56 protein-coding genes and 1 tRNA gene (2 of these 57 only partly in view) are annotated in these 57671 nt (G+C 65.9%); 24 read left to right on the forward strand and 33 right to left on the reverse strand.

Translation table 11 applies throughout. The features are described from left to right. The 6 genes from KDW55_RS19810 to mpl all read right to left on the reverse strand — a co-directional run. Positions 1-329, reverse strand: partial view of a peptidase S10 gene (locus tag KDW55_RS19810; RefSeq protein ID WP_212160890.1) — the 5' portion only. Its footprint begins 1282 nt before the window's first position; 329 of the gene's 1611 nt are visible here — the first part of the coding sequence; the start codon lies at positions 327-329; its stop codon lies beyond the left edge, outside the window. A gap of 427 nt (positions 330-756) precedes the next feature. Then, a complete protein-coding gene (mtgA, locus tag KDW55_RS19815; RefSeq protein ID WP_059547859.1) occupies positions 757-1494 on the reverse strand; it encodes a monofunctional biosynthetic peptidoglycan transglycosylase in 738 nt (245 codons plus the stop codon). A gap of 13 nt (positions 1495-1507) precedes the next feature. Continuing rightward, a complete protein-coding gene (gene aroE / locus KDW55_RS19820) occupies positions 1508-2374 on the reverse strand; it encodes a shikimate dehydrogenase (RefSeq protein WP_212160889.1) in 867 nt (288 codons plus the stop codon). Then, the gene (locus tag KDW55_RS19825; RefSeq protein ID WP_209821396.1) at positions 2371-4470 is read right to left on the reverse strand and encodes an RNB domain-containing ribonuclease; all 2100 of its coding nucleotides are present in this window, start codon (positions 4468-4470) and stop codon (positions 2371-2373) included. The genes aroE and KDW55_RS19825 overlap by 4 nt, the downstream gene beginning before the upstream one ends. Before the next feature lie 81 nt (positions 4471-4551). Beyond that, on the reverse strand, positions 4552-5121 hold the full coding sequence (locus tag KDW55_RS19830) for a YqiA/YcfP family alpha/beta fold hydrolase (RefSeq protein ID WP_040143364.1): 570 nt from the start codon (positions 5119-5121) through the stop codon (positions 4552-4554). Continuing rightward, complete coding sequence (gene mpl / locus KDW55_RS19835; RefSeq protein WP_226209421.1) at positions 5118-6563, reverse strand: UDP-N-acetylmuramate:L-alanyl-gamma-D-glutamyl-meso-diaminopimelate ligase; 1446 nt, start codon at positions 6561-6563, stop codon at positions 5118-5120. Before mpl ends, KDW55_RS19830 begins: the two co-directional genes overlap by 4 nt. A gap of 173 nt (positions 6564-6736) precedes the next feature. On the opposite strand from mpl, the gene KDW55_RS19840 reads away from it, so the two are divergent. The 10 genes from KDW55_RS19840 to KDW55_RS19885 all read left to right on the forward strand — a co-directional run bounded on the left by KDW55_RS19840 (position 6737) and on the right by KDW55_RS19885 (position 14991). Continuing rightward, positions 6737-7381 (forward strand): hypothetical protein, encoded by a 645-nt coding sequence (locus tag KDW55_RS19840; RefSeq protein ID WP_059547895.1) that lies wholly within the window; start codon positions 6737-6739, stop codon positions 7379-7381. Between the two features lie 7 nt (positions 7382-7388). Continuing rightward, the gene (locus KDW55_RS19845; protein WP_212148835.1) at positions 7389-7943 is read left to right on the forward strand and encodes a TlpA disulfide reductase family protein; all 555 of its coding nucleotides are present in this window, start codon (positions 7389-7391) and stop codon (positions 7941-7943) included. Between the two features lie 194 nt (positions 7944-8137). Beyond that, positions 8138-8590: a type II 3-dehydroquinate dehydratase gene (aroQ, locus tag KDW55_RS19850; protein WP_040143361.1), complete on the forward strand. Its 453-nt coding sequence runs from the start codon at positions 8138-8140 to the stop codon at positions 8588-8590. A 64-nt stretch (positions 8591-8654) separates the two neighbouring features. Then, positions 8655-9131 carry an acetyl-CoA carboxylase biotin carboxyl carrier protein gene (gene accB / locus KDW55_RS19855; RefSeq protein WP_040143360.1) on the forward strand — a complete coding sequence of 159 codons (477 nt, stop codon included), beginning with the start codon at positions 8655-8657 and terminating at the stop codon, positions 9129-9131. An 84-nt stretch (positions 9132-9215) separates the two neighbouring features. After that, entirely contained in the window at positions 9216-10583 is a 1368-nt protein-coding gene (accC, locus tag KDW55_RS19860; protein WP_040143359.1) for an acetyl-CoA carboxylase biotin carboxylase subunit, read from the forward strand. Between the two features lie 2 nt (positions 10584-10585). Next, a complete protein-coding gene (gene prmA / locus KDW55_RS19865) occupies positions 10586-11488 on the forward strand; it encodes a 50S ribosomal protein L11 methyltransferase (protein WP_059547866.1) in 903 nt (300 codons plus the stop codon). 45 nt (positions 11489-11533) lie between these two features. Further along, complete coding sequence (locus tag KDW55_RS19870; protein ID WP_212160888.1) at positions 11534-12892, forward strand: DUF3426 domain-containing protein; 1359 nt, start codon at positions 11534-11536, stop codon at positions 12890-12892. 73 nt (positions 12893-12965) lie between these two features. Beyond that, entirely contained in the window at positions 12966-13469 is a 504-nt protein-coding gene (tpx, locus tag KDW55_RS19875; RefSeq protein WP_040143356.1) for a thiol peroxidase, read from the forward strand. 90 nt (positions 13470-13559) lie between these two features. After that, positions 13560-14498 (forward strand): carbohydrate kinase family protein, encoded by a 939-nt coding sequence (locus KDW55_RS19880; RefSeq protein ID WP_040143355.1) that lies wholly within the window; start codon positions 13560-13562, stop codon positions 14496-14498. A gap of 19 nt (positions 14499-14517) precedes the next feature. Next, positions 14518-14991 (forward strand): glycine zipper 2TM domain-containing protein, encoded by a 474-nt coding sequence (locus tag KDW55_RS19885; protein WP_040143354.1) that lies wholly within the window; start codon positions 14518-14520, stop codon positions 14989-14991. 215 nt (positions 14992-15206) lie between these two features. On the opposite strand, the gene KDW55_RS19890 is transcribed toward KDW55_RS19885, so the two are convergent. The 7 genes from KDW55_RS19890 to ccsA all read right to left on the reverse strand — a co-directional run bounded on the left by KDW55_RS19890 (position 15207) and on the right by ccsA (position 23141). Then, positions 15207-15857, reverse strand: coding sequence for a histone H1-like DNA-binding protein (locus KDW55_RS19890; RefSeq protein WP_040143353.1), 651 nt, complete (start codon positions 15855-15857; stop codon positions 15207-15209). A 28-nt stretch (positions 15858-15885) separates the two neighbouring features. Then, on the reverse strand, positions 15886-16212 hold the full coding sequence (locus tag KDW55_RS19895) for a hypothetical protein (RefSeq protein WP_082721601.1): 327 nt from the start codon (positions 16210-16212) through the stop codon (positions 15886-15888). 82 nt (positions 16213-16294) lie between these two features. Beyond that, positions 16295-17506, reverse strand: a complete 1212-nt coding sequence (locus KDW55_RS19900; protein WP_040143352.1) for a ribonucleotide-diphosphate reductase subunit beta — start codon at positions 17504-17506, stop codon at positions 16295-16297. A 363-nt stretch (positions 17507-17869) separates the two neighbouring features. Then, complete coding sequence (locus tag KDW55_RS19905; RefSeq protein ID WP_212160887.1) at positions 17870-20863, reverse strand: ribonucleoside-diphosphate reductase subunit alpha; 2994 nt, start codon at positions 20861-20863, stop codon at positions 17870-17872. Between the two features lie 466 nt (positions 20864-21329). After that, positions 21330-21920, reverse strand: coding sequence for a 1,6-anhydro-N-acetylmuramyl-L-alanine amidase AmpD (gene ampD / locus KDW55_RS19910; protein WP_040143350.1), 591 nt, complete (start codon positions 21918-21920; stop codon positions 21330-21332). Next, positions 21917-22234: a PP0621 family protein gene (locus tag KDW55_RS19915; RefSeq protein ID WP_059547870.1), complete on the reverse strand. Its 318-nt coding sequence runs from the start codon at positions 22232-22234 to the stop codon at positions 21917-21919. Before KDW55_RS19915 ends, ampD begins: the two co-directional genes overlap by 4 nt. A 13-nt stretch (positions 22235-22247) precedes the next feature. Beyond that, complete coding sequence (gene ccsA, locus KDW55_RS19920; RefSeq protein WP_040143348.1) at positions 22248-23141, reverse strand: cytochrome c biogenesis protein CcsA; 894 nt, start codon at positions 23139-23141, stop codon at positions 22248-22250. 89 nt (positions 23142-23230) lie between these two features. Here ccsA and ffh point away from each other — a divergent pair, with 89 nt between their 5' ends. Beyond that, complete coding sequence (ffh, locus tag KDW55_RS19925) at positions 23231-24598, forward strand: signal recognition particle protein (protein ID WP_212160885.1); 1368 nt, start codon at positions 23231-23233, stop codon at positions 24596-24598. Positions 24599-24692: 94 nt separating this feature from the next. Further along, positions 24693-25244, forward strand: coding sequence for a hypoxanthine-guanine phosphoribosyltransferase (locus tag KDW55_RS19930; protein ID WP_212160884.1), 552 nt, complete (start codon positions 24693-24695; stop codon positions 25242-25244). A gap of 84 nt (positions 25245-25328) precedes the next feature. Here KDW55_RS19930 and KDW55_RS19935 read toward each other — a convergent pair whose 3' ends face one another. After that, positions 25329-25937, reverse strand: a complete 609-nt coding sequence (locus KDW55_RS19935) for a MarC family protein (protein WP_212198018.1) — start codon at positions 25935-25937, stop codon at positions 25329-25331. A gap of 21 nt (positions 25938-25958) precedes the next feature. After that, the gene (locus KDW55_RS19940) at positions 25959-27695 is read right to left on the reverse strand and encodes a proline--tRNA ligase (protein WP_040143345.1); all 1737 of its coding nucleotides are present in this window, start codon (positions 27693-27695) and stop codon (positions 25959-25961) included. A 218-nt stretch (positions 27696-27913) separates the two neighbouring features. Between KDW55_RS19940 and KDW55_RS19945 the strand changes: the two genes are divergently transcribed. Beyond that, on the forward strand, positions 27914-28561 hold the full coding sequence (locus KDW55_RS19945) for an RNA pyrophosphohydrolase (protein WP_040143344.1): 648 nt from the start codon (positions 27914-27916) through the stop codon (positions 28559-28561). 13 nt (positions 28562-28574) lie between these two features. Beyond that, a complete protein-coding gene (locus KDW55_RS19950; protein ID WP_040143343.1) occupies positions 28575-29183 on the forward strand; it encodes a CNP1-like family protein in 609 nt (202 codons plus the stop codon). A 111-nt stretch (positions 29184-29294) separates the two neighbouring features. Here the strand turns inward: KDW55_RS19950 and proB are convergent, their stop codons facing one another. The 4 genes from proB to rplU form a co-directional block, all read right to left on the reverse strand. Continuing rightward, positions 29295-30413: a glutamate 5-kinase gene (proB, locus tag KDW55_RS19955; RefSeq protein WP_040143342.1), complete on the reverse strand. Its 1119-nt coding sequence runs from the start codon at positions 30411-30413 to the stop codon at positions 29295-29297. Between the two features lie 88 nt (positions 30414-30501). Further along, positions 30502-31614 carry an Obg family GTPase CgtA gene (gene cgtA / locus KDW55_RS19960; protein ID WP_040143341.1) on the reverse strand — a complete coding sequence of 371 codons (1113 nt, stop codon included), beginning with the start codon at positions 31612-31614 and terminating at the stop codon, positions 30502-30504. 185 nt (positions 31615-31799) lie between these two features. Beyond that, positions 31800-32063, reverse strand: coding sequence for a 50S ribosomal protein L27 (rpmA, locus tag KDW55_RS19965; protein WP_006476999.1), 264 nt, complete (start codon positions 32061-32063; stop codon positions 31800-31802). A 24-nt stretch (positions 32064-32087) separates the two neighbouring features. Continuing rightward, positions 32088-32399 carry a 50S ribosomal protein L21 gene (rplU, locus tag KDW55_RS19970; RefSeq protein WP_006025184.1) on the reverse strand — a complete coding sequence of 104 codons (312 nt, stop codon included), beginning with the start codon at positions 32397-32399 and terminating at the stop codon, positions 32088-32090. A gap of 210 nt (positions 32400-32609) precedes the next feature. Between rplU and KDW55_RS19975 the strand changes: the two genes are divergently transcribed. From KDW55_RS19975 to KDW55_RS20015, 9 genes are all read left to right on the forward strand, one after another. Further along, positions 32610-33605 (forward strand): polyprenyl synthetase family protein, encoded by a 996-nt coding sequence (locus tag KDW55_RS19975; RefSeq protein ID WP_059547873.1) that lies wholly within the window; start codon positions 32610-32612, stop codon positions 33603-33605. Between the two features lie 149 nt (positions 33606-33754). Further along, positions 33755-33831, forward strand: a tRNA-Pro gene (locus KDW55_RS19980). Between the two features lie 149 nt (positions 33832-33980). Then, a complete protein-coding gene (locus KDW55_RS19985; RefSeq protein WP_080294558.1) occupies positions 33981-35270 on the forward strand; it encodes an HlyC/CorC family transporter in 1290 nt (429 codons plus the stop codon). 96 nt (positions 35271-35366) lie between these two features. Further along, positions 35367-36644, forward strand: a complete 1278-nt coding sequence (locus tag KDW55_RS19990) for an ATPase, T2SS/T4P/T4SS family (protein WP_212160883.1) — start codon at positions 35367-35369, stop codon at positions 36642-36644. A 5-nt stretch (positions 36645-36649) separates the two neighbouring features. Then, on the forward strand, positions 36650-37855 hold the full coding sequence (locus KDW55_RS19995; protein ID WP_212148840.1) for a type II secretion system F family protein: 1206 nt from the start codon (positions 36650-36652) through the stop codon (positions 37853-37855). A 44-nt stretch (positions 37856-37899) separates the two neighbouring features. Continuing rightward, a complete protein-coding gene (locus tag KDW55_RS20000) occupies positions 37900-38811 on the forward strand; it encodes an A24 family peptidase (protein ID WP_059547879.1) in 912 nt (303 codons plus the stop codon). 84 nt (positions 38812-38895) lie between these two features. Continuing rightward, a complete protein-coding gene (gene coaE / locus KDW55_RS20005; protein ID WP_040143335.1) occupies positions 38896-39504 on the forward strand; it encodes a dephospho-CoA kinase in 609 nt (202 codons plus the stop codon). A gap of 106 nt (positions 39505-39610) precedes the next feature. Further along, entirely contained in the window at positions 39611-40366 is a 756-nt protein-coding gene (gene zapD / locus KDW55_RS20010) for a cell division protein ZapD (protein WP_040143334.1), read from the forward strand. Between the two features lie 28 nt (positions 40367-40394). After that, positions 40395-40595 (forward strand): DNA gyrase inhibitor YacG, encoded by a 201-nt coding sequence (locus KDW55_RS20015; RefSeq protein WP_039317342.1) that lies wholly within the window; start codon positions 40395-40397, stop codon positions 40593-40595. 60 nt (positions 40596-40655) lie between these two features. On the opposite strand, the gene KDW55_RS20020 is transcribed toward KDW55_RS20015, so the two are convergent. The 4 genes from KDW55_RS20020 to secA form a co-directional block, all read right to left on the reverse strand. Continuing rightward, a complete protein-coding gene (locus KDW55_RS20020; RefSeq protein ID WP_040143331.1) occupies positions 40656-41114 on the reverse strand; it encodes an NUDIX domain-containing protein in 459 nt (152 codons plus the stop codon). After that, complete coding sequence (locus KDW55_RS20025; RefSeq protein WP_212160882.1) at positions 41111-41980, reverse strand: ATP-binding protein; 870 nt, start codon at positions 41978-41980, stop codon at positions 41111-41113. The genes KDW55_RS20020 and KDW55_RS20025 overlap by 4 nt, the downstream gene beginning before the upstream one ends. A gap of 19 nt (positions 41981-41999) precedes the next feature. After that, on the reverse strand, positions 42000-43241 hold the full coding sequence (argJ, locus tag KDW55_RS20030) for a bifunctional glutamate N-acetyltransferase/amino-acid acetyltransferase ArgJ (protein WP_040143328.1): 1242 nt from the start codon (positions 43239-43241) through the stop codon (positions 42000-42002). A 147-nt stretch (positions 43242-43388) separates the two neighbouring features. Next, positions 43389-46187, reverse strand: coding sequence for a preprotein translocase subunit SecA (gene secA / locus KDW55_RS20035; protein WP_040143327.1), 2799 nt, complete (start codon positions 46185-46187; stop codon positions 43389-43391). A 267-nt stretch (positions 46188-46454) separates the two neighbouring features. Between secA and KDW55_RS20040 the strand changes: the two genes are divergently transcribed. Continuing rightward, positions 46455-46934, forward strand: a complete 480-nt coding sequence (locus tag KDW55_RS20040; RefSeq protein WP_209821390.1) for a DUF721 domain-containing protein — start codon at positions 46455-46457, stop codon at positions 46932-46934. 97 nt (positions 46935-47031) lie between these two features. Here KDW55_RS20040 and lpxC read toward each other — a convergent pair whose 3' ends face one another. From lpxC to murD, 10 genes are all read right to left on the reverse strand, one after another. Then, entirely contained in the window at positions 47032-47949 is a 918-nt protein-coding gene (lpxC, locus tag KDW55_RS20045; RefSeq protein ID WP_069241916.1) for a UDP-3-O-acyl-N-acetylglucosamine deacetylase, read from the reverse strand. A gap of 239 nt (positions 47950-48188) precedes the next feature. Continuing rightward, positions 48189-48695: a peroxiredoxin gene (locus KDW55_RS20050; protein WP_040143324.1), complete on the reverse strand. Its 507-nt coding sequence runs from the start codon at positions 48693-48695 to the stop codon at positions 48189-48191. Positions 48696-48883: 188 nt separating this feature from the next. Next, a complete protein-coding gene (gene ftsZ / locus KDW55_RS20055; protein ID WP_011883181.1) occupies positions 48884-50080 on the reverse strand; it encodes a cell division protein FtsZ in 1197 nt (398 codons plus the stop codon). A 111-nt stretch (positions 50081-50191) separates the two neighbouring features. Beyond that, a complete protein-coding gene (gene ftsA / locus KDW55_RS20060) occupies positions 50192-51424 on the reverse strand; it encodes a cell division protein FtsA (RefSeq protein ID WP_006752447.1) in 1233 nt (410 codons plus the stop codon). Between the two features lie 26 nt (positions 51425-51450). Then, positions 51451-52203: a cell division protein FtsQ/DivIB gene (locus KDW55_RS20065; protein ID WP_069240947.1), complete on the reverse strand. Its 753-nt coding sequence runs from the start codon at positions 52201-52203 to the stop codon at positions 51451-51453. Between the two features lie 19 nt (positions 52204-52222). Next, complete coding sequence (locus tag KDW55_RS20070) at positions 52223-53164, reverse strand: D-alanine--D-alanine ligase (protein WP_040143319.1); 942 nt, start codon at positions 53162-53164, stop codon at positions 52223-52225. Between the two features lies 1 nt (position 53165). Beyond that, complete coding sequence (gene murC / locus KDW55_RS20075) at positions 53166-54563, reverse strand: UDP-N-acetylmuramate--L-alanine ligase (RefSeq protein ID WP_040143317.1); 1398 nt, start codon at positions 54561-54563, stop codon at positions 53166-53168. Further along, complete coding sequence (gene murG / locus KDW55_RS20080) at positions 54560-55663, reverse strand: undecaprenyldiphospho-muramoylpentapeptide beta-N-acetylglucosaminyltransferase (protein WP_212160879.1); 1104 nt, start codon at positions 55661-55663, stop codon at positions 54560-54562. Before murG ends, murC begins: the two co-directional genes overlap by 4 nt. After that, a complete protein-coding gene (gene ftsW, locus KDW55_RS20085) occupies positions 55660-56943 on the reverse strand; it encodes a putative lipid II flippase FtsW (protein WP_040143314.1) in 1284 nt (427 codons plus the stop codon). Before ftsW ends, murG begins: the two co-directional genes overlap by 4 nt. Next, positions 56940-57671: the 3' end of a UDP-N-acetylmuramoyl-L-alanine--D-glutamate ligase gene (gene murD, locus KDW55_RS20090; protein ID WP_212160878.1), read on the reverse strand. 780 nt of this gene lie beyond the right edge of the window; only the last 732 of its 1512 coding nucleotides appear in the window; the start codon falls outside the window, past its right edge; it ends in the stop codon at positions 56940-56942. The genes ftsW and murD overlap by 4 nt, the downstream gene beginning before the upstream one ends.

Raw genomic sequence — 57671 nt, forward strand, 5'->3', positions numbered from 1 at the left:
TAGAAGAACGACGCTTCGGGCGCGCCCGTCTGCGGATTGCGCGCGACGAGGTGGCCCGCGGTGGCCGTGTAGCGGATCGTCTTGCCGTTCAGCGTGATCTGGTGATGGGTGACGGCGGCCTTTTCGACGGCGGCGGACGCATCGAGCGACGCGCTTGCCCTCGACGAATAACTGTTGGGATCGTTGTACGGCCTGTCCGCCTGAGCGGCGGGATCGGCTGAATTGTCGGTGCCTGCCGCGGCGGACGACGTCACGTCGTCGTTGCAGGCCGTCAGAATCAGCGAAGAGAACACGACTCCCAACAACAGCTTCGCTTTGCTCGCTGGCATCGTTGCTTTCCTTCTCTCGAATGTTTTTGTGTGTCGAGCAGCCGGGTAAGCCGCCCCCCGCCTCGATTGCGGCCGATGAGCCGAGGCGCCGGCCAATATACGCGAGCAGGTCGGCTTTGAAAAATTTGGAAATATTCGAACGGGAGTCGGTGCGGCGCACACCTTTCAGGAATGCTTCGATTCGCGAACCGTCGTATTTCATGCGCCTTTCAGTGTTGCGCATGTTTAGTTTTACGCACTAAAATCGTGCGGATTTCGCGCCATATCGGCGAACAAAATCGCGTGACCGCGTGCATTGGTCAGCAAACCGAAATAGATGATTCCGTCTAATGAATCGCGCGCGACACGCGCGCGCCGCGAACGCGCTGCAGCGCAGCATCGACGCGCGAATGACGGAACGGACAATGCGACGGGGCGAACGCGCCGCTTACTGCGATTGCGGCAGCTCGGCGGCGCCCATGCGGCGCGCAATCACGGCCGCTCGCTGCGCCTGATACGCCGAGCCGCGGTGTGCATCGAACCAGCGCGGTTTCGGCAGCATCACCGCGAGACGCGCCGACTGCCACGCGCCAAGCCGGCTCGCGGGGATTCGGTAGTAATAGCGTGCGGCGGCCTCGGCACCGTACACGCCGCGGCCCCATTCGACCGAATTCAGGTAGATCTCGAAAATGCGCTCCTTGTCGAGCAACGTCTCGAGCATCCACGTGATGATCAGCTCCTGCCCTTTGCGGATGTAGCTCTTCTCGCGCGACAGGAACAGGTTGCGCGCGAGCTGCTGCGTGATCGTCGAACCGCCCGCGACGATCCGGCCGCGCGCCTTGTTCTTCTCCCACGCCTGCAGGATTGCGTCGACGTCGTACCCGTTGTTGGTGGCGAACGTCGCATCCTCCGATGCGATCAGCGCGCGCTTCAGGTTGCGCGAAATCTGGTCGTACGGCACCCACTGGTGCTGGATCTGGGCGGGCGGCTTGTCGCGCGACAGCCACCATGCGTCGGTACGCATGAACGCCGTCGAGCCGGGGTTGATGAACGACCACGCGGCGATCTGCACGAGATAGAACAGTTGCGTCGCGAGCCACGCGCCCGCGAACACCGAACCCGCGTAGACGAGCCAGCGGGTCAGCCCCACCGTGCGCGTGCGCTGCGTGCCGCTCACTGCCGCCACTTTCGCGCTCCGCTCAGGCCGCCGCGAGCGCCTGGCGCAGCGCGGCCAGCACCGGTGCGCCGTCCGGCCGCACACCGCGCCAGATGAAGAACGATTCGGCCGCCTGCTCGACCAGCATCCCGAGCCCGTCGGCCGTGCGGGCGCCGAGCGCCGCCGCGTGCTGCATGAACACGGTCGGCTGCGCGCCGTACATCATGTCGTACGCGAGCGTGCCGGTGCCGAACGCGGCCGCGTCGCACTCCGGAAGCGCCGCGTCGAGGCTGCCGGCCGTCGCGTTGACGATCACGTCGTACGGCTCGGGCCGCACGACGTCCGGGCCGCCGCCCGCCAGCACGCAGCCCGCGTCATGCGCGGCCTGCGTGAACTGGCCGACGAGCGCTTCGGCCTTGCTTGCCGTGCGGTTCACGATCGTGATCGAAAGCGGCGCGCGCTCGAGCATCGGCAGCACGACGCCGCGCGCCGCGCCGCCTGCGCCGAGCAGCAGGATGCGCGCGCCCGCGAGCGACACGCCGAGATTCAGTTCGATGTCGCGCACGAGGCCGACACCGTCGGTGTTGTCGCCATGGATGCGGCCGTCCGCGTCGATCCGCAACGTGTTCACCGCCCCCGCCGCCGCCGCGCGCGGCGACAGCGTATCCGCGAGCGCATGCGCGTCGAGCTTGAACGGCACCGTCACGTTCGCGCCGCGGCCGCCTTCGGCCACGAATGCGCGCACGGCGGCCTCGAAGCCGTCGACCGGCGCGAGCCGGTGCTCGTAGACAATCGCTTCACCCGTCTGCGCGGCGAACTGCGCGTGGATGAACGGCGACTTGCTGTGCGCCACCGGATTGCCGAACACCACGTAGCGGTCGGCGCCGCTCGTCGACTCGGCTGCGTTCATGATGCGCGCCCTTCGTCGCTTGCCGCGCGTTCCTCGCCGCCACCGCTTGCGGCATCGCCGCCTTCGGACGCCGCGTCGCCCGATTCGGCCAGCGCTTCGGCCTCGCTTTCCGCCGATTCGTCCTGCGCATCGACCAGCGTGTCGTCGCCGCCTTCGTTGTCGTCTTCATCGTCGGCCGCGTCGCCGCTCGTGACGGTCGGCGCGTCGAGCACGTTCAGCAGTCGCACCGACGCCTCGATCGTCAGCTCGTCCAGCGACATCACGTCGAGCAGCACGCGCGTGCCGCGCGCATGCACGCCGAGCCCCGGCACGTGCAGCAGCAGCGGAATTTCCTCGAGGCGCACGAGATCGCCCTTCACGACGCTCGCGACGACCTGCTTCTTCTGTTCCTGCGCGAGCCAGCGCAGGCACCAGAAGTACTCCATCCGGCGCTGGTAATCGGCGTATGCGGTGTAGGTATCGTCGAAGCCCTGAACCACCGCGTACAGATCGGCGTCCTTCGGCTTGAACGGCGCGGCGAGCTTCGCGGTCACGCCGTGCTGCACGCACGCCAGCAACTGCCACTGGTTCACGAGGTCGACGTAGCGGCGCAGCGGCGACGTGCTCCACGCGTACTGCGCGACGCCCAGGCCTTCGTGCGGCGCGGCCGTGGTCTGCATCCGCGTGCGCTTCGGGCCCGGCGCGCCGAAGCCGCGCTGCGAGCGGTAGATGCCGGGCACCGTGTGGTCGTGCAGGAATGCGCCCCACGTCGAGTTCGCGAGGATCGCGAGCTCCGACACGATCAGGTCGAGCGGCGAGCCGCGACGGCGCGGCGTGATCGTCACGTGCTCGCCTTCGACGTAGAAGTTGTAATCGGTGTTGCGCTGCACCTCGCGCTTGAGGCCATAGCCCGCGCGCGCGATCTGACGCTTCTCGAACAACGCCTGCGCGAGCGGCCACAGCACCGCGATGTCGTCCTTGTGCGGATAATCGCCGGTGCCGGCGGCGAGCGTCTCTTCGGTGACGAGCTCGTCGAGCGTGTTGTGGCGCAGGTTGCTCTTCACGAACACGAGCTCCGCGCGCGTCTCGTTCGCGACGATGTCCTGCGTCTCGCGGTTGACGATGATGTACAGCGACAGCGCGGGACGATAGTCGCCTTCTTTCAGCGTGAATACGTCGACGACGTCGTCCGGCAGCATCGTGATCTTGTCGCCCGGCATATAGACGGTCGACAGCCGGGCGCGCGCGATCGCGTCGACCGGATCGCCGCGCACGATGCCGAGTGCCGGCGCCGCGATGTGCACGCCGATCCGCACGCGGCCGTCGGCCAGGTGCTCGACCGAGAACGCATCGTCGATTTCGGTCGTCGTGATGTCGTCGATCGAGAACGCCGCGACGTCCGCGCGCGGCAGGTCGTCCGGCAGCGGACCGACCGTGACGGGCGGAAAGCCGGTGCCGTGCGGAAAGAATTCGGCGAGGAAACGCGCCTCGTGCAGCGCGCGCGCCGACTCGATGCCGCCGCAGTCGAGCATCAGTCGCGCCGGCGATACGCCGCGCGCGCCGGCCGCCGCCTCGAGCGCCTTGTATTCGATCGAATTCTTGTCCGGCCGCGTCAGCAGCCCGAGCACCTTGCCCGCGAACGCGTCCGGCAGCTTGCCGGCCTTCAGTTCCTCTTCGTACTGCGCCTGCACGAGCGCCTGCTGGCGCTTGCGCTCGAGCGACGCGAGCGCCATCTTGAGTTGCTCCTCCGGCGCGCGCTGATACTGTCCGCGCCCCTTGCGGCGGAAGTAGACGGGCGAGCCGTGCAGCCTCAGCACCAGCGCCGCGCGCTCGACCGGGCCATAGGTCGCGCCGAAGTACTCGGCGGCGAGCGCTGTATATGCGAATTCCTCGGCCGGGGCGCATTCCCACAGGAAATCGAGGTCGATCTGCTGCGCGGCCGAATCGGCTTCCTGCATCAATTCGCTCGCGGCCGGCTTGTCGAATTCGATCAGCACGTCCTTTGCACGCACCTTGGCCCGCCGCCCGCCGGGCAACTCGACCTGAAACGCGTCGCCCTGGCGCGACAGCACGCTGCCCGCCTTGAAACTGCCCGATTCCTCGAAGAAAACGTTCACTCAGTACTCTCGTTCAGACTGCCGGACGCCGCGTCTGCGGCGCCGCATGATGATGGGAATTCGATCGGCATGACGCCGCGTTCATGACGTTCGGTCGTCGCAAAAGGCGAGAACGTCGTCGACATAGTCGGCAAATTCGCTGATTCCGTGATCGCTGCCTTCGATCACGCGCGTTTTCGCGCCCGGGTAATGCGCGAGCATCTCGCGGTAGTCGAGCACTTCGTCGCCAGTCGCCGCGAACAGATAGTAGCGTTCGGGCCGCGAAATCGCCGGCACGCGCAGCGCGTCCAGTTCCTGCAGATGGTGGCGCTCGACGACGATCGACCCGCCGCCGTGCCACAGCGGCTGTTCGCCCAGATAGTGTTCGAGATCGCGCTGCGGCACGATCGCGGGATTCAGCAGCACGGCCTTCCAGCCGTGCTTTTCGGCCAGCCAGGTCGCGTAGTAACCGCCGAGCGAGCTGCCGATCACGGTCACGTCGCGCGCGCCGGCCACCTCGGCTTCCGCGACGGCGATCGCGTCGAGCGGCGACACCGAAAGCGACGGGCAGCGCCATTCGTGGATCCGGCCGAGTTCGGCCATCCGCGCGGCAAGCAGTTGCGATTTCTGCGACGCCGGCGACGACCGGAACCCGTGCAGGTACAGGATCACGCGCGGCTCCCCAGCGCGTCGAGCAACTTCTGGTGCACGCCGCCGAACCCGCCGTTGCTCATCACCAGCACGTGGTCGCCCGGACGCGCGGCCTCGACCACCGACTTCACGAGCAGATGGAGATCGTCGAACGCACGCGCCTTGTCGCCGAGCGGCGCAAGCGCGTCGCCAAGGTTCCAGCCGAGCGCGTCGCGTCCGGTCGGCGCGCCGTAGCCGAACACGAGATCGGCGTCGGCGAGGCTTGCCGGCAACTGCGCCTTCATCACACCGAGCTTCATCGTGTTCGAGCGCGGCTCCAGCACCGCGAGAATGCGGGTGTTTTGCCGGCCGATGCGCGTGCGAAGGCCGGCGATCGTGGTTTCGATCGCAGTCGGGTGATGAGCAAAGTCGTCATAGACGGTCACACCGTCCACGCTTCCGCGCACTTCCATCCGGCGCTTCACGTTGCGGAACGATGTCAGGGATGCGGCGGCTTGCGCGGGCGGCACGCCGACGTGACGCGCGGCGGCGATTGCCGCAAGCGCGTTCATGCGGTTGTGCTCCCCCTGCACCTGCCATGCCACTTCACTGACGCGCTCGGCCTGCGAATACACCGCGAAGCGCTCATCGACGGTCACGCCATCCTCGGCGGGCAGCGCTTGCCAGCCGCCATCGACACCGAATCGCTCGACTTCGCTCCAGCAGCCGCGCGCAAGCACACGCTCGAGCGCGTCGGAACGACCATTCGTGACGATGCGGCCGACGCCCGGCACGGTGCGCACCAGATGATGGAATTGCGTTTCGATCGCAGCGAGATCCGGGAAGATGTCAGCATGATCGAATTCGAGATTGTTGAGCACGGCGGTGCGCGGCCGGTAGTGGACGAATTTCGAGCGCTTGTCGAAGAACGCCGTGTCGTATTCGTCCGCTTCGATCACGAAGAAACTCGAATCCGTCAGGCGCGCCGACACGCCGAAGTTCAGCGGCACGCCGCCGATCAGGAAGCCCGGGTTCAGGCCGGCGTCTTCCAGCAGCCAGGCGAGCATCGACGACGTGGTCGTCTTGCCGTGCGTGCCCGCGACCGCGAGCACCCACTTGCCGGCCAGCACGTGCTCGCCGAGCCATTGCGGGCCGGACACGTATGGCAGCCCGCGATCGAGGATCGCCTCCATCAGCGGATTGCCGCGCGTGACGACGTTGCCGATCACGAACAGGTCGGGCTTCAGGTCGATCTGCTCGGCGCCATAGCCTTCGATCAGCGTGATGCCCTGGGCCTCGAGCTGCGTGCTCATCGGCGGATAGACGCCCGCGTCGCAACCCGTCACCGTGTGGCCCGCCTCGCGCGCGAGCACGGCGAGACCGCCCATGAAGGTGCCGCAGATGCCAAGAATGTGGATGTGCATAGATGAATGCTTTCGCGCCGCCGGGCGCCGTCGATTCGGAAAGGAAGGTCCGCGGCGCACCGGACGGGCCGCCCGGCCAACGACTTTCGCCGCGACACAAAGACCGTCATTGTAACTGACGCCCTGCCGTGGCCGGCGCCTCGAACGACGGTCGGGATACCGGGCGGCGCGGCGGGTGGCACGCGGCCGCAGCGCGTTCGGGCGCGGCGGCGATCGAGTATGATTGCCGGATCATGTCTCGCAAACCCCTTGTCGACCCGCGGCGCGCCCGCGAGGAAATCGCCCAGTCCGCCGCACGCCTCATCGCGGAGGACGGCCTTGATTACGCCGGCGCGAAGCGCAAGGCCGCGCGCCAGTTGTTCGGCGATTCGCGCATTGCCGGCGAATGGCTGCCGGATAACGACCTGATCGAGGAGGAACTGCGCGAATACCTCGCACTGTTCCAGAGCGACACGCAGCCGGACGAGCTGCGCCGCCTGCGCGCGATCGCGCTCGACTGGATGCGCCGGCTCGCCGATTTCAATCCTTATGTGACGGGCGCGGTACTGAACGGCACCGCGAACGCGCATTCGGACATCCATTTGCAGATATTCACCGACAACCCGAAGGACGTCGCGATCTACCTGCTGAACCAGAACGTCCAGTACGACGTGTCCGAGACGCGGCATTTCGCCGGACGAGCCGACGTCGAAACGCTCAGCTTCCTGTGGCGCCCGCGGCGCGACGTGGACGCGATCGGCATCCACGTCGCACTGTATGCGAGCGACGACCTGCGCGGCGCGGTGAAGGCCGACGCACGAGGCCGGGTCGCACGCGCCGACACCGCCGCATTGCGCGCGCTCGTCGAAGCAGGCGACGCTCCTTCCGAACCGGAATGATTCAACGATGACGATGAAACGCATATTGGCAGTCGCGGCGGTCGCGGCCGCCGCCGTCGCGGGCGGCCTCGCCGCCGGTCACTGGTTCCGCAGCAGCAACGCTGACGACGGCACCGCGGTCGCCGCGCCTGCCGCACAGGGCACCCCGGTCGAGCAGCTGTGGGCCGCATCGCTCACGGGCGTCGATGGCAAGCCGGCGTCGCTCGCATCCTTCAAGGGCCAGAAGGTGGTGGTCAATTTCTGGGCGTCGTGGTGCGGGCCGTGCGTCGAGGAGATGCCGGAACTCGTCGCGCTGTCGCATCAATACAAGCAAAAAGGCATCCGTTTTATCGGGATCGGCGTGGATTCGGACCAGAACGTGAAAAACTTCCTGCAGAAAGTAAAGGTCGACTACCCGGTATTTGTCAGCGGTTATGCCGGCGCCGATCTGGCCCGAAATTTCGGAAATACGGCTGGCGCGCTGCCATTCACCGTCGTGATCGACGAAAACGGCAAGATTCGCGAGACAAAATTGGGGCAAATCCATCCGGCCGAGCTGAAAAAGACCCTCGACGCATTGTGATCGCTCCGAACGGCCGGCCGCACGTTGGCGGCGATTTATGCGTGGATCGCCGCAATTTCGCGTGAATTCGTGGATACTTCGGGCTCACACCGGTAATTCTTGCAGGTCCCGCGCCCCTGGCCGTTCGGCAAAACTAGACAAATTTCTCTAAATAGCGCTAAAGTTCGCGCAATTCCGCAGAAATCGAAGCGACCATGACACGATTGCTGGTGTTGCACGGCCCCAACCTGAACCTTCTCGGCACCCGGGAACCGGAGGTGTATGGCCGCGTCACGCTGGCGCAGATCGATCAGGCGCTTGCCGCGCGAGCACAAGAAGCCGGCGCCGAACTGTCGTCGTTCCAGAGCAACCACGAAGGCGCGCTCGTCGACCGCATCCAGGCCGCGCGGGAGGAACAGACCGATTTCATCCTGATCAATCCCGCCGCGTATACGCACACGAGCGTCGCGATCCGGGACGCGATCGCCGGCGTCGGCATCCCGTTCGTCGAAGTTCATTTGTCGAACGTGCACCGCCGCGAAGCGTTCAGGCACCACTCCTACTTTTCCGACCAGGCCGAAGGCGTGATCTGCGGGCTGGGCTGGAAAGGCTATCTGTACGCGCTCGAGTACGCGCTCGACAAGCTGCAAGGCGCGTCGCGCGGCTGATTTCGCGATCTAGATTCAGCGCCGGTCCCACCGGCGCTTTCACGTATTGAAAGGGGAATTCCCGATGGATCTTCGTAAGCTGAAAACTCTGATCGACCTCGTCTCCGAATCCGGCATCTCCGAGCTGGAAGTGACGGAAGGCGAAGGCAAGGTGCGCATCGTCAAGAACGCGCCGCCGGTCTACGTGCAGCCGACGGGCGGATTTGCCCCGCAGGTCAGCGCACCGGCTCCGTCGGTCGCACTGCCCGCCGAAGGCGCGGCAGCCGCGCCGGCCGCAGGTGCGGCGGCTGCGCCCGCCGCGCCGCAAGGCCATGTCGTGACGTCGCCGATGGTCGGCACGTTTTACCGCGCGCCATCGCCGGGCGCGGACCCGTTCGTCCAGGTCGGCGATTCGGTCAAGGAAGGCCAGACCATCTGCATCATCGAAGCGATGAAGCTGCTCAACGAGATCGAGTCGGACAAGGCCGGCGTGATCAAGGAAATCCTCGTAGAGAACGGCCAGGCCGTCGAATACGGCCAGCCGCTTTTCGTGATCGGCTAAGTCCGCCGCGCGGCCCCCAGGCCGCGCGCCGCCGATGCTCGCCAGGCGCCGTTCGCGCGCCCCTCGAAGAGACGAATACTCGCTATGTTTGAAAAAATCCTCATTGCCAACCGCGGTGAAATCGCGCTGCGCATCCAGCGCGCGTGCCGCGAGCTGGGCGTCAAGACGGTGGTCGTCTACTCGGAAGCCGACAAGGAAGCCAAGTACGTGCGCCTCGCGGACGAAGCCGTCTGTATCGGCCCGGCCCCGTCGAATCTGAGCTACCTGAACATGCCGGCGCTGATCAGCGCGGCGGAAGTCACCGATGCCGAAGCGATCCACCCCGGCTACGGCTTCCTGTCGGAGAACGCCGACTTCGCGGAGCGCGTCGAGCAGTCGGGCTTCACGTTCATCGGCCCGCGCCCGGAAACGATCCGCATGATGGGTGACAAGGTCACCGCAAAGCAGACGATGATCAAGACCGGTGTGCCGTGCGTACCGGGCTCGGAAGGCGCGTTGCCGGAAGATCCGAAGGAGATCGTGAAGATTGCCCGCGCGATCGGCTATCCGGTCATCATCAAGGCGGCGGGCGGCGGCGGCGGACGCGGGATGCGCGTCGTGCATACCGAAGCGGCGCTCGTCAACGCGGTCAACATGACCCGCGAGGAAGCCGGCCGCGCGTTCGGCAACCCGCAGGTGTACATGGAGAAGTTCCTCGAGAACCCGCGCCACATCGAAATCCAGGTGCTGTCGGATGCGCACAAGAACGCGATCTGGCTCGGCGAGCGCGACTGCTCGATGCAGCGCCGCCACCAGAAAGTGATCGAAGAAGCGCCGGCGCCCGGCATTCCGCGCCGCCTGATCGAGCGCATCGGCGACCGCTGCGCGGACGCGTGCAAGAAAATGGGCTATCTCGGCGCCGGCACGTTCGAATTCCTGTACGAGAACAACGAGTTCTACTTCATCGAAATGAACACGCGCGTGCAGGTCGAGCACCCGGTGTCGGAGATGATCACGGGCGTCGACATCGTGCAGGAACAGATCCGCATCGCGGCCGGCGAAAAGCTCGCGATGCGCCAGCGCGACATCCAGTTCCGCGGACATGCGATCGAATGCCGGATTAACGCTGAAGATCCGTTCAAGTTCACGCCGTCGCCGGGCCGGATCACGTCATGGCATACGCCTGGCGGCCCCGGCGTGCGCGTCGACTCGCATGCATACAATGGCTATTTCGTGCCGCCGAACTATGATTCGATGATCGGCAAGCTGATCACCTACGGTGCGACGCGCGACCAGGCAATCCGCCGGATGCGCATCGCGCTGTCGGAAATGGTCGTCGAGGGCATTCAGACCAACATCCCGCTGCACCGCGAGCTGATGATCGACTCGAAGTTCGTCGAAGGCGGCACCAGCATCCACTACCTCGAACACCGGCTGGCCCAGAAGCAGCAGGTTGCACCGGAAGAAGCGTAAGCATGAGCTATCGCGAACTCGTCGTCGAACTGGCCCGTGAGCATGCGGAGGCGCTGTCCGACGCGCTGCTCGATCTCGGCGCGTTGTCGGTGTCGGTCGAAGATGCCGACGCCGACACGCCCGACGAACAGCCGCTCTTCGGCGAGCCCGGCCTCGTTCCCGAACGCACCGCGTGGCAGCACTCGCGAGTGATCGCGCTGCTGTCTCCCGATCACGAGCCGGCCGTGCTGCTCGCGGCCGCCGCGAACGAGATCGGCATCGCCGACACGCCGAAGTTCGACGTCCGCGAAGTCGAGGAACAGGACTGGGTGCGGCTCACGCAGTCGCAGTTCGAGCCGATCCCGATCGGCGAACGGATCTGGGTCGTGCCGTCATGGCACGATGCGCCCGACCCCGACGCGCTGATCCTCGAGCTCGACCCGGGCCTCGCGTTCGGCACCGGCAGCCACCCGACCACGCGCCTTTGCATGGAGTGGCTCGAGCAGTCGGTGAAGCCCGGTCAGTCGGTGCTCGACTACGGCTGCGGCTCGGGCATTCTCGCGATTCTCGCGCGCAAATGCGGGGCGAACCCCGTAGTCGGCATCGACATCGACCCGCAGGCCGTCGAATCGGCGCGGCAAAACAGCGAACGCAACCACGCGGAAGTCACTTACGGCCTGCCCGACGCGTGCCCCGCGGGCGAGTTCGACATCGTCGTCGCGAACATCCTGTCGAATCCGCTGAAGCTGATGGCGTCGATGCTCGCGTCGAAGGTGAAACCGGGCGGGCGCATCGCGCTGTCGGGCGTGCTCGCGCGCCAGGCTGACGAAGTCGCGGCAGTCTATGCGCGCTACGTCGACATCTCCGTCTGGCGCGAACACGAAGGTTGGGTATGCCTCGCCGGAACCCGGCGCGAAAGCCATTAGAATAGCGCTGTCCTTCACTCTGGCCAGCAGGCCGCCCGGCTCGACATGCTTCTTGCGACGCGCTGCCCTCATTGCGAAACCGTCTTCCGGCTGCAGCAGGAGCAGCTGTCGCTGCATGACGGGCTCGTGCGCTGCGGACACTGCCAGCAGGTCTTCAACGCATCGCAGTCGCTCGTGCCCGAACCGGCGCGGCAGCCCGAGCCGGCGCTGACCGAAACGGCGGCCGCCGAGCCGCCGCACGACGCCGCGCCCGCGCGGCTCTTCACCACCGACGCACCGGCCGAGCCGGCCGCCATCGCCAACTACGAACCCGACGACTGGGACATGTGGGCGCCGTGGCTCGATGCCGGCGTCGATCCGGCACTGCAGCACAACGTCCGGACGGTGCGCACCGAGCCGCTGATACCGGTCGCGCTGCCGTCGATGGAAGCAGGCGTCGTTCATCTGTCCGGCACGCCGGCGCCGATCGTCTCCGGCCCGGCGGAACTGCATGCGGACACCGCGCGATCGCGCGAACCGGATGCGGCGCGGCCCCCCTTCGACGAACCGCTTGCGCCGCCGGTCGAACCCGACCCGCGCGAACCTCGCTTCGCCGCCCCCGGCGCATCCGTCGAACGCACACCGGCGGAACCTGCCGAACCGTTCCGCAACGCACACTTTGCGGTGCCTGACGACGAACACGCGCCACGCGAGCCGCGCTTCGCATTCCGGCCCGCGCAAGCCGAAACCGAAGCAGCCGCGCAAGCCGCACCCGACACGCCCGCCCGCGAACGCGCGGACGCACACGCGGCAACTGCCGGCGAACCGGCCGCGCCACCGCCCCAACCGGCGATCCAGCCGGCCGCCCCCTTCCCCGCCGCGCCGACGGACGACGATCGCCCGCCCTTCGCCGTCACGCGCGAGACGCGCACGCCGCCGCGCCGCGGGATGCTCGGCGGCTTTTTCGGCGGCCTGGTCGCGGCCGCGCTCGCGGTGCTGCTGGTCGCGCAGCTCGCGTGGTGGCAGCGCGAATCCGTGATGATCTACTGGCCGGTCTCGCAGGGCTGGTTCCGGCAGGCGTGCGCACCGCTCGGCTGCAAGGTGACGCCGCCGCGCGCGATCGACGGCCTGCGGCTCGACGCGACCGACCTGCGCCAGATCGACGGCCCGCGCGTGCTGGAGCTGAAGGTGCCGCTGACGAACCGCTACCGCGTCGCGCTCGCATATCCGTCGCTCGAGCTGACGCTGCTCGACGACACGAATCACGTGACCGTGCGCCGCGTGCTCGCGCCGCGCGATTACGTGCGCCCGGGCACGCCGATCGACGCCGGGCTGCCGCCCGGCACGACGCAGACGATGGTCGTGCGTGTCGACACGAACGGCGCGCCTGCGTCGAATTTCCGCGTCCAGATTTTCTATCCGTGACGCCCCGCGGCGCGCGCATGCGCGCCCGTCTCAACCCGCGCGCCGCAGCGGCGCGCTATTTCGGAGCACGAACATGAGCAAAGTTACGCTGGGTGGCAACCCGATCGATCTCGCCGGCACGTTCCCGGCCGTCGGCTCGCAAGCCCCCGACTTCAAGCTGGTCGGCAAGGACCTCGCCGATCTGACGCTCGCCAGCTTCGCCGGCAAGCGCAAGGTGCTGAACATCGTCCCGAGCCTCGACACGCCGACCTGCGCGACGTCGACCCGCAAGTTCAACGAAGCCGCGTCGTCGCTCGACAACACCGTCGTGATCGTCGTGTCCGGCGACCTGCCGTTCGCTGCCACGCGTTTCTGCACGACCGAAGGCCTCGCCAACGTCGTGACGGCTTCGACGTTCCGCGGCGGCCGCGCATTCGCGAATGCATACGGCGTCGACGTGACGAGCGGCCCGCTGAACGGTCTGACGGCCCGCGCGGTCGTCGTGCTCGACGCGCAGGACAAGGTGATCCACGCGCAACTCGTCAGCGAAATCAAGGACGAGCCGAACTACGACGCAGCGCTCGCCGCGCTGAAGTAACCTGCTGCCGCCCGGCTCTGCCGCGCGAGGCCAGACGCCGCGCGCCGGCCGGGCGGCCGCCTCCCTTTGCTCTCTACAGGAACGCACGCCTTGACTACGCTGATTTGCGGCTCGCTCGCCTACGACAACATCATGACCTTCGAAGGCCGGTTTCGCGAGCACATCCTGCCCGACCAGGTTCACCTTCTGAACGTGAGCTTCCTCGTGCCGACGATGCGTCGCGAATTCGGCGGTTGCGCGGGGAACATCGCTTACGCGCTGCACATGCTCGGCGGCGACGCGCGCATCATGGCGACGGTCGGTGCAAACGACGCCGACCGCTATCTGGAGCGCCTCGACAGCCTCGGCATTTCTAAGGCCAGCGTGCGCGTGGTGCCCGACGCGCACACCGCGCAGGCGATGATCACGACCGATCTCGAGAACAACCAGATCACCGCATTCCATCCGGGCGCGATGATGCAGTCGCACCTGAACCGCGCAGACGAAGTGCCGGGCGTGAAGCTCGGCATCGTCGCACCGGACGGCTTCGACGGGATGGTCCAGCACGCCGAGCAATTCGCGAAGGCCGGCATCCCTTTCATCTTCGACCCGGGCCAGGGCCTGCCGCTGTTCGACGGCGCGACGCTGCGCCGCATCATTGAACTCGCGACGTTCGTCGCGGTCAACGACTACGAGGCCAAGCTCGTGAGCGACAAGACGGGCTGGTCCGAGAAGGAAATCGCCAGCCGGGTTCAGGCGTTGATCATCACGCGCGGCGAGCACGGCGCTACCATTCTTCACAAAAACGGCGAAGAACAGATTCCGGTCGTGCAAGCAGAGCGCGTCGTCGATCCCACCGGTTGCGGCGACGCGTTCCGGGGCGGCCTGCTGTACGGCATCGAGAACGGCCTCGACTGGGCAACCACGGGCCGCCTCGCGAGCCTGATGGGCTCGATCAAGATCGCCCACCAGGGGCCTCAAACTTACGCACTGACGCGCGCCGATATCGACGCGCGCTTCGAGGCTGCCTTCGGGTACAGTCTCAAATGAATATTGTGGGAGAGCAAAGATGTTGACCAAACAAACCCTCACGCTCGCGGCCATGCTGACGGCCACGTTCACGCTCGCCGGCTGCTTCACCCCGCCGGGTTCGGCGGACGTCTATAGCGTCGGTCAGGCGCAGCGCGAACAGACTGTACGCATGGGCACGGTCGAAAGCGTCCGCGCGGTGCGCATTCAGTCCGACGGCGGCGGCAGCGCGATCGGCACGCTCGGCGGCGGCGCGCTCGGCGCGGTCGCCGGCAGCGCGATCGGCGGCGGCAAGGGGTCGATCCTGACGGCCATCGCGGGCGGCCTCGTCGGCGCGGTCGCCGGGAACGCGGTTGGCGAAAACCTCAGCACCGCGAACGGCGTCGAAATCACCGTGCGCCTCGACAACGGCGATCTGCGTTCGATCACGCAGGCCGCGAGCGGCGAGATGTTCCGCGCCGGCGAGCGTGTGCGACTGCTGTCGAGCGGTGGCGTCACGCGCGTCACGCACTAACGAGCATCCTCAGCGCGCGGTGCAAACCGCGGTCGAACGCATGTGCGCAGCCGCACATGCGTTTTTTTTCGTCCACACTCGGCCACCGGCCCGTGTGTGGACGAATCCGGACGAAAAAAATCCCGCCACCTGAGCCAGATGGCGGGATCGATTGAGTAGCGCTACTCAACCCGCGGACACCACGTGAGTGTCCGGGTAGTACGGGTCAGCCGCGATTACGGACGGCTGCCGGTCGGGAACGGCCATGCCGCTGCCGGGTTGAGCGCGGTCTTCACGCCCGATGCCGGCGCAACCGACGCAGTCGACGCGGTGGTTGCCGGTGCAGCCTTCTTCACGACGGCCTTCTTCGGAGCAGCAGCCTTCTTCGCCGGAGCAGCAGCCTTCGGTGCAGCAGCCTTCTTCGCAGGGGCGGCCTTCTTCGCAGGCGCAGCCTTCTTCGCAGCGGCCTTCTTCGCAGGCGCAGCCTTCTTCGCAGCAGCCTTCTTCGCAGGCGCGGCCTTCTTCGCTGCAGCCTTCTTCGCCGGTGCGGCCTTCTTCGCCGCAGCCTTCTTCGCCGGTGCTGCCTTCTTCGCTGCAACCTTCTTCGTTGCGACCTTCTTGGCTGCAACCTTCTTCGCAGCGGCCTTCTTCGCCGGTGCGGCCTTCTTGGCTGCAACCTTCTTCGTTGCGACCTTCTTTGCCGCGACCTTCTTAGCAGCAGCCTTCTTCGCCGGTGCGGCCTTCTTCGCGGCGACCTTCTTCACCGCGACTTTCTTCGCAGCAACCTTCTTCACTGCAGCGGCCTTCTTCGCCGGAGCAGCCTTCTTCGCAACGGTCTTCTTGGCAGCGGCCTTCTTAGCAGCCGGTTTTTTCTTGGCAGTAGCCATGTTGTTCTCCTTCAGGTTCAGATGAGAGTCAGTTCAAACTACACCCTTCGTCAAAACCCGCTTCCCGCGGACGCTGTTCAGCACGTGCGCTTCGAAGCGGGCTATTCATCGGCGTACGCGGATACAGCGCGCTTACGCTAATGAATACGGTATGGCGCGCGTGACCCCATGGCCTCGCGCGCCAAATCAAGTCGGTAGCCGGCGCACCTCGCGCCGCTACCCCTAATCGCTTGATCAAGCGGATCGCCACATGGCTGTCCGCTTTTTCCGGAGGGAAGTTTGCCCATCCCACTGAAGGGTTCGCAAAGTGCCGATCATGTCGTTGGGCCGTTAAGGCACCGGGCATGCTTTGCATCAGGCGTTCTTGCTCCTAAACCTTGGACCGGGGCCGAGAGGCCACCGGCTGCTCCATCATGTGACGGGTTCGCTGCTGCGGGTTATTCCCAGGACAGCGCGCCGCCCGTCTGATACTCGATCACTCGCGTCTCGAAGAAGTTGCGTTCCTTCTTCAGGTCGATCATCTCGCTCATCCACGGGAACGGGTTTTCCTCGTTCGGGAACAGCGGATCGAGGCCGATCTGCTGGCAACGGCGGTTGCTGATGAAGCGCAGATAGCTCTTGAACATCGACGCGTTCAGACCCAGCACGCCGCGCGGCATCGTGTCCTCGGCGTAGCGGTATTCGAGTTCGACAGCCTGCTTGAACAGCTCGCGGATCTCCGTGCGGAATTCCGCGGTCCAGAGATGCGGGTTTTCGAGCTTGATCTGGTTGATCAGGTCGATGCCGAAATTGCAGTGCATCGACTCGTCGCGCAGGATGTACTGATATTGCTCTGCAGCACCCGTCATCTTGTTCTGGCGGCCGAGCGCGAGAATCTGCGTGAAGCCGACATAGAAGAACAGGCCTTCCATGATGCAGGCGAACACGATCAGCGACTTCAGCAGCTTCTGATCCGCTTCGAGCGTGCCGGTCTTGAAGGCCGGATCCGTCAGCGTATGGATGAACGGGATCAGGAATTCGTCCTTCGCACGGATCGACGGTACCTCGTGGTACGCGTTGAAGATCTCGCCTTCATCGAGACCGAGCGATTCGACAATGTATTGATACGCGTGCGTGTGGATCGCCTCTTCGAACGCCTGGCGCAGCAGGAACTGCCGGCACTCGGGCGCCGTGATGTGGCGGTACGTGCCCAGCACGATGTTGTTCGCGGCGAGCGAGTCGGCCGTCACGAAGAAGCCGAGGTTGCGCTTGACGATGCGGCGCTCGTCCTCGGTCAGACCGTTCGGGTCCTTCCAGAGAGCGATGTCGCGGGACATGTTGATTTCCTGCGGCATCCAGTGGTTCGCGCAACCGGCCAGATACTTTTCCCACGCCCACTTGTATTTGAACGGCACCAGCTGATTGACGTCAGTCTGGCCGTTGATGATGCGCTTGTCCGCAACGTTGACCCGCGCTTCCGAACTGCCTGCGGGAACAGCCGATGCTTGCGGCGGCACCGCGAGATCGCCTTCGAAGATGTCACGGACCTGATGGGCGGCGGGCGTTGCAGCCTGCATTCCGACAGCCATCCCTGCGGAGGTGCGCAACGCATTTTGCTGCGCTCCGCTCGCGGGGGTTACGGCAGTCTTCTCGTCATCCCAGTTGAGCATAAATTCTCACCATCAATTTAGAACGGTTTGTACCATCTTTTCCTGAGCGATAAAAGGGTTCGCTCACGAAAAATCCTTTTTTCGATTCGCGTTGCGACCTCGATACAACACTTTGAGCAACGCATCGTCGTTCATGCAGAGCGCGACGCGTGTCGCGCATGTATCGCGAGGTGCGCTCGACGCATCGAACGCTGATCGAAACGCGACGTCGTCGGGGATGTTTCGATCGCTTGTCACTGCCTGCAACGCAGATGTCGCGTTACAGATTCCTTATCATTTTTTTAGTAGAGAGCGGCGCACACTTCAACCTCGATCGGTTGCCGTGCGCGCCGCCCGAACCTTCTTCAGGTCATGCGCGCTGCGTTACTGGCACGCTTCGCACTCGTCGAAGCCCGGATCGCCCGGACGCATCGTGCACACCGGACCATCCGCTTCGACCGGCGCAAGTGCGACAGCCGCGCCGAGCGCGCCCGACGACGCATCACCGCCCGCCGCACCGAAGCCGCCTGCTGCGCCTTGCGCGCCGCCGCTGCCCGAACCACCACTCGTCGGCACCGCGTTCAGCGCGCCGTGCGCGACCGTCGACTTCTCGACGTGCGTCGCCGCCATCGTGCGCAGGTAGTACGTCGTCTTCAGGCCGCGCAGCCATGCGAGCTTGTAGACCTCGTCGAGCTTCTTGCCCGACGCGCCGCCCATGTAGATGTTCAGCGACTGCGCCTGGTCGATCCACTTCTGGCGACGCGATGCAGCTTCGACCAGCCACGTCGGGTCGACTTCGAACGCGGTCGCATAGATCGCGCGCAGATCGGCCGGGATGCGGTCGATGCGCGACAGCATGCCGTCGAAGTACTTCAGGTCGGCGACCATCACCTCGTCCCACAGGCCGCGTTCCTTCAGGTCGCGCACGAGGTATTCGTTGACCACCGTGAACTCGCCCGACAGGTTGGACTTCACGTACAGGTTCTGGAAGGTCGGCTCGATGCACGCCGACACGCCGATGATGTTCGAGATCGTCGCCGTCGGCGCGATCGCGACGCAGTTCGAGTTGCGCATGCCGTGCGTCGCGATCCGCGAACGCAGCGCCGTCCAGTCGAGCGACTCCGACGTGTCGACCTCGACGTAGCCGCCGCGCGCTTCCGCCAGCAGCTTCAGCGTGTCCTGCGGGAGGATGCCGCGATCCCACAGCGAGCCGCGGTAGCTCGAGTAGCGGCCGCGTTCCTCGGCCAGCTCGGTCGACGCGTAGTAAGCGTAGTAGCAAACCGCTTCCATCGAACGATCGGCGAACTCGACAGCCGCCTGCGACGCGTACGGCGTGCGCAGCAGGTGCAGGCAGTCCTGGAAGCCCATGATGCCCATGCCGACCGGACGGTGCTTCAGGTTCGAGTTACGCGCCTTCGGCACCGCGTAGTAGTTGATGTCGATCACGTTGTCGAGCATGCGCATCGCGACGCTGATCGTGCGCTTCAGCTTGTCGTGGTCGAGCGCGTAGCTGCCGTCGGCCTGCTTCACCAGGTGGGCGACGAGGTTGACCGAACCCAGGTTGCACACCGCGATTTCGGTGTCGCTCGTGTTCAGCGTGATTTCCGTGCACAGGTTCGACGAGTGGACGACGCCGACGTGCTGCTGCGGCGAGCGCACGTTGCACGGATCCTTGAACGTGATCCACGGGTGGCCCGTCTCGAACAGCATCCCGAGCATCTTGCGCCAGAGCTGCTGCGCCGGGATCTTCTTGAACAGCTTGATCTCGCCGCGCGCGACCTTGTCTTCGTAAGCCGTGTAAGCTGCCTCGAACTCCGCGCCGAACTTGTCGTGCAGGTCCGGGCACGTCGACGGCGAGAACAGCGTCCATTCGCCGCCCTCCATCACACGCTTCATGAACAGGTCGGGAATCCAGTTCGCCGTGTTCATGTCGTGCGTGCGGCGGCGATCGTCGCCGGTGTTCTTGCGCAGCTCCAGGAATTCCTCGATGTCGAGGTGCCACGATTCGAGGTACGCGCACACCGCGCCCTTGCGCTTGCCGCCCTGGTTGACCGCGACCGCCGTATCGTTGACGACCTTCAGGAACGGCACCACGCCCTGCGACTTGCCGTTCGTGCCCTTGATATGCGAGCCGAGCGCACGCACGCGCGTCCAGTCATTGCCGAGACCGCCGGCGAACTTCGACAGCAGCGCGTTTTCCTTCAGCGCTTCATAGATGCCGTCGAGGTCGTCCGCGACCGTCGTCAGGTAGCACGACGACAGCTGCGAGCGGTGCGTGCCCGAGTTGAACAGCGTCGGCGTCGAGCTCATGAAGTCGAAGCTCGACAGCACGTTGTAGAACTCGATCGCGCGCGTTTCGCGGTCGATCTCGTTCAGCGACAGGCCCATCGCGACGCGCATGAAGAACGCCTGCGGCATTTCGATGCGCGTGCCGTCGACGTGCAGGAAGTAGCGGTCGTACAGCGTCTGCAGGCCGAGGTAGCCGAACTGCAGGTCGCGGTTCGCGTCGAGCGCTTCGCCGAGACGCTTCAGATCGAACTGCAGCAGCTTGTCGTCGAGCAGGCCGGCGTCGACGCCGCGCTTCAGGAACTGCGGGAAATATTCCGCGTAGCGGGCCGACATCTCGGCCTGGACGACTTCCTCGCCAAGGATCTCGCGGCGGATCGTGTGCAACAGGATGCGGGCCGTGACCTGGCTGTACGCCGGATCCTTCTCGATCATCGTGCGCGCAGCGAGGATCGCCGAGTCGTAGACCTGGCTCATCGGCACGCCGTCGTACAGGTTCTTCACCGTTTCCGCGACGATCGGGTCAGGGTTAACCGCGGTGCCGAGACCGTCGCATGCCGACACGATCAGCGCGCGCAGCGCGTTCATGTCGAGCGGGCGCGTGACGCCGTTGTCGACGACGTTGATGCCGGTGTTCGACTCGCCGCCCGCTGCCGCCGCTTCCTCGCCCGCATGCTGGCGCTCGAGATGGCGCTTCTCTCGATACAGCACGTACGCGCGCGCGACGTTGTGCTCGCCGCCGCGCATCAGCGCGAGTTCGACCTGGTCCTGGATGTCTTCGATATGGAACGTACCGCCGTTAGGACGGCTGCGCACGAGCGCGCGCACGACGTTGTGCGTGAGCTGCTCGACGAGTTCGCGTACGCGCGCCGATGCCGCGCCCTGCCCGCCGTTGACGGCCAGGAAAGCCTTGGTCACCGCAATCGCGATCTTCGAAGGCTCGAACGACACCACGCTGCCGTTGCGGCGGATCACCTTGTAGTCGGCGAACGTGGCCTGCGGCGCGAGCGCCTGCGCGCCCTGTTCGGTCCCGCCGAGCGGACGGCTCGAGGCGCTCTCGTACTGGGACGTCGCGTTGTCGGTGGTTTGCATGTGCAAAGCTCCTGGTGTTGGATGGTGCGGAGAGAACCGCGGATTAAAACGAACGCTGCGCGATGCGGTGCGCGAGCGGTAAGAGGCGAGCGATGCGTCGGGGAGGCCGGGCCGGCCGATGCGCGACAACAACCGGTCCGGTCGTGTGCTTCGTCATGTATACCCCGCCCCGTCGAAGTTCGCTGCGCTTGATCGCGACGCCCGGACCGCCCGGCCTGGCGCGTCGCCCTGAGAACCCTGTCCGCCGGCGTTGGCCGCCGGCCGGTGCCGCTCGGGTTTTCCCTGCGACACACACTATATCTAGTACAGAACTGCTCAATCGGCACCAAGTATAGTGGACATTCGGACGAGGTCAAAACGGAGAATTTGCGCTGGAGGCCTTGACATCACCCCTGCCCCGCGCAGGCGCAGACGTGACAAGGCATTGGTCGGAAAAAAAAATTTCTCCGGCTCAAAAACCCTGCGCTCAGTGCTGACGGAAAGGAAAGTATTCGGCCGAAAAGCCGGCATCGCGTGCAAAGCGTTGCCAATCGAAGTGCGGGCCGGGATCGGTCTTGCGGCCCGGCGCGACGTCGGAATGACCGGCCACCGCATCGATCGGGTAGCGCGCGGCGAGCGTGCGTGCGAGCACGCCGAGCGTCGCGTACTGCGCGGCGTCGAACGGCACGTCGTCAGCGCCTTCGAGCTCGATGCCGATCGAGAAGTCGTTGCAGCGCGGCCGGCCGAAGAACTCGGACGCGCCGGCGTGCCATGCGCGCTCGTCGCACGACACGAACTGCACGAGCTCGCCGTCGCGGCGGATCAGGAAATGCGCGGACACGCGCACGCCGCGCAGGTGGCTCTGGTAATAGGGGTGCGCATCGCAGTCGAGACGATTCAGGAACAGCGCCTCGATCGCATCGCCGCCGAACTCGCCGGGCGGCAGGCTGATGTTGTGGATGACGACGAGGGTCGGCACCGCGCCCGCGGGCCGCGCCTCGAAATTCGGCGACGGCGCGTGGCGCGCGTCGCGCACCCAGCCGTTCGCATCGACCGACAGCAGCGCCGCGTCGCTCATCGGGCGTCGTGGCCGCTCGCGCGGGCGCCGTGGCGCTGCGCGTGCTCGGTGCTGCAGAAATACTCGCCGCCCATGGCGACGGCGTCGCCCTTCGGCGCATGCACGCCGCATTCCGCACAGCGCACCATCGGTTCGGGCAGCGAGCGAGCGTCGCCGTTCGCCCCCGACGCGCCGGCCCCGCCGTGGCCACGGGCGCCGTCGTAACCGTCCGCGCGGCCCGTGCGCGCCTGCGCGTGCTCCTGGGCCTGGCGCAGCTTGCGCGCAAGCCACGAGCCCGCAAAGAAGAGAAGTATCAGGAGAAGAATCTGTCGCATCGGAAACCTGCGTTCAAACCACGGAGCGGTGCAGCAGCACCTCGAAAACGAATCGGCTGCCGACATACGCGAGCAGCAGCGCGGCAAACGACACGAGCACCCAGCGTGCTGCGCCTCGCCCGCGCCAGCCCGACGTCTTGCGCGCGACCAGCAGGCCGCCGAACATCAGCCACGACAGCACCGCGAACACGGTCTTGTGGTCGAGCCGCAGTGCGCGTGCATCGACCTGCTCGCTGAACAGGATCCCCGATGCGAGCGTGAGCGTCAGCAGCACGAAGCCGGCGCCGATCAGGCGAAACAGCAGTTTTTCCAGCGTGAGCAGCGGCGGCAGCGTTTCGAGCCAGCTCGCGATCCAGCCGGTCGAGCCGTCGCGCCCGCCGCTTCTGAGCGACTGCAGGCGCCGCTCGACCATCAGCATCAGCACCGCGTGCAGCGCGGCGATTGCGAAGAGGCCGTACGCGATGTTCGCGATCAGGAAGTGCAGCTTGAACAGCGGCGCTGCGGCATAAGGCAGCACCCGCACGCCGCCGAACACCAGCGGCAGCAGCGACGCGCCGCACGCGAGCGGCAGCACGAGCAGCCGCAGGCTGTCGAGCGGGAAGAAGAAACTCTCGATCCAGTAGATGCCGGCGCCGAGCCAGAACATCGCCGACAGCGCAAACGCGAAGCCGAAGACCATCGCGTCGTGCGGGAAGATCGTCATGTGCAGCAGCACGCCGTGCGCGACGAGCGCCGCGAACAGCAGCGCGCGGCCGGCTCCGCTCATCCCCGACGCGGCGGAGGCCGGCATCGGCACCGCCGGCACGCTCGCAACGAGCGGCGCCGCGCCCTGACGGTGCGTGCGCCAGCCTGCGACGGCGAGGCCGCCGTACAGGAATGCGGTGAGGGCATACAGTACAATATCCATGTTCGAAGTTTACACTAGGCCCCCTTCCCGCGACGGCTCCCTTTGTTCGGTTCCGTTGCGCCTTCGGGCCCCACTGTCCATCGCTCCCCATGCTCGACAATCTCACTCAACGGATGGCGCGCGTCGTCAAGACGCTGCGCGGCGAGGCCCGGCTCACCGAGGCGAACACGCAGGAGATGCTTCGCGAGGTGCGTCTCGCATTGCTGGAGGCCGACGTCGCGCTGCCCGTCGTCCGCGAATTCATCGCCAAGGTCAAGGAAAAGGCGCTCGGCGAGGAAGTGATCAGCAGCCTGTCGCCGGGCCAGGCGCTCGTCGGCGTGGTGCAGAAGGAACTGACCGCCGTGATCGGCGGCGACTACGAGGGCAAGGCCGCCGAGCTGAATCTCGCGGTCACGCCGCCGGCCGTGATCCTGATGGCCGGCCTCCAGGGCGCCGGCAAGACGACGACCGTCGGCAAACTCGCGAAACTGCTGCGCGAGAAATACAAGAAGAAGGTGCTGACGGTGTCGTGCGACGTCTATCGCCCGGCCGCGATCATGCAGTTGAAAACGGTGAGCGAACAGGTCGGCGCCGACTTCTTCCCGTCGACGCCAGACCAGAAGCCCGTCGACATCGCGCTCGCGGCCGTCGACTGGGCGAAGCGCCATTACCACGACGTGCTGATCGTCGACACGGCAGGCCGCCTCGGCATCGACGAAGCGATGATGCAGGAAATCGCCGCGCTGCACGGCGCGCTGAAGCCGGCCGAAACGCTGTTCGTCGTCGACGCGATGCTTGGCCAGGACGCGGTCAATACGGCGAAGGCGTTCAACGACACGCTGCCGCTCACCGGCGTCGTGCTGACCAAGCTCGACGGCGACTCGCGCGGCGGGGCGGCGCTGTCGGTGCGCCACATCACCGGCAAGCCGATCAAGTTCGTCGGCGTCGCCGAAAAGCTCGACGGCCTCGAGGTGTTCCACCCGGACCGGATGGCAAACCGGATCCTCGGCATGGGCGACATCCTCGCGCTCGTCGAGGAAGCGCAGCGCGGCGTCGATGTGCAGGCCGCGCAGAAGCTCGCCGACAAGGTCAAGAAAGGCGGCGACTTCGACCTGAACGATTTCCGCGCGCAGATCTCGCAGATGAAGAACATGGGCGGCCTGTCGTCGCTGATGGACAAGCTGCCCGCGCAATTCCAGCAGGCGGCGGCCGGCGCCGACATGAGCCAGGCCGAGAAGTCGATCCGCCGGATGGAAGGGATCATCAGCTCGATGACGCCCGCGGAGCGCGCGAAACCCGAGATCATCAAGGCGACGCGCAAGCGCCGCATTGCGGCCGGTGCGGGCGTGCCGGTGCAGGAAGTCAACCGGATGCTGAACCAGTACGACCAGATGCGTACGATGATGAAGAAGCTGAAGGGCGGCAACATGCAGAAGATGATGCGCGGCCTGAAGGGCATGATGCCCGGCATGCGCTGATTCCGCCCGCCGGCCGGCGCGCGGGTTTTTGCCGTAGCGCGCGCCGCCCGTTCTGCCTCATCCTTATTTGTATACCGACCGCTCGCCAGAACACATGAACCGCGAAGAAGCCCTCCACATTTTCGACCACTCCGAAGAGATCGTCTCGGCCGACGCCGTCAATGCCTCGATCACCCGGATGGCCGACGCGATCCGCGCCGAGATCGGCGACGCGTTCCCGCTCGTGCTCTCGGTGATGGGCGGCGCCGCGGTGTTTACCGGGATGCTGCTGCCGCATCTCGATTTCCCGCTGGAATTCGACTACATCCACCTGACCCGCTACCGCAATACGACGCAGGGCAGCCCGGAAATGCACTGGCGCGTCGCGCCGCGCGAATCGGTGAAGGACCGCATCGTGCTCGTGCTTGACGACATCCTCGACGAAGGCGAAACGATGGCCGCGATCCGCGACCGCATCCTCGACATGGGTGCGAAGCGCTTCATGTCGGCGGTGCTGTGCGAGAAAACGCTCGCGAAAGCAAAACCGCTGCACCCGGACTTCTGCGGCTTCTCGGTGCCGGACCGCTACGTGTTCGGGTGCGGGATGGACGCCAAGGGCTACTGGCGCAACCTGCCGACGATCCGCGCGCTGACCGCGAACGTCTGACCGCCCTGCCCGCTCCATAACGAAAAGCGGCGCCCCGGTTTCCCGGGGCGCCGCTTTTTTTGTCGGCCGGCCGCGCCGCCCGCGCTACGGCTGCAACTGGTGGACGAACGCGCGAATGCCCGCCAGCAGCATCTCGACCGAGATCGCGACGAGCACGAGACCCATCAGCCGCTCGAACGCCGCGACGGTCCGCTCGCCGAGCCACGCCTGGATCCTTTCGGCCAGCACCAGCGTGATCGCGCACACGATCATCGTGACCGTCAGCGCACCGACCCACTCGAACATCTTGCCGGGCGCCTGCGAGGTCAGCAGCATCACCGTCGCAAGCGCGGACGGCCCGGCGAGCGCCGGAATCGCGAGCGGCACGATGAACGGTTCGCCGCCGGCGCGCGGATCGCTGCCGAGCGCGCCGTCCGGATGCGGGAAGATCATTCGCAGCGCGATCAGGAACAGCACGATCCCGCCGCCGAGCCGCAGCGACAGGTCGGTAAGGCTGATCATTCGCAGGAATCGGTCGCCGACCACCATGAAGAACAGCAGGATCACGAACGCGATCCCCACTTCGCGCAAAATCAGCTTCACGCGCCGCTCGCGCGGCACATCCCGCATCGCCGTGATGAACAGCGGGATGTTGCCGAGCGGATCCGTGATCAGCACGAGGAGCACGGTGGCCGACAGGAAGGTGTATTCCACCGTGTCTCCCGATTGCAGTGCTTAGCGCGCGAGCGCGGCGCGGATCTTCTCCGTCACCGTCGCCGCGGCCGCGTCGGCCGGCAGCAGCGTCGCTTCCGCGTCGCGGCGGCCCTGATACTCGATCTTGCCTTCCTTCAGGCCGCGCTCGCCGATCACCAGACGGTGCGGCACGCCGATCAGTTCCCAGTCGGCGAACATCACGCCCGGGCGCTCGCCGCGATCGTCGAGGATGACATCGATGCCGGCAGCGCTCAGTTCCGCGTAAAGCTTGTCGGCCGCCTCGCGAACCATGTCGCTGCGGTCGTAGCCCATCGGACACAGCACGACCTCGAACGGCGCGATGGACTCGGGCCAGATGATGCCCTTGTCGTCGAAGTTCTGTTCGATCGCCGCGCCGAGAATGCGCGTGACGCCGACGCCGTAGCAGCCCATCAGCATCGGCTGCGGCTTGCCCGACTCGTCGAGGAACGTCGCGCCCATCGCTTCCGAGTACTTCGTGCCGAGCTGGAACACGTGGCCAACCTCGATGCCGCGGCAGATGTCGATCACGCCCTTGCCGTCCGGCGAAGGATCGCCCTTCTTCACGTTGCGCACGTCGGCGACTTCCGGCTCCGGCAGGTCGCGGCCCCAGTTCACGCCCGCGATGTGATAGTCGACCTCGTTCGCGCCGACGACGAAGTCGCTCATGTTCGCGACCGTGCGATCGGCGATCACCTTGACCGGCTTCTTCGTGCCGACCGGGCCGAGATAGCCCGGCGGCGTGCCGAACCATTCGACGATTTCCTGCTCGGTCGCGAAGCGGTGGTTCTTCAGCCCCGGCAGCTTCGACACCTTGATCTCGTTCAGGTCGTGGTCGCCGCGCAGCATCACGAGCCAGATGGTCGGCTCGGCGCCTTCGTTGTCGGTCGCGAGCACGATCGACTTGATCGTGCGCTCGAGCGGAATCCCGAGCAGTTCGGCAACGGCTTCGCACTTCGCCTTGCCGGGCGTCGCGACCTTCTCCATTGCTTCGGCAGGCGCCGCCCGTTCGGCGATCAGCGGCAGCGCTTCGGCCGCTTCGATGTTCGCCGCGAAGTCGGACGTCGGGCAATAGGCGATCGCGTCCTCGCCGGTATCGGCGATCACGTGGAATTCATGCGAGAAGTTGCCGCCGATCGAGCCGCTGTCGGCCGCGACCGCGCGGAACTCGAGACCGAGGCGCGTGAAGATGCGCACATACGCGTCGTACATCTTGCGATACGACTCGTTCAGGCCCGCCGCATCCTTGTCGAACGAATACGCGTCCTTCATGATGAATTCGCGGCCGCGCATCACGCCGAAACGCGGACGGATCTCGTCGCGGAACTTCGTCTGGATCTGGTAGAAGTTCACCGGCATCTGCCGGTAGCTCTTGATCTGGTTGCGCGCGATGTCGGTGACGACCTCCTCGTGCGTCGGCCCGATCACGAAGTCGTTGTCCTTGCGATCCTTGAAGCGCAGCAATTCGGGGCCGTACTGCTCCCAGCGGCCCGATTCCTGCCACAGCTCGGCCGGTTGCACGGCCGGCATCAGCAGCTCGATGGCGCCTGCCCGGTTCATTTCCTCGCGCACGATCGCCTCGACCTTGCGAATCGAACGCAGGCCGATCGGCAGATAGTTGTAGATGCCGCCGGCGACACGACGGATCATGCCGGCGCGCACCATCAGCTTGTGGCTGACGATCTCTGCGTCGGCGGGTGCCTCTTTGAGGGTGCCGATAAAGAAACGGGAAGCTTTCATGCGGACGGTTCCAAATGCGGCGCCCCAACGCGGAGCGCCCGAAAAAGTTTCAAGGTGAAAAAGCTGCGCGCGACGGACGACGATGGCGCAGATGACGTAGCAGACAAATCAGGGACAATTCAGCCGATGCACCCCGCGCGGATTCGCTCCGTCACGGTGCGCAGCGCCCGTTATCTGTTTATAATCAAAGCAATTTTAAAGGATTCGAAGGTGGTTGTATGCTGGATCGTGAAGGCTTTCGCCCGAACGTCGGCATCATCCTCTTGAACGCGCGCAACGAGGTGTTTTGGGGCAAGCGGCTCCGCGAGCATTCCTGGCAGTTTCCTCAAGGTGGGATCAAGTACGGCGAGACCCCCATGCAGGCGATGTACCGGGAATTGCACGAGGAAACGGGCCTGCATCCGGAACACGTCAAGATAATCGGCCGCACTCGCGACTGGTTGCGTTACGAGGTGCCTGACAAGTTCATCAAACGCGAAGTACGCGGTCATTACCGCGGCCAGAAGCAGATCTGGTTCCTTCTGCGGATGGTCGGACGCGACTGCGACATTTGCTTGCGCGCGACCGACCACCCGGAGTTCGATGCGTGGCGCTGGAACGAGTATTGGGTGCCGCTCGATGCGGTGATCGAGTTCAAGCGGGATGTCTATCAGTTGGCGCTGACGGAACTGTCGCGCTTCCTGCGCCGCCCGGCGCAGCGAGCCGAAAAGCCGCGTGGGCCGCGTCCGTCGCGCTATCCGCGCGTGATCGGTTCGCAGGCCCAGCAGACGCTGACGATTGTCGACACATCGGTGGTCTGTTCCGAGATCGAAGTGGAGGCGAGCACGCTCGACGAGATGCCGCCCCGCGAGATCGTCGGCAAATGACGAGTCACACTGCATGACCGGGCGCGACCTTGGTGTCGCGCCCTTTTTTTACGAGGAATGCATATTGAAAGCGATTGCTCTCGCGCTCGCATCGGTCGTCGCGGTGGCCACGCTGGCCGGTTGCGCGAATTCGAAGACGCCGACCAACAAGGATGACAGCGAGTTCGTGTACCTGCTGGACCGCCAGGGCAACTGGAAGGAAAACCCGGTCGACACGCTGCCGCCGCTGCCGCAAGCAGCCGACCTGCTGCCGTTCAACGTATCGCAGAACACGCCGCTCAAGTTCTTCGTCGATGCGAAGTCGCTCGCGGTCGGCACCGATGGCGTCGTGCGCTATGCAGTGGTCGTCACGAGCCCGGCGGGCGCGCGCAACGTGAACTACGAAGGCATCCGTTGCGACACCTATGAATGGCGCCAGTATGCGGGCCTGAATGCCGATCATGACGGCTGGGACCGCACAGTCGAGAACGACTGGCGGCGCATCGAGAACGGCGAGCTGAACGCGTACCACTCGGCGCTGTATCAGGACTACTTCTGCGCGAACAAGATGCCGCAGGGCACGACCGCGCAGATTCTGGAAAACATCAAGTTCCATCGCACCGCGATGAGTCAGCTGCGCTGAGCACCGCAACGCGGGGTCAGCTCCGTCGCCGCAACGAAAAGCCCGCGTAACGCGGGCTTTTTTGTCGCTTCGGGACGTCTGGCGTCAGCGGTCGTGCACGACGCCGGACGGTCACACCAGCACGAGGTTGTCGCGGTGAATCAGCTCCGGCTCCAGCATGTAGCCGAGCACCGTCTCGATCTCGCCGCTCGGCTTGCGGTGGATCAGCTTCGTCTCCGCGCTGCTGTAGTTGGTGAGACCGCGCGCCACCTCGCGCCCGTCCGGACCGACGCACGCGATCACTTCGCCGCGTGCGAACGCGCCCTGCACGCCCGTCACACCGATCGGCAGCAGGCTCTTGCCGCCCGCAGTCAGCTTTTCGACCGCACCCGCGTCGATCACGACGTGCCCCCGCACTTGCAGGTGGTCGGCCATCCACTGCTTGCGCGCCGCCATCCGCGCGGTGCGCGCGACGAGCTGCGTGCCGATCGCCTCGCCTGCCGCGAGCCGCACCAGCACGTCGGCCTCTCGGCCGCTCGCGATCACGGTATTCGCGCCGCTATGCGCCGCACGCTTTGCCGCGAGGATCTTCGTCAGCATCCCGCCGCGGCCGAGGCTCGAGCCGGCGCCGCCCGCCATCGCCTCGAGTTCCGGCGCGCCCGCGCTGGCTTCCGCGACGAGCGTCGCATTCGGATCCTTGCGCGGATCGGCAGTGAACAGCCCTGACTGGTCCGTCAGGATGATCAGCGCGTCGCCTTCGATCAGGTTCGCGACCAGCGCACCGAGCGTGTCGTTGTCCCCGAACTTGATTTCGTCGGTGACGACCGTGTCGTTCTCGTTGATGATCGGCACGACACCGAGCCGCAGCAGCGTGAGCAGTGTCGAGCGCGCATTCAGATACCGCTCGCGATCGGCCAGATCGGCGTGCGTGAGCAGAATCTGCGCAGTACGGATGTCATGCTCGGTGAAGCGGCTTTCGTATACTTGCGCGAGCCCCATCTGCCCGACGGCGGCAGCGGCTTGAAGCTCGTCGATTTCGCGCGGACGCTTGCTCCAGCCGAGGCGCTGCATCCCTTCCGCAATCGCTCCCGAACTGACGAGCACCACTTCCTTGCCTTGTGCACGCAGTGCTGCGATCTGGGCCGCCCAGCGGCCGATCGCAGCATGATCGAGCCCCTTGCCGTCGTTGGTCACGAGGCTGGAGCCCACCTTCACCACCAATCGCTTCGAATCCGCGATGATCGAACGCATCGTGCGCCGTCTCCTATCTGATGCCTGCCCGACCGGGCGCGATTAAATGAGCGCACCGGGCGCCGCGCCCGGTGCGTTTGCGGCCCGCTCAGGCGTCGTCGTCAGCCTTCGCACCGCCGTCTGCAGGCGGCGCATCGCGGAACCGCACGTCGGCGGCCAGGTCTTCCTCTTCCGCGGCGCGATGCGCATCCGAGTGCTCGGACAGGTAGTCGTAGATCGCGTAGCAGAGCGCTTCGCAGCCTTGGCCGGTGAGTGCCGAAATCTCGAACACCGGGCCATCCCAGCCGAAACGGTCGAGGAAATCGGCGACGCGCGCTTCGCGCTCGTCTTCCGGGACCATGTCGAGCTTGTTCAGCACCAGCCAGCGCGGCTTCTCGTAGAGCGCCTCGTCATACTTGCGCAATTCGCCAACGATCGCCTTCGCCTCTTGGACCGGATCGACGTTTTCGTCGAACGGCGCCAGATCGACGAGATGCAGCAGCACGCCGGTGCGCTGCAGATGCCGCAGGAACTGGTGGCCAAGGCCCGCGCCTTCGGCGGCGCCCTCGATCAGCCCCGGGATGTCCGCGATCACGAAGCTCTTGCTCGGGCCAACGCGCACGACGCCGAGGTTCGGCGCGAGCGTCGTGAACGGATAATCGGCAATCTTCGGTTTCGCATTCGACACCGACGAGATGAACGTCGACTTGCCGGCGTTCGGCATGCCGAGCAGCCCGACGTCGGCAAGCACCTTCAGTTCGAGCCGCAGCATGCGGCGCTCCCCGGGCTTGCCGTCCGTCTTCTGGCGAGGCGCGCGGTTGGTACTCGACTTGAAATGCAGGTTGCCGAGACCGCCTGCGCCGCCCTTCGCGAGCATCACCTGCTGCCCGTGCTCGGTCAGATCGGCGATGAGTTCGCCGGTGTCCATGTCGGTGACGACCGTGCCGACCGGCATGCGCAGCGTGATATCGTCGCCGCCCTTGCCATAGCAATCCGAGCCGCGACCGTTTTCGCCGTTGCGCGCGAGATGCTTCTTCGCGTAACGGTAGTCGATCAGCGTATTGATGTTGCGGTCGGCGACCGCGTAGACGTTGCCGCCCCGGCCGCCGTCGCCGCCGTCCGGCCCGCCGAACGGAACGAATTTCTCGCGGCGCATCGACGCGCTGCCATCGCCTCCGTCGCCGGCGATGACTTCGATTCGTGCTTCGTCAATGAACTTCATTCGTCACTCCGACAGTATTTCCGCTATTGTGCCGCGCCCCGGCATGCTTGAACAATCAGCCATTCGGCCAATGTCCCGCTATTGCGCGACAGCCGCCCGCGCGCACCTGCGCGCGGCGGCCAAATAAAAAAAGGCCCCGCGAAGACTGCGGGGCCTTTCGGCTACGAAGCCCGTGGGTGCCTGACTTAGGCAGCCGCCGGGACGACGATGACCAGATGCTTCTTGTCCGCGCCCTTGGTCGCGAACTTGACGTGACCGTCGACCAGCGCGAACAGGGTGTGATCCTTGCCCATGCCGACGTTCTCGCCAGCGTGCATGCGCGTACCGCGCTGACGCACGATGATGCCGCCGGCGTTGATCGCCTGGCCGCCGTACACTTTCACGCCGAGACGTTTCGACTCGGAGTCGCGGCCGTTCCGGGAAGAGCCGCCTGCCTTTTTGTGTGCCATCTGATTGCTCCTTTACCGAGGCGCTTACGCGTTGATCGCGTCGATGCGCAGCTCAGTGTAGTTCTGGCGGTGGCCGCCGTGCTTTTGGTAGTGCTTCCGGCGACGCATCTTGAAGATGGTGACCTTGGCATGACGACCGTGCGACACAACGGTGGCCTTGACGGAAGCCCCACTGACCAGCGGCGTACCGAACTTAATCGATTCGCCTTCGCCCACTGCGAGAACCTGGTCGAGCGTGATTTCAGCGTCAATGTCAGCCGGTATCTGTTCTACTTTGAGTTTTTCGCCAACGGCAACCTTGTACTGCTTGCCGCCGGTTTTTATGACCGCGTACATTGAGAACCTCACTCTGGATCCAATTTTTCCGCACACCACGCGCGGAAAACACGTGATTATACATGGGCTTAGCACCCAAGTCAAAGCCGATCCACGATTGCCGCGCGCGAGCCCTGCCCGGATGGCCAAAATCGACGTGCCAGCGCGTCCCGCAGACCGGGATATGGCGGATTCGACTTATAATCCGCGGCATCACCCATTTCGATCATCATGTCGTCGTCCACCGCCTCCCCCACCCTCAGCGCCGCCCACCTGCTCGCTCCGATCGCCAGCGACATGGAGCAGGTGAATCGCGTTATCCGGCAAAGCCTCGCGTCCGACGTGCTGCTGATCAACCAGATCGCCGAGTACATCATCGGCGCGGGCGGCAAGCGATTGCGTCCGGCGCTGCTGCTGCTCGTCGCCGGCGCGCTCGGCGAGACGTCGCACCAGCGGCACGTGCTGGCCGCCGTCGTCGAGTTCATCCATACGGCCACGCTGCTGCATGACGACGTCGTCGACGAATCCGAATTGCGGCGCGGCCGCCAGACGGCCAACGCGCTGTTCGGCAACGCGGCGAGCGTGCTGGTGGGCGACTATCTCTACTCGCGCTCGTTCGAGATGATGGTCGGCGTCGGCAAGATGCGCGTGATGGAGATCCTGTCGGAAGCGACGACGATCATTTCAGAAGGCGAAGTGCTGCAGCTTCTGAACATGCACGACGCGGACGTCGACGAAACGCGCTACATGCAGGTGATCCGCTACAAGACGGCGAAGCTGTTCGAGGCCTCCGCACGTCTCGGCGCAGTGCTCGCGGGTGCCGACGCCCCGACCGAGGCCGCCGCTGCCGAATATGGCCGCCGGATCGGCACCGCGTTTCAGATCATGGACGACTGGCTCGACTACGCTGGCACGGCCGAAGCGATGGGCAAGAATGCCGGCGACGACCTGCGCGAAGGCAAGCCGACGCTGCCGCTCATCTATCTGATCGAACGCGGCACGCCCGAACAGTCCGCGCTCGCGCGCGAGGCAATCGAACAAGGCGGCACCGACCGCTTCGACACGATCTTCGACGCAATCACGCGTTCGGGCGCGCTCGACCATACGCTCGAATGCGCACGACAGGAAGCGCAGGCCGCCGCCGAGGCGATCGCCGCGTTCCCCGACTCGATCTACAAGGAAAGCCTGCTCGGTTTGTGCTCATACTCGACGTCGCGGCAGTCGTAAACGCGCGGCAAACAGCAAGCGATACCTGGTCTCGAAAAATTTCTTCACCAAGGTATTCCCTTTTAGAAAAAACATCGTTATAGTTACGTTCTTGCTTGTGACGACGCAGCGATTCTTAACGAAGACAGCGGAGTCGAAAAAGCAAAAATCGGGGTGTAGCTTAGCCTGGTAGAGCGCTACGTTCGGGACGTAGAGGCCGGAGGTTCGAATCCTCTCACCCCGACCAGATTTGAAAAAACCGTGCACCATGTGCACGGTTTTTTTTCGTCTTCTTGCGGCCACATCGCGCAGGCTCCCTGCGTCGCGCGACACATCGCGGCCGCCGGCCTCTGCTATATTCCCCCCATCCCTGTCCTTCACTGCCCTTTCCGACGCGTGGACCAAATTCCCTTATGGGCGCAAATCGGCGCCGTCTTCCTGCTTCTCCTCTGTTCCAGCTTCTTTTCCATTTCCGAGACCGCGATGATGGCGCTCAACCGACACCGGTTGAAACATCTCGCCGGCAAGGGCGTGCTCGGCGCGAAAACCACGCAGGGCCTGCTCACGCGCACCGACCTGCTGCTCAGCGTGATTCTGATCGGCAACAATCTGTTCAACACGATCATCCCGGTTCTGACGACTTCGCTCGCGCTGCACACGTTCGGCCGTAACAATCTCGCGCTGTCGATCGCGACCGGCATCGTCGCGTTCCTGATCATCGTGTTCGCGGAAATCGCGCCGAAGATCGTCGGCGCGACCTTTCCCGAGCGCATCGCGCTGCCCGCGAGTCTCGTGATCGCGCCGCTGATGCGCGTGTTCAAGCCAGTGGTGTGGTTCGTCAATGCGCTCGCGAACGGCGTGCTCTGGGTGCTGCGCATCAATACGAAGAAGGGCCGCGACCAGCGGATGTCGCCCGACGAACTGCGCGCGATCGTGCTCGAGTCGAGCAGCTTCATGCCGACCAAGCACCGCAGCATCCTGCTCAACCTGTTCGACCTCGAGAACATCACGGTCGACGACGTGATGGTGCCGCGCCGCCAGATCGAATCGCTGAACTTCTACGCGCCGCTCGACGAGATCCTGCATCAGCTCGAGACCTGCTATCACAACCGCCTCGTCGTCTACGAAGGCGACATCGACAAGGTGCTCGGCGTGCTGCACGTGCGCAAGACGCTTACCGCCCTGCACAACCAGGATTTCGATCGCGAAACGCTGCGCACACTGCTCGCGGAGCCGTACTATGTGCCGTCGGGCACGCCGGTCGTTCAGCAGTTGCAGTATTTCCAGGAAAGCCGCCAGCGCACCGCGCTCGTCGTCAACGAGTACGGCGAACTCGAGGGGCTGGTCACGCCCGAGGACATCATCGAAGAACTGATCGGCGAATTCACCACGTCGATGCCGCGCGGCGAACGCGCGCGCGGCTGGAACGAGAACGGCGAATGCATCGTCGCGGCGAGCATGCCGCTGCGCGAACTGAACCGCTGGCTGCACCTGCACCTGCCCACCGACGGGCCGAAGACGCTCAACGGCCTGATCCTCGAAGTGCTCGAGGAAATTCCGGAAGGCGACGTTTGCGTGAAGATCGGCGACGTGATGCTCGAGGTCATGCGCAGCGACGATCAGGCCGTGCGCACGGTCAAACTCTTCAAGCCGCGCGGCGCCCGCACGCGCGCCGCCGCCCGCTAGCCGCTAGCCGCTAGCCGAACGGCAGACTGTCGGCGGCGCCCGCGATACGCGACCATTTACCGGTCACGATCAACAGGCGGCCGAGCGCCGGCTCACATGCATATCCCTCCTTCCGGGGCGCCGCCGCGCACGCAGCCGTCGCCCATCTCCTCCCACCGCCCGACGGCCGAGCGAGTCCGTTCGCTCGATGCAACGCAGCTCGACGACTCGCCGGCGGTACGGCTGCTGACCGACACACTGCACGCCGCGCGCGTGCGCAACGCGTCCGACATCCACATTGAACCGTTCGAAGCCGGCTGGCGGATCCGCCTGCGCATCGACGGCGTCCTGCACGTACACGCGCAACCGCCCGCTCATCTGCGCGACGCGCTCGTCACGCGGACCAAGGTGCTCGCGCGCATGGACATCGCGGAACGGCGGCTGCCGCAGGACGGCCGGTTGCGCATCGCGATCGACGGCGGCGTGCGGGCCGACTACCGCGTCAGTTCGCTGCCGACACTGTTCGGCGAGAAACTCGTGCTGCGCCGCCTCGACACGCTACCGCCCGATCTCACGCTCGCGCGCCTCGGCTTCAATGCGCGGCAGGCTGAGGCAATGGAGGCCGCGATTCGCGCGCCGCACGGTCTCGTGCTCGTCACCGGTCCGACCGGCAGCGGCAAAACGCTGTCGCTCTACTGCGCGCTGCAGATGCTCGATCGCGACACGCACAACGTATGCACGGTCGAAGATCCGGCCGAGATTCAGCTGGACGGGATCAATCAGGTCGGCGTCGCGGAAAAGGCCGGCCTCACGTTCGCGACGGCGCTGCGCGCGCTGCTGCGGCAGGACCCGGACGTCATCATGGTCGGGGAAATTCGCGACGCGGAAACCGCCGACGTCGCGATCAAGGCCGCGCAGACGGGGCACCTCGTGCTGTCGACGCTGCATACGAACGATGCGCCAGCAGCCGTCGCGCGACTGCTCGACATCGGCGTCGCACCGTACAACCTCGCGGCCGCGTTGCGGCTCGTTACCGCGCAGCGCCTCGTTCGGCGTCTGTGCACCACGTGCCGCGTGCGCTCGGATGCACCGGTGCGCGCACTGCGCGACGCGGGTTGCGAGCCGGCGGCGCTGGAGGCCGGATGGCGCCCGTTCGTCGCGCGCGGCTGTGCCGCCTGCCACGGCATCGGTTATCGAGGCCGGATCGGTCTGCACCAGACGATGCCGGTGTCCGCTGCGTTGGCCGAGCGCATCGTCGCGCGCGCAAGCGTCGGCGCCCTCGCGCAATGCGCGGCGGCCGAGGGTGTACGCAGTCTGCGCGACGCCGCGCTCGCACACGTTCGCGACGGCACGACGAGCGTCGCGGAAGCGCTGGCCGCGACGTCCGAAGCGTAGTCGCGATGCCGGTGCCGCCGCACGAAACCCGCTTCGCGTGGCGCGGCCGCCGTCGCGACGGCTCGCCATGCCGCGGAAACGTGATCGCATTCGACGCCGCCGCTGCACGCGCGGCGCTCGCACGCGACGGCATCGCCGTGCTGGCGCTCGACGCGCGCGGCAAGGCGCGGCCGCCCGTCGCCGGCGCGCGTGACGTCACCCGCTTCACGCGTCAGCTCGCAAGCTTGCTGCAGGCCGGGCTGCCGCTCGCACCGTCGCTCGAGATGCTCGCCCGCACCCGCACGCACGACGGGTTCCCGCGCATCGCCGCCGGCCTCGCACGCGAGATCATTGGCGGACAACGTTTCGCCGCCGCGCTCGCGCGCTATCCGGCGCAGTTCGGTACGCTGTACCGCCAGTTGATCGAAGTGGGCGAAGCGTCGGGCGCGCTCGGCTCCGTGCTGACACGCGTCGCGGAGCACCGCGAACGCGCGGACGCGCAATGGCGCAAGCTCTGTGCCGCGCTCGCATATCCGGTCGCCGTCATCGCGTTCGCGCTCGCGATCTCGGCCGCACTGATGATTTGGGTCGTACCGACGTTCCGTCAGATTTTCGACGGCTTCGGCGCGACGCTGCCGGCGCCAACCCGCGCGCTGCTCGCGATCTCGTCTGCGACGTCGGCCTGGGGCGGCACGTTCGCCGCAGCGGCCGCGGTGGCCGGACTCGCCGCACGCCATGCGCTGCGGCGCTCGCCAACGTTGCGCCATGCGGTCGCCCGACAGGCGCTGAATGCACCGCTCGTCGGCGGCGCGCTCACGCGGTTCGCGACCGCGCGGTGGTGCCGCTCGCTTGCGACGCTGCTCGGCGCGGGCGTCCCGCTTGCCGATGCATTCTCGACGCTCGAGCACACGGCCGGCCATCCGGTGTTCGAACAGGCCACCGCGCAGATCGCGGCACGCGTGCTGCGTGGTGCGCGCCTTGCCGACGCGATGCACGCGGCCGGCTGCTTCCCGGACGACGTCGTCCAGCCGATCGCCGTCGCGGAGGAAATAGGCGCGCTCGACACGATGCTCGCGGACATCGCCGCGCTCTGCGAGCGTCAGCTCGATGCTCGCCTCGATGCACTCGCCGCGCTCGGCGAGCCGCTGATCGTGGTCGTGCTGGGCGCCCTCGTCGGCGGCCTCGTGATCGCGATGTATCTGCCCATCCTTCAGCTGGGCAACGTGGTGTAGCATCGCAACCGATTCTGTCGCCTTTAAAGCCCCAACCCGAGGCCATGACGCCCGCGCCCCTGACCACCGTCTTCGATTCGCCCGCCGGCACGTTGCTCGCGCTGGCGATGCTGCCGCCTGCGGTGCAGTATGCATTCGCCGTCGTCCTCGGCCTGTGCGTCGGAAGCTTCGTGAATGTCGTCGTGCACCGGGTACCGGTGATGATGCAGCGCGCATGGCAGGCCGAAATCGCCGAGGCGACGGGCGCGGCGAGCGCGGCGCCGGACGACGGCTATCCGCCGCACTACGATCTGTGGCGCCCGCGCAGCGCCTGCCCGCATTGCGGCCACGTGCTGCGCGCATGGGAAAACATCCCGCTCGTCAGCTACTTGCTGTTGCGTGGCCGCTGCCGTCAGTGCGGCCATGCGATCGGCGTGCGCTATCCGCTCGTCGAGCTCGCCGGTGCGCTTCTCGCCGCCGCCTCGCTCGCCGCCTTCGGCCCCACCGTCGTGGCTCTCGCAGCGTTCGGGCTCTGCGCCGCACTGCTCGCGATGAGCGCGATCGATATCCGTACCGGCTACCTGCCCGATTCGATGACGCTGCCGCTGCTGTGGGCAGGCCTCGCACTGAATCTCGGCGGCACGTTCACGTCGCTGCGTTCGGCCGTGATCGGTGCGATGGCCGGCTACCTGTTCCTTTGGTCCATCTACTGGCTGTTCAAATGGCTGCGCGGGATCGAGGGCATCGGCTTCGGCGATCTGAAGCTGCTCGCCGCGCTCGGCGCCTGGATGGGCTGGGCCGCGCTGCCGCAGGTCGTGCTGTTCGCCGCGGTGACGGGCGCGATCGTCGGCCTCGTCGCGACCTGGCGCGGCCGCATGCGCTTCGAGGAGCCGATTCCGTTCGGCCCGTTCCTGGCCGCGGGCGGTGTGGCGACACTATTTTTCGGCACCCCTTTCTATTCGGCGCTCGGCGGTTGACGTGATGCGCTGCGCGCCTTCGCTTCGTTGTCAGCGTCGCAGCCTCGCACGCCACTTGCGTGCAGCGGTCCGGCGGAGGTTCACATGTTTGCAATAGGACTCACCGGCGGCATCGGCAGCGGCAAGACGACCGTCGCCGACATGTTCGCCGCGCGCGGCGCATCGGTCGTCGATACCGATCTGATCGCGCACCGTATCACCGCCCCTGGTGGGCTCGCGATGCCGGCGATCGAGCACGCGTTCGGGCCGGACTTCGTCGCCGCCGACGGCTCTCTCGATCGCGCCAGGATGCGCGCACTGATTTTCAGCGACGACGACGCACGACGCCGGCTCGAAGCGATCACGCATCCGCTGATCCGCGCGCAGACGGATCGCGAAGCCCGCGCCGCGCAGGGCCCTTACGTGATGTTCGTGGTGCCGTTGCTCGTCGAGTCAGGCAATTGGAAGACTCGCAGCAACCGCGTGCTGGTGGTCGACTGTCCGGTCGAAACGCAGATCGCGCGCGTGATGCGGCGCAACGGTTTCACGCGCGAACAGGTCGAGGCGATCATCGCGAGACAGGCAACGCGCGACGCGCGTCTCGCGGCCGCCGACGACGTGATCGTCAACGACGCGGCGACGCCAGCCATGCTCGCCGCGCAGGTCGATGCACTGCACCAACGCTATCTCGAATTCGCAGCCGCCGCGCAGTGACGCCGCGCGATCGTGATGGTGTACGAAATTGGCGCGTTGCTAGGGTAGTGAGTGAGCATTAGAATGTCCTGCATTGTTTCAATTCCTACCCGAGAGGCGAGCGCGCTTGATTCTTTACGAGTATCCGTTCAACGAGCGAATTCGCACGCTGTTGCGCCTCGAGGACTTATTCGAGCGCTTCGCGTTCTTTTTGGCTCAGGAGGACGCGCGCGAACATCACGTCGCGCTGACGACGCTGTTCGAAATCGCCGAGGTCACGGGCCGCGCCGACCTGAAATCGGATCTGATGAAGGAGCTCGAACGTCAGCGCCAGACGCTCGCTCCGTTTCGCGGCAATCCGGGCATCGAACAGAATGCGCTGGAAGCCGTGCTCGGCGAAATCGAGCAGACGCTCGCGAATCTCGCGCAGATGCAGGGCAAGACAGGCCAGCATCTGGTCGACAACGAGTGGCTCGCGAGCATCCGCAGCCGAGCGGTGATTCCCGGCGGCACGTGCAAATTCGACCTGCCGTCGTATTACGCGTGGCAACAATGGCCGGCCGAACAGCGGCGCCATGACATCACGAAATGGATCATGCCGCTGCTGCCGCTGCGCGACGCCGCGGCGATCGTGCTGCGTCTCGCGCGCGAGTCGGGCCAGGCTTCGAAGGTGATGGCGATGCAGGGCAGCTACCAGCAGATGCTGTCGGGGCGCAGCTACCAGTTGATGCAGGTGCGCGTGTCGCCGGAGCTGCGCGTGATTCCCGAGGCGAGCGCCAACAAATACATGCTGTGGGTACGGTTCACCATGCAGGACGGCGACGTGCGGCCGCGTGCGGTGGACATCGACGTGCCGTTCCATCTGACACTCTGCAATCTGTAACGGCCGCGTGCCGGCTCGACGCTTTCGTATGACTACCGTTGTGAAATGTCCTTCGTGCGGCGCGGAAGTGCGCTGGACGCCGGAAAACAAGTTCCGCCCGTTCTGTTCGGCCCGCTGCAAGCAGCTCGATCTCGGCGCATGGGCGGCGGAAAAGTATCGGATCGGCGGCTCGTCCGACGAAGGTCCGTCGTCGGAAGAAGACGGCACCGACGGCCGCCGCGACAGCTAAGCAGCACAGGGCTACCTCGTCCGTCGATATGGCCCGCGTTTCACGCGGGCCGCAACGGCGTCATTGCGACGCCGCTTCCTTCTCGAGCAGTTCCAGCACCGGCAACGCGGCCGGCAACAGAGGCGCGACGTCGACCGGCAGTTCCTGCCACACGAACGCCTGCCCTTCCTTGCTGTGCGGCTCGCCCGTCCAGCCCGTCACCTTGCAGAAATAGAGCCGCACGTATGCATGCGGATAGTCGTGCTCGAGCGTATGCCAGCGATGGCTGGCCGTGACGACGATGCCCAGCTCCTCATGGAGTTCGCGGGCGAGCGCGTCCTCGACGCTTTCGCCCGCTTCGAGCTTGCCGCCCGGAAACTCCCAGTAACCTTCATACGGCTTGCCCTGCAGGCGCTGCGCGAGCAGATAACGGCAGCGGCCGACCGGGCCGTCCGGCCGCACCATTACACCGACAGCGACTTCCGTCACCTTGCGGCCGTCGGGCGCGCGCGCCGCGCCTACTGCGGAATCCACACTCATGCCTGCTCCTTGCGGCCCGACCAGTCGCGCGCGAACTGCCACGCGACGCGCCCCGAGCGCGAACCGCGCTCGAGCGCCCAGACCAGCGCATCGCCGCGTGCCGCGTCGATCTCGGTATCCGCGCAGCCGAAATGGCGCAGCCAGTGTCCAACGATGTCGAGGTAGTCGTCCTGCTTGAACGGGTAGAAGCTGACCCACAGGCCGAAGCGCTCCGACAGCGAGATCTTTTCCTCGACGACTTCGCCCGGGTGGATCTCGCCGTCCGGCAGATGCTTGTACGACTCGTTGTCGCTCATGTACTCGGGCAGCAGATGGCGGCGGTTCGACGTCGCGTAGATCAGCACGTTGTCCGACTGCGCAGCGATCGAGCCGTCGAGCGCGACCTTCAGCGCCTTGTAGCCGGACTCGCCTTCCTCGAACGACAGGTCGTCGCAAAACACGATGAACCGCTCCGGACGCTGCGAGATCAGCTCGACGATGTCGCCGAGATCGTGCAGGTCGTCCTTGTCGACTTCGATGAGGCGCAGGCCTTCCTTCGCATACGCGTTCAGGCACGCCTTGATCAGCGACGACTTGCCGGTGCCGCGCGCGCCCGTCAGCAGCACGTTGTTCGCCGGCTTGCGCTGCACGAACTGTCGCGTGTTCTGTTCGATCAGCCCCTTCTGACGATCGATGTTGCGCAGGTCGCCGAGCGTGATCGACGACGCTGCCGGCACCGGCTGCAGATAGCCGCGCCCCTGACGCTTGCGCCAGCGGAAGGCCGTGGCTGCATTCCAGTCGACAGCGGCCGGCGCCGGCGGCAGCATCCCTTCGAGGCGGCCGAGCAGCGCTTCGGCTCGCGTCAGAAACTGTTCGAGCTTGTCCATGTCGTTCGAGCGCCCCCGATCAGGAGCGATAGTCCGCGTTGATGCTCACGTAGTCGTGCGACAGATCGCACGTCCAGATCGTAGCCTGCGCGTCGCCGCGGCCAAGCAGCACGCGAATCGTGATTTCGCTCTGCTTCATCACGCGCTGGCCGTCCTCTTCCTGGTACGCGGGATTGCGGCCGCCGGCCTTCGCGACGAGCACGTCGTCCAGATAGAGATCGATCTTGCCGACGTCGAGATCGGTGACGCCCGCATAGCCGATCGCAGCGAGAATCCGGCCGAGGTTGGGGTCGGATGCGTAGAAGGCCGTCTTCACGAGCGGCGAATGGCCGATCGCATAAGCGATCTGACGGCATTCGGCAACACTCTTGCCGCCCTCCACCTGCACCGTCATGAATTTCGTCGCACCTTCGCCGTCGCGCACGATCAGCTGCGACAACTCCTGCGCGACCTGCGTGACCGCGTCGCGCAGCGCCGCATAGGCCGGCGAGTCGGTCGACGCGATCGCGGGCAGCGTGCTCTTGCCCGACGCGATCAGAATGAACGAGTCGTTCGTCGACGTATCGCCGTCGATCGTGATGCAGTTGAACGAGCGATCGGCCACTTCCTTCACGAGTGTGTCGAGCACCGGCTGCGCGACGTTCGCGTCGAAGGCGAGGAAGCCGAGCATCGTCGCCATGTTGGGCTTGATCATCCCGGCGCCCTTGCTGATGCCGGTCAGCGTGACCGTGTGGCCGTCGATCGTCACTTGGCGCGACGCAGCCTTCGGCAGCGTATCGGTCGTCATGATCGCCTGCGCGGCGTCGTACCAGTTCGCGGCCTTGCGGTTTGCGAGCGCAGCCGGCAGCCCGGCCTTCAGGCGGTCAATCGGCAGCGGCTCGAGAATCACGCCGGTCGAGAACGGCAGCACCTGAGCGGCGTCGAGGCCGGCGAGGCGCGCGAGTTCCGCGCACGTTTCGCGGGTGTTCGCGAGGCCCGGCTCGCCGGTGCCCGCATTCGCATTGCCGGTGTTCACCACGAGTGCACGGATGCCAGCCCCGCCCGCGCGCACCTTGGCCAGATGTTCGCGGCACACGATCACCGGCGCGGCGCAAAAACGGTTCTCGGTGAATACGCCTGCGACCGTCGCCCCTTCGTCGACGGAAATGACCAGCACGTCCTTGCGATTCGGCTTGCGGATGTTCGCTTCCGCCCAGCCGAGCGTGACGCCGGCGACGGGATGCAATTGGGCGGGATCGATCGACGGAAAATTGACAGCCATGGGGCACACCTGCCGGATGGAAAATGCCGGCACACGCCGGCATCGATTGGAAGAACCGGCGGCCGCGGAACCGGGCCGCCGCAACTCACATCACTGACTCGAAACTGCGAACGAACGACGCGGCGCACGCATGCGCGCCGCCGCCGATCATGACAGCTTACCGTGACATTGCTTGTACTTCTTGCCGCTGCCGCACGGGCACGGGTCGTTGCGGCCGACCTTCGGCATCTCGCCGGCGGGCCCGCCGTGGGTCATCGCGCTGCCGACCATGTCGGCGGTCGCCGTGGCCGCGGCGGCAGCCGCGACGTTCGCGACCGGCGCGCCGGCGTCCGCATAATCGGCGTGCTGATACTCGACGTTCTCCAGATGACCGCCGCGCTCTTCGATTTGCTCGGCGGCCTCCTCGAGCTGCTCCGGCGACTGGATCTGCACGTTCATCACGATGCGCGTGACTTCCTGCTTGATCGCATCGAGCATCGCGGCGAACAGCTCGAACGCTTCGCGCTTGTATTCCTGCTTCGGGTTCTTCTGCGCATAGCCGCGCAGATGGATGCCCTGACGCAGATGGTCGAGCGCGGCCAGGTGTTCACGCCACAGGCGGTCCACCGTCTGCAGCATCACCGAGCGCTCGAACGCGCTGAACGATTCGCGGCCGACCAGCGCGACCTTTGCCTCGTACTGCTCGTCGGCGGCGGTCGTCACGGCTTCGAGGATCTCGTCGGCGGTAATCGACGACGACTCGTTCACCATTTCCTGGATCGCGAGGTCGAGCTGCCAGTCGTTGCGCAGCGCTTCCTCGAGTTCGGGCACGTCCCACTGTTCCTCGATGCTGCCTTCCGGCACGAACTGGCGGACGACCTCGGCAATCACGCCGTGGCGCATCGCGGAAATCGTCTCGGTGATGTCGTGCGCTTCGAGCAATTCGTTACGCTGCTGGTAGATCACCTTGCGCTGGTCGTTCGACACGTCGTCGTATTCGAGCAGCTGCTTGCGGATGTCGAAGTTGCGTGCCTCGACCTTGCGCTGCGCGGATTCGATCGAACGCGTGACGATGCCGGCCTCGATCGCCTCGCCTTCCGGCATCTTCAGGCGATCCATGATCGAGCGCACGCGGTCGCCCGCGAAGATACGCAACAGCGGATCGTCGAGCGACAGGTAAAAGCGCGACGAGCCCGGATCGCCCTGGCGGCCCGCACGGCCGCGCAGCTGGTTGTCGATCCGGCGCGATTCGTGGCGCTCGGTGCCGATGATGTGCAGGCCGCCGGCGGCCTTCACCTGTTCGTGCAGCGTTTCCCACTCGTCGTGCAGTTGCTTGATACGGCGCGCTTTCTCGTCGGCCGGAATCGAGTCGTCGGCCTCGATGAACGCGGCCTGCTTCTCCGCGTTGCCGCCGAGCACGATGTCGGTACCGCGGCCGGCCATGTTCGTCGCGATCGTGATGCGCTTCGGACGGCCGGCTTCCGCGACGATTGCCGCTTCGCGCTCGTGCTGCTTCGCGTTCAGCACTTCGTGCGGCAGCCCGGCCTGCTTCAGCAGATGCGACAGCAGCTCCGAGTTTTCGATCGACGTCGTGCCGACCAGTACCGGCTGACCGCGCTCGTAGCACTCGCGAATGTCGCGGATCACCGCGTCGTAGCGCTCCTTGGCCGTCTTGTAGATCTGATCCTGCTTGTCGATCCGCTTCGGCGGACGATTGGTCGGGATCACGACCGTCTCGAGCCCGTAGATCTCGTTGAATTCGTACGCTTCGGTGTCCGCCGTGCCGGTCATGCCCGCGAGCTTCGCGTACATCCGGAAGTAATTCTGGAACGTGATCGATGCGAGCGTCTGGTTCTCGCTCTGGATCTTCACGTGCTCCTTCGCCTCGACCGCCTGGTGCAGGCCGTCGGACCAACGCCGGCCGGCCATCAGGCGGCCCGTGAATTCGTCGACGATCACCACTTCGCCGTTCTGCACGACATAGTGCTGATCCTTGTGGAACAGCGTGTGCGCGCGCAGCGCCGCATACACGTGGTGCATTAGCGTGATGTTCTGCGGCGCGTACAGGCTCTCGCCCTCGCCGATCAGGCCCCACTCGGCGAGCAGCCGCTCGGCCTTCTCGTGGCCCGACTCCGTCAGAAACACCTGGCGCGACTTCTCGTCGAGCGTGTAGTCGCCCGGTTTTTCGACGCCCGTGCCGTCGGCCTTCTCCTCGCCGATCTGGCGCTCGAGCAGCGGCGGCAGCGCGTTCATCCGGACGTACAGTTCGGTGTGGTCTTCCGCCTGACCCGAAATGATCAGCGGCGTACGCGCCTCGTCGATGAGGATCGAGTCGACTTCGTCGACGACGGCAAAATTCAGCGCCCGCTGCACACGCGCGTCGGTCTCGTAGACCATGTTGTCGCGCAGGTAGTCGAAGCCGAACTCGTTGTTCGTGCCGTACGTGATGTCCGCGGCGTAGGCCTGCTGCTTCTGCTCGTGCTCCATGCCGGACAGGTTGATGCCGACCGACAGACCGAGGAAGTTGTAGAGACGCGCCATCCATTCGGCGTCGCGCTGTGCGAGATAGTCGTTGACCGTCACGACGTGCACGCCGCGGCCGGCGAGCGCGTTCAGGTACACGGGCAGCGTCGCGACGAGCGTCTTGCCCTCGCCGGTGCGCATTTCGGCGATCTTGCCGTAGTGGAGCACCATGCCGCCGATCAGCTGCACGTCGAAGTGGCGCATTTTCAGCACGCGGCGGCTCGCTTCGCGGCAGACCGCGAACGCCTCCGGCAGCACCTTGTCGAGCGATTCGCCACCTGCGATCCGCTGGCGGAACTCGTCCGTTTTGCCGCGCAACTGGTCGTCCGTCAGCTTCTCGATCTGCGGTTCGAGCGCATTGATCGTCGCGACGGTCTTTTGGTATTGCTTGACGAGCCGCTGGTTGCGGCTGCCAAAAATTTTCTGGAGAAAACCGGTTGTCATCGGATCGGATCCTGCGTCGCAGCACCGGCGCCCGGCGCGTGTTGCGCGCCCCGACGCCCGAGCCTCGGCGGCTTAGCGAATTAGTGGAATCAAACGAGGAATTTTAGCACGCGGGGACGCATGCGCCGGTGTCCCGGCCGGACTCGCACCGCGCGCTCGGGCCGCACAGGCGACCGGTGCCCCGGCCCGAAAGCCGCGCGTGCTTGAACCGGCGCAGGTACAATCGGCGACAACGTCCGCGCGCGTGCGCGCTCGAAGAATGCCTCGATGAACCGATTTTCCAAGCGTTTCGGCCCGCTCCCCGCGTATCGCCCGCAACCCGTGTCCGAAGTGCTCAACCGCACCGACGCGTTCGCGGCGCTGCGCGCCGGCGTCGAGCAGGTCGCATCGCTGCAGCGCGACCTCTCCGCGCTCGTCCCCGACTATCTCGCGAATCATGTCGAACCGGGCTCCATCAAGGACGGCACCCTGACCCTCTTTGCCGCTCACAATGCGCTCGCCGCCCGGCTGCGGCAGGTGGAGCCGCGCCTGCTCGCCGATCTGCAAAAACGCGGCTGGCCGGTTGCGGCGCTGCGCGTGCGTGTGCGGCCGAAGGATGCGCCGCAGCCGCCGCACGTGAAGCAGGCGCGCATGACGACCGTCGGCGCCGCCGCGTTGCGCGAGCTCGCCGATCACCTGGAGCCGTCGCCGCTGCAGGCCGCGCTGGCGCGAATGGCTGCCCGGCACGGCGCGAAGTCGTCGCGCTGAGTTCGCGCCTCGGTCATTCGCCTAATCGCACGCGACGGCCGCCCAACGAAAAAAGCGACCCCAGGGTCGCTTTTTTATTGCTCGTGCGGAGCGCCGATCAGGCGAATGCCGTCTGCGTGTCGAACGCGAAGCCGCCCGGTGCGGCCTGCGGATCGTCGAACGTGACGATCTCGTACGAGTCTTCGTGCGCGAGCAGTTCGCGCAGCAGCGCGTTGTTCAGCCCGTGGCCCGACTTGTACGCCGTGTATGACGCGAGCAGCGGATGGCCGACCACGTACAGGTCGCCGATCGCGTCGAGCATCTTGTGCTTCACGAATTCGTCGTCGTAACGCAGCCCGTCGTTGTTCAGGATCCGGTACTCGTCGAGCACGATCGCATTGTCCATGCTGCCGCCGCGAGCCAGGCCCAGCTCGCGCATCATCTCGACTTCGTGCGCGAAGCCGAACGTGCGCGCACGTGCGATCTCGCGCACGTACGACGTGTTCGCGAAGTCGACCTCGAGTTCCTGGCCGGTCTTGTCGACGGCCGGGTGACGGAAATCGATCGTGAACTTCAGCTTGAAGCCGAAATACGGATCGAGACGCGCGAACTTGTCGCCGTCGCGGATTTCAACCGGCTTCGTGACCTTGATGAAGCGCTTCGGCGCGTTCTGCTCCTCGATCCCTGCGGACTGGATCAGGAACACGAAGGACGCAGCGCTGCCGTCCATGATCGGGATTTCCTCGGCCGTCACGTCGACATAGAGATTGTCGATGCCGAGGCCGGCGCATGCCGACATCAGGTGTTCGACGGTCGACACGCGCGCGCCATCCTTCTGCAGCACCGACGCGAGCCGCGTGTCGCCAATCGACATCGCGGATGCCGGAATGTCGACGGGCGTGGGCAGGTCGACGCGCGCGAAAACGATCCCCGTGCCCGGCGCGGCCGGACGGAGCGTCAGTTCGACCTTGCGGCCCGAGTGGAGACCAATGCCCACGGTCTTCACGATCGATTTGATGGTGCGCTGCTTCAGCATGGTGTTCTTCAACTTGATTGAGATTTTCAATCAGGCGTTATATTCGATAGGTGGGATTATAGCGTAATTCCCTATTCGCCGCTGTTGGAAACTGCGTATATCTGTTTCGACTGTTTACCCGTGCCGATACGGAACGGGCCGACGCCCGGAACGGAGGCGTTTCCGGTCATCGACCCGTGTTACAACTGTCCCGAGGTCCGGTGAGCGGCGTTGCCGGCAAGCAACGACGCACCGCACGATCAGGACGTCAACGTCGCGAGCACGCTCGCCGCATCGCTCACTTCGAACTTGCCCGGCGCTTCGACGGCCAGCGTCTTGACCACACCGTCGTCGATCACCATCGCGTAGCGCAGGGAACGGATTCCCATGCCACGCGCGGACAAATCCTGCGTCAGCCCCAGCGCATGAGTGAAAGCAGCGCTGCCGTCCGCCATCATGCGCACCTTGCCCGCGGTGTGCAGATCACGTCCCCATGCGCCCATCACGAATGCGTCGTTGACGGACACGCACCAGATCTCGTCGATGCCGGCCGAGCGCAATTGCTCGGCATGCTCGACATAGCCCGGCACATGCTGCGCCGAACAGGTCGGCGTGAAAGCGCCCGGCAATCCGAAGATCACCACCCGCTTCCCCGCAACCTGATCGCGCACGCTGAAGGCGTTCGGCCCCAGCGTGCAGCCTGCGCGCGCGTCGTCGATGAACTCGAACAGTTGCGCGTCGGGCAGCGCGTCGCCCACTTGAATCATGGCTGGTCCCTCATAGCGATACGGTTTTCAGCGTATTGCGGACAGCACGGCCCATCCCGCTCCGCTCATGCGAAGAGGGCACGTCTCCCGGCCCGGCGTCGCATCCGACGCGGCCTGTCGTGGTCCGTGGCATCCGTCACGCCGGCGTTACCGCGGCAACCGTGCCGCGGCTTCGCCTGTGTGCGTCGTCAGTCAGCCTGCTTGCGCAGGAAAGCCGGAATGTCGTACGTGTCGACACCCTTCTCCTGCAGCGCCTGCACGTGCGATGCCGCGGTTTCGCGCGAATTGCGCCACACCGCCGGCGTATCGAGCGCGCCGTAGTCGGCCGTGCTGACGTGCTGCGGCTGTGCATAACCGTGCGAGACCGCACTGACCGGCTGATTGTCGGTACCCGTGCGCAGCAGCGTCATCGGAGCCGATTGCTGCTTCTTCGCCGCACGGCCCAGACCCGTCGCCACGACCGTCACACGCAATGCATCGCCCATCGCGTCGTCGTACACCGCACCGAAGATCACCGTCGCATCTTCCGCGGCGTAGCTCTTGATCGTGTTCATCACTTCGCGCGTTTCCGACAGGCGCAGCGAACGGCTCGACGTGATGTTGACCAGCACGCCGCGCGCGCCCGACAGATCGACGCCTTCCAGCAGCGGGCTTGCGACCGCCTGTTCCGCCGCGAGGCGTGCGCGATCGACGCCGGCGACCGTCGCCGTGCCCATCATCGCTTTGCCCTGCTCGCCCATCACCGTCTTCACGTCTTCGAAGTCGACGTTCACGAGGCCGTCGACGTTGATGATTTCGGCGATGCCCGCGACTGCGTTGTTCAACACGTCATCCGCGCACTGGAAGCACTTGTCCATTTCGGCGTCATCGCCCATCACGTCGAACAGCTTGTCGTTCAGGACGACGATCAGCGAGTCGACGTGATCCTCCAGTTGCTGCGAGCCTGCTTCCGCGACGCGCATGCGCTTGCCGCCTTCGAACTCGAACGGCTTGCTGACGACGCCGACCGTCAGGATGCCCATCTCTTTCGCGATCTGCGCGACCACCGGCGCGGCGCCCGTGCCCGTGCCGCCGCCCATGCCGGCCGTGATGAACACCATGTGCGCGCCGCGCAGTGCGTCGGCGATGCGCTCGCGCGCCTCTTCCGCCGCCGCCTTGCCCATTTCCGGCTTCGCGCCGGCGCCGAGGCCCGTGTTGCCCAGCTGGATCACGGACGGTGCGCGCGCACGCGACAGCGCCTGCGCGTCGGTGTTCATCACGATGAAATCGACGCCCTGCACGCCACGGTTGATCATGTGCTGAACGGCATTGCCGCCAGCGCCGCCAACGCCGACCACCTTGATGATGGTGCCGTTGGTTTCGGTTTCCAGCATTTCGAATTCCATTGTTGCCTCCGTCAAGAAAATAGAACTACTCGGCCGTTATTCGGCAGGAGATCGGGCAACCCCCTGTCGCGCGCCAGCCGCCGGCACCAGCGCGAATTTCGATTCGGTTCGTCAGAAGTTGCTCAGGAACCATTCCTTCATCCGCGAGAAAATCTGCCCCGCGTTGCCGGACTGCACGGCGACCTTGCGGCCGCGCATGCGCTGAGCGCTTCCTTCGACGAGCAGGCCCATCGCCGTCGAGTAGCGCGGATTGCGCACCACGTCGGCAAGGCCGCCTGCGTATTCCGGCGCGCCGATGCGCACCGGTTTCAGGAAAATGTCTTCGCCGAGCTCGACCATGCCCGGCATCATCGATGCGCCGCCGGTAATGACCACGCCGGAGCTCAGCAGTTCTTCGTAACCGGACTCGCGCACGACCTGCTGCACGAGCGAGAACAGCTCCTCGACGCGCGGCTCGATCACCGCCGCGAGCGCCTGGCGCGACAGCGTGCGCGGACCGCGTTCGCCGAGGCCCGGCACTTCGACCATCTCGTCCGGATCGGCGAGCGCCTGCTTCGCGATTCCGTAGCCGACCTTGATGTCTTCCGCGTCCGGCGTCGGCGTGCGCAGCGCCATCGCGATGTCGCTCGTGATCTGGTCGCCGGCGATCGGAATCACCGCCGTGTGACGGATCGCGCCTTCGGCGAAGATCGCGATGTCCGTCGTGCCGCCGCCGATGTCGACCAGCACCACGCCGAGATCCTTCTCGTCTTCCGTCAGCACCGCCAGCGACGACGCCAGCGGCTGCAGGATCAGGTCGTTCACTTCGAGCCCGCAGCGGCGCACGCACTTGACGATGTTCTGCGCGGCGCTGACCGCACCCGTCACGATGTGCACCTTCACCTCGAGACGGATGCCGCTCATCCCGATCGGCTCGCGCACGTCTTCCTGGCCGTCGATGATGAATTCCTGCGTGAGGATGTGCAGCACCTGCTGGTCGGTCGGGATGTTGATCGCCTTCGCGGTCTCGATCACGCGCGCGACGTCCGTCTGCGTGACTTCCTTGTCCTTGATCGCGACCATCCCGCTCGAGTTGAAGCTGCGGATATGGCTGCCCGCGATCCCCGTGAACACGTTGGTGATCTTGCAGTCGGCCATCAGCTCGGCTTCTTCGAGCGCGCGCTGGATCGACTGCACGGTGGCCTCGATGTTGACCACCACGCCCTTCTTCAGACCTTTCGATTCGCTCTGGCCGAGGCCGATCACCTCGTAATGGCCCTCGCCCTTCAGCTCGGCGACGATGGCCACCACCTTCGACGTGCCGATGTCGAGGGAAACCAGCAGATCCTTGTAGTCTTTGCTCATAAAGTGCTCTTGCGTGTGATCTCTCGTTACTTCTTGGGCTTGTCGGTATCGGTCAGGAACCGCATGCCTGCCGCACGAATCGCGAATCCGTTCGGATAACGCAGGTCCGCGTACTCGATGTCGTTGCCCCAACGCTCCGTGACTGCCGGCCATGCGGCGACGAGGCGCTGGCTCCGGTCGTGCAGCGTCTCGCTCGTGCGTTCCTTGCCGAGTTCGATCTGCATGCCGTTCGACAGCTTCACCGTCCACGCGTAGCGCGCCGACAGCGTCACTTCTTCCGGCGCCGCCTTAAGCGGCGCAAACCAGTTCGTGAAGTCGCGGTACCGCGTGACGACTTCCTTCGCACTGCCCTCCGGGCCGTCGAACGCGGGCAGTTCTTCATCCAGTTCGCCCTGGTTCGCGGTGAACAGCTCGCCGTCGACGCTCACGAGCTGCGCGCTGCCCCAGGTCCCGAGCGGTTTGTACTCCTCGAGCGTGACAGCGAGCGCATTCGGCCACACCCGCCGTACGCTCGCATGGCGCACCCACGGCATCTGCTCGAACGCGGCCCGCGCGGTGTCGAGGTCGACCGTGAAGAAATTCCCCTTCAGCCGTCCGACCACGCCCGCCCGCACCGTCGGCGTGTTGATGTGCTCGGTGTCGCCGTCGATCCGGATTTCGCGCAACGCGAACGTCGGACGCTGGATCAGCCAGTAGCAGCCGGCCGCCGCCAACACGAGCAGCAGCAGCGCGTATAGCGCGCTGGCGGCAAGGTTGAGTTGGCGAACGTTGTTCCACATACGTCGTTCCGTTCCTGCGTCAGTCGTTGAGCGTAAGCGACAGCACCTTCACGACCAGCTCCGAATAGCTGATGCCGATCGAGCGCGCGGCCTTCGGCGGCAGCGAATGGTCGGTCATTCCCGGGGCCGTGTTCACTTCGAGGAAATACGCGTTGCCCGCCGCATCCAGCATGAAATCCGCGCGACCCCAGTCGGTGCAGCCCAGCACGTCGAACGCGCGGCGCGCGATGCGCTTCAGTTCCGCTTCCTGTTCGGCAGGCAGCCCGCACGGAATCAGATACTGCGTATCGTCGGCCACGTACTTCGCGTGGTAGTCGTAGAACTCGCCGGCCGGCACGATCTTGATCAGCGGCAGGTCGAGGTCGCCGGCGATGCACGCGGTATATTCGCCGCCGCCTTCGATGCTCTTCTCGACAATGACGATCTTGTCGTGGGTCGCCGCTTCGGACAGTGCGGCGGGCAACGCGTCGGCCGTCTTCACCTTCAACACGGCAACGCTCGAGCCTTCGCTCGCCGGCTTCACGAACAGCGGGAGGCCGAGCTTCGCGACGATATCCGTCGCGCGCGCCGCATAATCGTCGCCGCGCATCACCGTTTCGAACGGCGGCGTCGGCACGCCCGTCTGCTGCCACACGAGCTTCGTGCGGAACTTGTCGAGGCCCAGTGCCGAGCCCAGGACGCCGCTGCCCGTGTAGCGGATTCCGTAGAAGTCGAGCGCGCCCTGGATCTGGCCGTTTTCGCCGTAGCCGCCGTGCAGCGCGTTGAACGCACGCACGAAGCCTTCGTCCTTCAGCGCCGACAGCGGCCGCTCGGCCGGGTCGAACGGATGCGCGTCGACGCCCGCATCGCGCAGGCCCTGCAGCACGAGACGGCCCGAGGTGAGCGACACCTCGCGCTCGGCGGATTCGCCGCCGAACAACACCGCCACCTTGCCGAAACGTTTCGGATCGATCCCGCTCATGTCATCCCTTCTGTTGCGTGTTCTGCACGATCTTCGCCGGCACGCCGCCGATCGAACCCGCGCCCATCGTGATCACCACGTCGCCGTTGCGGGCGACCGCGGCCAATGCATCCGGCACGTCGTCGACCGTCGCGACGAACACCGGGTCGACCTTCCCCACCGCGCGCAGCGCGCGCGACAGCGCGTCGCCGTTGGCCGTCGCGATCGCCGCCTCGCCGGCTGCGTAGACTTCCGTCAGTACCAGCGCGTCGACCGTCGACAGTACGTTGACGAAGTCGTCGAAGCAGTCGCGCGTACGCGTGTAGCGGTGCGGCTGGAACGCCAGCACGAGGCGGCGGCCCGGAAACGCGCCGCGCGCGGCCGCGATCGTCGCGGCCATCTCGACCGGGTGGTGGCCGTAGTCGTCGATCAGCGTGTACTGCCCGCCGTCCGCGCTCGGCACCTCGCCGTAGCGCTGGAAGCGCCGGCCGACGCCGTTGAATTCCGCCAGCGCGAGCTGGATCGCGTCGTCCGACACGCCGAGATCGGTTGCGATCGCGATCGCCGCGAGCGCGTTTTGCACGTTGTGCAGGCCCGGCAGGTTCAGCACGACCGCGAGCGGCGCGCGGCCTTCGCGGATCACCGTGAAGTGCATGCGGCCGTCGCGCGCGTCGATGTCTTCCGCGCGCACCTGCGCGTCCGGCGACATCCCGTAGCGCACGACGGGCTTCGAAATGAACGGGATGATTTGCCGCACGTTGGGATCGTCCACGCACACGACCGCGCTGCCGTAGAACGGCAGACGCTGCGTGAATTCGATGAACGCCTGCTTGAGCCGCGCGAAATCGTGGCCGTAGGTATCCATGTGGTCGGCGTCGATGTTCGTGATGACTTCGATCACCGGATACAGATTCAGGAAGGACGCGTCCGACTCGTCGGCTTCGGCGACGATGAAATCGCCCGTGCCGAGCCGCGCGTTCGCACCAGCACTGATCAGCCGGCCGCCGATCACGAAGGTCGGGTCCAGCCCGCCCGCCGCGAGCACGCTCGCGACGAGGCTCGTCGTCGTGGTCTTGCCGTGCGTGCCGGCAATCGCGATCCCCTGCTTCAGGCGCATCAGCTCCGCGAGCATCACCGCGCGCTGCACGATCGGCACGCGCTGATGGCGCGCGGCCAGCACTTCCGGATTGTCCGAACGCACGGCAGTCGATACGACGACCGCGTTCGCGCCGGCGATGTTCGCCGCGTCGTGGCCGATCGCGATGCGTGCGCCGAGCGCCTGCAGACGATCGGTCACCGCGTTGCGCGCCAGATCCGAGCCGCTGACCTCGTAGCCGAGATTGACGAGCACTTCGGCAATGCCGCTCATGCCCGCGCCGCCGATTCCGACGAAATGAATGTGTTTGACGATGTGTTTCATTGCAGTATTTCCAGGTTCGCGCCGGCCACCGTCGCGCAAATGCGCGCGACTTCGTCGGTGGCCTCGGGCTTCGCCAATGAGCGCGAACGCTCCGCCATGTCCGCGAGCGACGCCCGCGACTGGCCGCGCAGCCAGTCGGCGAGCAGTTCGGCCGACAGGTCGCGCTGTTGCACCAGCACCGCCGCTCCCGCATCGGCGAGGAAGGCGGCGTTGGTCGTCTGGTGATCGTCGACCGCGTACGGGAACGGCACGAACAGCGCCGCGACGCCAACCGCCGCGATCTCCGACACCGTCATCGCGCCGGAGCGGCAGATCACCAGATCCGCAGCTGCATACGCGCTCGCCATATCGTCGATGAACGGCACGAGGCGCACGTCGTCGCCTGCCGCGAAACCGGCCGCTTCGTAGTTCGCCTTCAGCGCGTCGATATGCTTCGCACCGGCCTGATGCACGACGCGCGGACGCTCGCCCGGCGCCAGCAGCGCCAGGGCGCGCGGCACGACTTCGTTCAGCGCCGCAGCGCCGAGGCTGCCGCCGACCACCAGCACGTTCAGCGGGCCGCTGCGCGACGCATAGCGTGCTTTGGGCGCTTCCGTGCGCGCAAGTTCCGCGCGAATCGGGTTGCCGGTCCATTCCGCGTGCGGCAGTGCATCGGGGAACGCGACCAGCACACGCTTCGCGAACTTCGCGAGCACCTTGTTCGCGAGCCCGGCGATCGAATTCTGTTCGTGCAGCACGAGCGGGCGGCCCGACAACGCGCTCATCACGCCCGCCGGGAACGTGATGTACCCGCCCATCCCGAGCACGACGTCCGGCCGCACGCGGCGCAACGCACCGAGGCTTTGCCAGCATGCGCGCAGCAGGTTCAACGGCAGCGCCAGCTTGGTCTTCAGGCCCTTGCCGCGCAGCCCGCCGAAGCGGACGTATTCCATCGGAATGCCGTGCTTCGGCACGAGCGTCGCTTCCATCCCGGCCGGATTGCCGAGCCACACGACGCGCCAGCCCGCCGCCTCCATCCGGTGCGCGACCGCGAGCCCCGGGAACACGTGGCCCCCGGTGCCGCCTGCCATCACCATCAGCGTGCGTCGCGACGCGGTCATACTTTTCCTCCGCGCATCAGCACCCGGTTCTCATAGTCCACCCGCAGCAGCACCGCGAGCGCGACGCAGTTCAGCAAGATGCCGGAGCCGCCGTAGCTCACGAGCGGCAGCGTCAGTCCCTTGGTCGGCAGCAGGCCGAGGTTCACGCCCATGTTGATGAAGGTCTGCGCACCGAACCAGATGCCGATACCCTTCGCCATCAGGCCCGCGAATGTGCGATCGAGCGCAAGCGCCTGGCGGCCGATCTCGAACGCGCGGCGCACGATCCAGTAGAACAGCAGGATCACGACCAGCACGCCGACGAAGCCGAGTTCCTCGCCGATCACTGCGAGGATGAAGTCGGTATGCGCTTCGGGCAGGTAGTTCAGCTTCTCGACGCTGCCGCCGAGGCCGACGCCGAACCATTCGCCGCGGCCGAACGCGATCAGCGAGTGCGTGAGCTGGTATGCCTTGCCCTGCGCGTAGCGTTCGTCCCACGGATCGAGATACGCGAAAATCCGCTCGCGGCGCCACGGCGACAGCCACACAAGCATCGTGAACGTGCCGACCGCCGTCGCGACCAGGCCGCCGAACAGCTTGCCGTTCACGCCGCCGAGGAACAGCACGCCCATTGCGATCGCCGCGACCACCATGAACGCGCCCATGTCCGGCTCGAGCAGCAGCAGCGCGCCGACGAGGCCCACCGCAAACGCCATCGGCAGAAAGCCCTTCGCGAAGCTCTGCATGTACTCCTGCTTGCGCACCGTGTAGTTCGCCGCGTAGATCGTCACCGCGAGCTTCATGATTTCCGACGGCTGCATGTTGGTAATGCCGAGCGGAATCCAGCGGCGTGCGCCGTTCACGCCCTTGCCGACGTGCGGGATCAGCACGATCACGAGGCCGACGAGAGCGATCAGGAACAGGTGCGGCGCGTACTTGTCCCACGTCGACACCGGCACGCGGAACGCGATCACCGCCGCGACGAACGCAACGACGAGCGATACGCAATGGCGCATCAGGAACGCGTAATCGTGATACGCGGCGTATTTCGGCGAATCGGGCATCGCGATCGACGCCGAATACACCATCACGACGCCGAGCCCGAGCAGCGCGATCGCGACCCACAGCAGCGAGTAATCGAAGTCGAGCATCCGCGAACGGCTCGGCCGCACGCCGTTGACGACGCTAGCAAGGCCGCCGGTCGCGGCGCGCGTGGCCGATGCGACGCGGCCGCCCGCGGCATTGCCGCCGGTGTCGCGCCGGTCGTTGAAACGGGAGACGAGGCGATCGGACCAGCTCATGGCGTCGCTCCTTTGTCGATGGCGACTTCATCCACCGCCGCCCGGAATACATCCGCGCGGTGGGCGTAATTCCTGAACATGTCGAGGCTCGCGCACGCTGGCGACAGCAACACCGCATCGCCCGGTTCGGCGAGCCCCGCTGCCGCGTGCACCGCCGCCTCGAGCGTCGGGTGATCCGCGAGCGGCACGCCGGTTTCCGCGAGCGTGTCGCGAATCGCGGGCGCGTCCCGGCCGATCAGCATCACCGCGCGGCACCAGCGCGCGACCGGCGCGACGAGCGGCCCGAAATCCTGACCCTTGCCGTCGCCGCCGGCGATCAGCACGGTCTTCTGCGCGAGCCCGTCGAGCGCGGCAACCGTCGCGCCGACGTTCGTTCCCTTGCTGTCGTCGACATAGTCGACGTCGTCGATTGTCGCGATCACTTCGACACGATGCGCTTCGCCGCGGTATTCGCGTAGCGCATGCAGCAGCGGCGCGGCCGGCAGGTCGATCGCTCGCGCAAGCGCGAACGCGGCCAGCGCATTCGCCGCGTTGTGCAACCCGCGGATGCGCAGCGCGTCGGCCGGCATCAGGCGCTTTTGAGCGATGTCGGGCGTATGCGCGCCGTCGCGCTTGCGCCGACGGGGCGTCGTCGTTTCGTCCGGCGCGTCGCGGTCGACCGCTTCGACGAGCCATGCGATGCCGTTGTCGCGCGACAGCCCGTAATCGCCGTCCTGCACCGGTTCGTT

It is taken from the genome of Burkholderia sp. AU19243, from assembly GCF_018148075.1.
Taxonomy (GTDB): Bacteria; Pseudomonadota; Gammaproteobacteria; order Burkholderiales; family Burkholderiaceae; genus Burkholderia; species Burkholderia latens_A.

Coding starts and splice junctions, on each gene's coding strand:
- aroE (WP_212160889.1), bottom strand. CDS start 2,374: ATGAACGCAGCCGAGTCGACGAGCGGCGCCGACCGCTACGTGGTGTTC.
- KDW55_RS19840 (WP_059547895.1), top strand. CDS start 6,737: ATGTCTCGCAAACCCCTTGTCGACCCGCGGCGCGCCCGCGAGGAAATC.
- KDW55_RS19845 (WP_212148835.1), top strand. CDS start 7,389: ATGACGATGAAACGCATATTGGCAGTCGCGGCGGTCGCGGCCGCCGCC.
- aroQ (WP_040143361.1), top strand. CDS start 8,138: ATGACACGATTGCTGGTGTTGCACGGCCCCAACCTGAACCTTCTCGGC.
- accB (WP_040143360.1), top strand. CDS start 8,655: ATGGATCTTCGTAAGCTGAAAACTCTGATCGACCTCGTCTCCGAATCC.
- accC (WP_040143359.1), top strand. CDS start 9,216: ATGTTTGAAAAAATCCTCATTGCCAACCGCGGTGAAATCGCGCTGCGC.
- prmA (WP_059547866.1), top strand. CDS start 10,586: ATGAGCTATCGCGAACTCGTCGTCGAACTGGCCCGTGAGCATGCGGAG.
- KDW55_RS19870 (WP_212160888.1), top strand. CDS start 11,534: ATGCTTCTTGCGACGCGCTGCCCTCATTGCGAAACCGTCTTCCGGCTG.
- tpx (WP_040143356.1), top strand. CDS start 12,966: ATGAGCAAAGTTACGCTGGGTGGCAACCCGATCGATCTCGCCGGCACG.
- KDW55_RS19885 (WP_040143354.1), top strand. CDS start 14,518: ATGTTGACCAAACAAACCCTCACGCTCGCGGCCATGCTGACGGCCACG.
- KDW55_RS19890 (WP_040143353.1), bottom strand. CDS start 15,857: ATGGCTACTGCCAAGAAAAAACCGGCTGCTAAGAAGGCCGCTGCCAAG.
- KDW55_RS19895 (WP_082721601.1), bottom strand. CDS start 16,212: ATGCAAAGCATGCCCGGTGCCTTAACGGCCCAACGACATGATCGGCAC.
- KDW55_RS19900 (WP_040143352.1), bottom strand. CDS start 17,506: ATGCTCAACTGGGATGACGAGAAGACTGCCGTAACCCCCGCGAGCGGA.
- KDW55_RS19905 (WP_212160887.1), bottom strand. CDS start 20,863: ATGCAAACCACCGACAACGCGACGTCCCAGTACGAGAGCGCCTCGAGC.
- ampD (WP_040143350.1), bottom strand. CDS start 21,920: ATGAGCGACGCGGCGCTGCTGTCGGTCGATGCGAACGGCTGGGTGCGC.
- KDW55_RS19915 (WP_059547870.1), bottom strand. CDS start 22,234: ATGCGACAGATTCTTCTCCTGATACTTCTCTTCTTTGCGGGCTCGTGG.
- ccsA (WP_040143348.1), bottom strand. CDS start 23,141: ATGGATATTGTACTGTATGCCCTCACCGCATTCCTGTACGGCGGCCTC.
- ffh (WP_212160885.1), top strand. CDS start 23,231: ATGCTCGACAATCTCACTCAACGGATGGCGCGCGTCGTCAAGACGCTG.
- KDW55_RS19930 (WP_212160884.1), top strand. CDS start 24,693: ATGAACCGCGAAGAAGCCCTCCACATTTTCGACCACTCCGAAGAGATC.
- KDW55_RS19940 (WP_040143345.1), bottom strand. CDS start 27,695: ATGAAAGCTTCCCGTTTCTTTATCGGCACCCTCAAAGAGGCACCCGCC.
- KDW55_RS19945 (WP_040143344.1), top strand. CDS start 27,914: ATGCTGGATCGTGAAGGCTTTCGCCCGAACGTCGGCATCATCCTCTTG.
- KDW55_RS19950 (WP_040143343.1), top strand. CDS start 28,575: ATGACCGGGCGCGACCTTGGTGTCGCGCCCTTTTTTTACGAGGAATGC.
- proB (WP_040143342.1), bottom strand. CDS start 30,413: ATGCGTTCGATCATCGCGGATTCGAAGCGATTGGTGGTGAAGGTGGGC.
- cgtA (WP_040143341.1), bottom strand. CDS start 31,614: ATGAAGTTCATTGACGAAGCACGAATCGAAGTCATCGCCGGCGACGGA.
- rpmA (WP_006476999.1), bottom strand. CDS start 32,063: ATGGCACACAAAAAGGCAGGCGGCTCTTCCCGGAACGGCCGCGACTCC.
- rplU (WP_006025184.1), bottom strand. CDS start 32,399: ATGTACGCGGTCATAAAAACCGGCGGCAAGCAGTACAAGGTTGCCGTT.
- KDW55_RS19975 (WP_059547873.1), top strand. CDS start 32,610: ATGTCGTCGTCCACCGCCTCCCCCACCCTCAGCGCCGCCCACCTGCTC.
- KDW55_RS19990 (WP_212160883.1), top strand. CDS start 35,367: ATGCATATCCCTCCTTCCGGGGCGCCGCCGCGCACGCAGCCGTCGCCC.
- KDW55_RS19995 (WP_212148840.1), top strand. CDS start 36,650: ATGCCGGTGCCGCCGCACGAAACCCGCTTCGCGTGGCGCGGCCGCCGT.
- KDW55_RS20000 (WP_059547879.1), top strand. CDS start 37,900: ATGACGCCCGCGCCCCTGACCACCGTCTTCGATTCGCCCGCCGGCACG.
- coaE (WP_040143335.1), top strand. CDS start 38,896: ATGTTTGCAATAGGACTCACCGGCGGCATCGGCAGCGGCAAGACGACC.
- KDW55_RS20015 (WP_039317342.1), top strand. CDS start 40,395: ATGACTACCGTTGTGAAATGTCCTTCGTGCGGCGCGGAAGTGCGCTGG.
- KDW55_RS20020 (WP_040143331.1), bottom strand. CDS start 41,114: ATGAGTGTGGATTCCGCAGTAGGCGCGGCGCGCGCGCCCGACGGCCGC.
- KDW55_RS20025 (WP_212160882.1), bottom strand. CDS start 41,980: ATGGACAAGCTCGAACAGTTTCTGACGCGAGCCGAAGCGCTGCTCGGC.
- argJ (WP_040143328.1), bottom strand. CDS start 43,241: ATGGCTGTCAATTTTCCGTCGATCGATCCCGCCCAATTGCATCCCGTC.
- secA (WP_040143327.1), bottom strand. CDS start 46,187: ATGACAACCGGTTTTCTCCAGAAAATTTTTGGCAGCCGCAACCAGCGG.
- KDW55_RS20040 (WP_209821390.1), top strand. CDS start 46,455: ATGAACCGATTTTCCAAGCGTTTCGGCCCGCTCCCCGCGTATCGCCCG.
- lpxC (WP_069241916.1), bottom strand. CDS start 47,949: ATGCTGAAGCAGCGCACCATCAAATCGATCGTGAAGACCGTGGGCATT.
- KDW55_RS20050 (WP_040143324.1), bottom strand. CDS start 48,695: ATGATTCAAGTGGGCGACGCGCTGCCCGACGCGCAACTGTTCGAGTTC.
- ftsZ (WP_011883181.1), bottom strand. CDS start 50,080: ATGGAATTCGAAATGCTGGAAACCGAAACCAACGGCACCATCATCAAG.
- ftsA (WP_006752447.1), bottom strand. CDS start 51,424: ATGAGCAAAGACTACAAGGATCTGCTGGTTTCCCTCGACATCGGCACG.
- KDW55_RS20065 (WP_069240947.1), bottom strand. CDS start 52,203: ATGTGGAACAACGTTCGCCAACTCAACCTTGCCGCCAGCGCGCTATAC.
- KDW55_RS20070 (WP_040143319.1), bottom strand. CDS start 53,164: ATGAGCGGGATCGATCCGAAACGTTTCGGCAAGGTGGCGGTGTTGTTC.
- murC (WP_040143317.1), bottom strand. CDS start 54,563: ATGAAACACATCGTCAAACACATTCATTTCGTCGGAATCGGCGGCGCG.
- murG (WP_212160879.1), bottom strand. CDS start 55,663: ATGACCGCGTCGCGACGCACGCTGATGGTGATGGCAGGCGGCACCGGG.
- ftsW (WP_040143314.1), bottom strand. CDS start 56,943: ATGAGCTGGTCCGATCGCCTCGTCTCCCGTTTCAACGACCGGCGCGAC.